This window comes from Micromonospora sp. RHAY321 (assembly GCF_023896955.1).
In the GTDB taxonomy this organism is placed as follows: Bacteria; Actinomycetota; Actinomycetes; order Mycobacteriales; family Micromonosporaceae; genus Micromonospora.
Genome location: NZ_JAMHIW010000016.1, coordinates 1 through 56,701, shown reverse-complemented (window position 1 = coordinate 56,701; position 56,701 = coordinate 1). Strand labels below are relative to the sequence as shown.

53 protein-coding genes (1 of these 53 cut by a window edge) are annotated in these 56,701 nt (G+C 72.1%); 21 read left to right on the top strand and 32 right to left on the bottom strand.

The features are described 5' to 3' along the window. The 3 genes in view from ruvB to ruvC are tightly spaced (at most 55 nt apart) and all read right to left on the bottom strand, a layout consistent with a single transcriptional unit that may run on beyond the window. Positions 1-244, bottom strand: partial view of a Holliday junction branch migration DNA helicase RuvB gene (gene ruvB / locus M8C17_RS25790; RefSeq protein ID WP_252419146.1) — the 5' portion only. Its footprint begins 824 nt before the window's first position; the window shows 244 of its 1,068 coding nt (coding positions 1-244); its start codon is at positions 242-244; its stop codon lies beyond the left edge, outside the window. A gap of 55 nt (positions 245-299) precedes the next feature. Further along, entirely contained in the window at positions 300-902 is a 603-nt protein-coding gene (gene ruvA, locus M8C17_RS25785; protein ID WP_252419145.1) for a Holliday junction branch migration protein RuvA, read from the bottom strand. After that, positions 899-1,426, bottom strand: a complete 528-nt coding sequence (gene ruvC, locus M8C17_RS25780; RefSeq protein WP_252419144.1) for a crossover junction endodeoxyribonuclease RuvC — start codon at positions 1,424-1,426, stop codon at positions 899-901. The genes ruvA and ruvC overlap by 4 nt, the downstream gene beginning before the upstream one ends. Before the next feature lie 214 nt (positions 1,427-1,640). On the opposite strand from ruvC, the gene M8C17_RS25775 reads away from it, so the two are divergent. Both M8C17_RS25775 and M8C17_RS25770 read left to right on the top strand, forming a co-directional pair. Continuing rightward, positions 1,641-2,423: a 3-hydroxybutyrate dehydrogenase gene (locus M8C17_RS25775; protein ID WP_252419143.1), complete on the top strand. Its 783-nt coding sequence runs from the start codon at positions 1,641-1,643 to the stop codon at positions 2,421-2,423. After that, complete coding sequence (locus M8C17_RS25770) at positions 2,423-4,357, top strand: helix-turn-helix domain-containing protein (protein ID WP_252419142.1); 1,935 nt, start codon at positions 2,423-2,425, stop codon at positions 4,355-4,357. Before M8C17_RS25775 ends, M8C17_RS25770 begins: the two co-directional genes overlap by 1 nt. Before the next feature lie 61 nt (positions 4,358-4,418). Here the strand turns inward: M8C17_RS25770 and M8C17_RS25765 are convergent, their stop codons facing one another. The 9 genes from M8C17_RS25765 to M8C17_RS25725 all read right to left on the bottom strand — a co-directional run bounded on the left by M8C17_RS25765 (position 4,419) and on the right by M8C17_RS25725 (position 13,328). Further along, entirely contained in the window at positions 4,419-5,027 is a 609-nt protein-coding gene (locus M8C17_RS25765; RefSeq protein ID WP_252419141.1) for a TetR/AcrR family transcriptional regulator, read from the bottom strand. A gap of 11 nt (positions 5,028-5,038) precedes the next feature. Further along, positions 5,039-6,607, bottom strand: coding sequence for an MFS transporter (locus M8C17_RS25760; protein ID WP_252419140.1), 1,569 nt, complete (start codon positions 6,605-6,607; stop codon positions 5,039-5,041). Positions 6,608-6,815: 208 nt separating this feature from the next. Next, entirely contained in the window at positions 6,816-7,451 is a 636-nt protein-coding gene (locus M8C17_RS25755; RefSeq protein ID WP_252419139.1) for a transcriptional regulator, read from the bottom strand. Positions 7,452-7,528: 77 nt separating this feature from the next. After that, positions 7,529-8,542 carry a branched-chain amino acid ABC transporter permease gene (locus M8C17_RS25750; protein ID WP_252419138.1) on the bottom strand — a complete coding sequence of 338 codons (1,014 nt, stop codon included), beginning with the start codon at positions 8,540-8,542 and terminating at the stop codon, positions 7,529-7,531. Continuing rightward, positions 8,539-9,420 carry a branched-chain amino acid ABC transporter permease gene (locus M8C17_RS25745; protein WP_252419137.1) on the bottom strand — a complete coding sequence of 294 codons (882 nt, stop codon included), beginning with the start codon at positions 9,418-9,420 and terminating at the stop codon, positions 8,539-8,541. The genes M8C17_RS25750 and M8C17_RS25745 overlap by 4 nt, the downstream gene beginning before the upstream one ends. Positions 9,421-9,432: 12 nt before the next feature. Then, on the bottom strand, positions 9,433-10,683 hold the full coding sequence (locus tag M8C17_RS25740; protein WP_252419136.1) for an ABC transporter substrate-binding protein: 1,251 nt from the start codon (positions 10,681-10,683) through the stop codon (positions 9,433-9,435). Positions 10,684-10,734: 51 nt separating this feature from the next. After that, positions 10,735-11,427, bottom strand: a complete 693-nt coding sequence (locus M8C17_RS25735; RefSeq protein WP_252419135.1) for an ABC transporter ATP-binding protein — start codon at positions 11,425-11,427, stop codon at positions 10,735-10,737. Continuing rightward, positions 11,414-12,175, bottom strand: coding sequence for an ABC transporter ATP-binding protein (locus tag M8C17_RS25730; protein ID WP_252419134.1), 762 nt, complete (start codon positions 12,173-12,175; stop codon positions 11,414-11,416). The genes M8C17_RS25735 and M8C17_RS25730 overlap by 14 nt, the downstream gene beginning before the upstream one ends. Before the next feature lie 310 nt (positions 12,176-12,485). Beyond that, positions 12,486-13,328 carry a LysR family transcriptional regulator gene (locus tag M8C17_RS25725; RefSeq protein WP_252419133.1) on the bottom strand — a complete coding sequence of 281 codons (843 nt, stop codon included), beginning with the start codon at positions 13,326-13,328 and terminating at the stop codon, positions 12,486-12,488. A gap of 107 nt (positions 13,329-13,435) precedes the next feature. Here M8C17_RS25725 and M8C17_RS25720 point away from each other — a divergent pair, with 107 nt between their 5' ends. After that, positions 13,436-14,587 carry an MFS transporter gene (locus tag M8C17_RS25720; RefSeq protein ID WP_252419132.1) on the top strand — a complete coding sequence of 384 codons (1,152 nt, stop codon included), beginning with the start codon at positions 13,436-13,438 and terminating at the stop codon, positions 14,585-14,587. On the opposite strand, the gene M8C17_RS25715 is transcribed toward M8C17_RS25720, so the two are convergent. From M8C17_RS25715 to M8C17_RS25705, 3 genes are read right to left on the bottom strand one after another with little or no spacing between them, the layout of a single operon-like run. Continuing rightward, positions 14,574-15,716 carry an alcohol dehydrogenase catalytic domain-containing protein gene (locus M8C17_RS25715; RefSeq protein ID WP_252419131.1) on the bottom strand — a complete coding sequence of 381 codons (1,143 nt, stop codon included), beginning with the start codon at positions 15,714-15,716 and terminating at the stop codon, positions 14,574-14,576. The genes M8C17_RS25720 and M8C17_RS25715 overlap by 14 nt on opposite strands. After that, positions 15,713-17,170 carry an aldehyde dehydrogenase family protein gene (locus tag M8C17_RS25710; protein WP_252419130.1) on the bottom strand — a complete coding sequence of 486 codons (1,458 nt, stop codon included), beginning with the start codon at positions 17,168-17,170 and terminating at the stop codon, positions 15,713-15,715. The genes M8C17_RS25715 and M8C17_RS25710 overlap by 4 nt, the downstream gene beginning before the upstream one ends. Before the next feature lie 56 nt (positions 17,171-17,226). Further along, positions 17,227-17,883 (bottom strand): TetR/AcrR family transcriptional regulator C-terminal domain-containing protein, encoded by a 657-nt coding sequence (locus tag M8C17_RS25705; protein ID WP_252419129.1) that lies wholly within the window; start codon positions 17,881-17,883, stop codon positions 17,227-17,229. Positions 17,884-17,980: 97 nt separating this feature from the next. On the opposite strand from M8C17_RS25705, the gene M8C17_RS25700 reads away from it, so the two are divergent. After that, on the top strand, positions 17,981-19,153 hold the full coding sequence (locus M8C17_RS25700) for an acyl-CoA dehydrogenase family protein (RefSeq protein ID WP_252419128.1): 1,173 nt from the start codon (positions 17,981-17,983) through the stop codon (positions 19,151-19,153). Between the two features lie 21 nt (positions 19,154-19,174). On the opposite strand, the gene M8C17_RS25695 is transcribed toward M8C17_RS25700, so the two are convergent. Together M8C17_RS25695 and M8C17_RS32220 are read right to left on the bottom strand one after the other, a co-directional pair. Next, on the bottom strand, positions 19,175-20,212 hold the full coding sequence (locus M8C17_RS25695) for an aminotransferase class V-fold PLP-dependent enzyme (RefSeq protein ID WP_252419127.1): 1,038 nt from the start codon (positions 20,210-20,212) through the stop codon (positions 19,175-19,177). Positions 20,213-20,338: 126 nt separating this feature from the next. Then, positions 20,339-22,528 (bottom strand): FUSC family protein, encoded by a 2,190-nt coding sequence (locus M8C17_RS32220; RefSeq protein ID WP_252419126.1) that lies wholly within the window; start codon positions 22,526-22,528, stop codon positions 20,339-20,341. 410 nt (positions 22,529-22,938) lie between these two features. Between M8C17_RS32220 and M8C17_RS25685 the strand changes: the two genes are divergently transcribed. Both M8C17_RS25685 and M8C17_RS25680 read left to right on the top strand, forming a co-directional pair. After that, positions 22,939-23,862, top strand: a complete 924-nt coding sequence (locus tag M8C17_RS25685; protein ID WP_252419125.1) for a hypothetical protein — start codon at positions 22,939-22,941, stop codon at positions 23,860-23,862. A gap of 187 nt (positions 23,863-24,049) precedes the next feature. Next, on the top strand, positions 24,050-24,301 hold the full coding sequence (locus M8C17_RS25680; protein ID WP_252419124.1) for a FadR/GntR family transcriptional regulator: 252 nt from the start codon (positions 24,050-24,052) through the stop codon (positions 24,299-24,301). A gap of 51 nt (positions 24,302-24,352) precedes the next feature. Here M8C17_RS25680 and M8C17_RS25675 read toward each other — a convergent pair whose 3' ends face one another. Next, a complete protein-coding gene (locus tag M8C17_RS25675) occupies positions 24,353-24,736 on the bottom strand; it encodes a hypothetical protein (protein ID WP_252419123.1) in 384 nt (127 codons plus the stop codon). A 173-nt stretch (positions 24,737-24,909) separates the two neighbouring features. Here M8C17_RS25675 and M8C17_RS25670 point away from each other — a divergent pair, with 173 nt between their 5' ends. Then, complete coding sequence (locus tag M8C17_RS25670; RefSeq protein ID WP_252419122.1) at positions 24,910-25,242, top strand: pentapeptide repeat-containing protein; 333 nt, start codon at positions 24,910-24,912, stop codon at positions 25,240-25,242. Between the two features lie 49 nt (positions 25,243-25,291). Here M8C17_RS25670 and M8C17_RS25665 read toward each other — a convergent pair whose 3' ends face one another. Continuing rightward, positions 25,292-25,582 carry a hypothetical protein gene (locus M8C17_RS25665; RefSeq protein WP_252419121.1) on the bottom strand — a complete coding sequence of 97 codons (291 nt, stop codon included), beginning with the start codon at positions 25,580-25,582 and terminating at the stop codon, positions 25,292-25,294. 220 nt (positions 25,583-25,802) lie between these two features. Next, on the bottom strand, positions 25,803-27,185 hold the full coding sequence (locus M8C17_RS25660) for a cation:dicarboxylate symporter family transporter (protein WP_252419120.1): 1,383 nt from the start codon (positions 27,183-27,185) through the stop codon (positions 25,803-25,805). Positions 27,186-27,299: 114 nt separating this feature from the next. Here M8C17_RS25660 and M8C17_RS25655 point away from each other — a divergent pair, with 114 nt between their 5' ends. The 3 genes from M8C17_RS25655 (at position 27,300) to abc-f (ending at position 31,584) form a co-directional block, all read left to right on the top strand. After that, the gene (locus tag M8C17_RS25655) at positions 27,300-28,886 is read left to right on the top strand and encodes a sensor histidine kinase (protein ID WP_252419119.1); all 1,587 of its coding nucleotides are present in this window, start codon (positions 27,300-27,302) and stop codon (positions 28,884-28,886) included. Continuing rightward, positions 28,883-29,578, top strand: coding sequence for a response regulator (locus tag M8C17_RS25650; protein ID WP_252419118.1), 696 nt, complete (start codon positions 28,883-28,885; stop codon positions 29,576-29,578). The genes M8C17_RS25655 and M8C17_RS25650 overlap by 4 nt, the downstream gene beginning before the upstream one ends. 368 nt (positions 29,579-29,946) lie before the next feature. Further along, positions 29,947-31,584: a ribosomal protection-like ABC-F family protein gene (gene abc-f, locus M8C17_RS25645; RefSeq protein ID WP_252419117.1), complete on the top strand. Its 1,638-nt coding sequence runs from the start codon at positions 29,947-29,949 to the stop codon at positions 31,582-31,584. A 23-nt stretch (positions 31,585-31,607) separates the two neighbouring features. Here the strand turns inward: abc-f and dnaE are convergent, their stop codons facing one another. Beyond that, positions 31,608-35,138 (bottom strand): DNA polymerase III subunit alpha, encoded by a 3,531-nt coding sequence (dnaE, locus tag M8C17_RS25640; protein ID WP_252419116.1) that lies wholly within the window; start codon positions 35,136-35,138, stop codon positions 31,608-31,610. A gap of 132 nt (positions 35,139-35,270) precedes the next feature. Here dnaE and M8C17_RS25635 point away from each other — a divergent pair, with 132 nt between their 5' ends. Beyond that, entirely contained in the window at positions 35,271-35,891 is a 621-nt protein-coding gene (locus M8C17_RS25635; RefSeq protein WP_252419115.1) for an L-threonylcarbamoyladenylate synthase, read from the top strand. A gap of 17 nt (positions 35,892-35,908) precedes the next feature. Here the strand turns inward: M8C17_RS25635 and M8C17_RS25630 are convergent, their stop codons facing one another. Further along, the gene (locus M8C17_RS25630) at positions 35,909-37,084 is read right to left on the bottom strand and encodes a low temperature requirement protein A (protein ID WP_252419114.1); all 1,176 of its coding nucleotides are present in this window, start codon (positions 37,082-37,084) and stop codon (positions 35,909-35,911) included. Between the two features lie 125 nt (positions 37,085-37,209). Here M8C17_RS25630 and M8C17_RS25625 point away from each other — a divergent pair, with 125 nt between their 5' ends. The 7 genes from M8C17_RS25625 (at position 37,210) to M8C17_RS25595 (ending at position 44,354) form a co-directional block, all read left to right on the top strand. Continuing rightward, on the top strand, positions 37,210-37,551 hold the full coding sequence (locus tag M8C17_RS25625; protein WP_252419113.1) for a PadR family transcriptional regulator: 342 nt from the start codon (positions 37,210-37,212) through the stop codon (positions 37,549-37,551). Then, complete coding sequence (locus M8C17_RS25620; RefSeq protein ID WP_252419112.1) at positions 37,548-38,495, top strand: permease prefix domain 1-containing protein; 948 nt, start codon at positions 37,548-37,550, stop codon at positions 38,493-38,495. Before M8C17_RS25625 ends, M8C17_RS25620 begins: the two co-directional genes overlap by 4 nt. Before the next feature lie 137 nt (positions 38,496-38,632). After that, complete coding sequence (locus M8C17_RS25615; RefSeq protein WP_252419111.1) at positions 38,633-39,946, top strand: sensor histidine kinase; 1,314 nt, start codon at positions 38,633-38,635, stop codon at positions 39,944-39,946. Beyond that, positions 39,943-40,665 carry a response regulator transcription factor gene (locus M8C17_RS25610; protein ID WP_252419110.1) on the top strand — a complete coding sequence of 241 codons (723 nt, stop codon included), beginning with the start codon at positions 39,943-39,945 and terminating at the stop codon, positions 40,663-40,665. Before M8C17_RS25615 ends, M8C17_RS25610 begins: the two co-directional genes overlap by 4 nt. 81 nt (positions 40,666-40,746) lie before the next feature. Continuing rightward, entirely contained in the window at positions 40,747-41,640 is an 894-nt protein-coding gene (locus tag M8C17_RS25605; protein WP_252419109.1) for an ABC transporter ATP-binding protein, read from the top strand. Beyond that, entirely contained in the window at positions 41,637-42,698 is a 1,062-nt protein-coding gene (locus M8C17_RS25600; RefSeq protein ID WP_252419108.1) for an ABC transporter permease, read from the top strand. Before M8C17_RS25605 ends, M8C17_RS25600 begins: the two co-directional genes overlap by 4 nt. A 150-nt stretch (positions 42,699-42,848) precedes the next feature. Beyond that, positions 42,849-44,354 carry a carbohydrate binding domain-containing protein gene (locus M8C17_RS25595; RefSeq protein WP_252419107.1) on the top strand — a complete coding sequence of 502 codons (1,506 nt, stop codon included), beginning with the start codon at positions 42,849-42,851 and terminating at the stop codon, positions 44,352-44,354. An 11-nt stretch (positions 44,355-44,365) separates the two neighbouring features. Here the strand turns inward: M8C17_RS25595 and M8C17_RS25590 are convergent, their stop codons facing one another. The 8 genes from M8C17_RS25590 to pgsA all read right to left on the bottom strand — a co-directional run bounded on the left by M8C17_RS25590 (position 44,366) and on the right by pgsA (position 51,207). Then, positions 44,366-44,983, bottom strand: coding sequence for a DUF402 domain-containing protein (locus tag M8C17_RS25590; protein ID WP_252419221.1), 618 nt, complete (start codon positions 44,981-44,983; stop codon positions 44,366-44,368). Positions 44,984-44,991: 8 nt separating this feature from the next. Then, complete coding sequence (locus M8C17_RS25585) at positions 44,992-45,744, bottom strand: YebC/PmpR family DNA-binding transcriptional regulator (protein WP_252419106.1); 753 nt, start codon at positions 45,742-45,744, stop codon at positions 44,992-44,994. Between the two features lie 272 nt (positions 45,745-46,016). Continuing rightward, a complete protein-coding gene (gene pdxT / locus M8C17_RS25580) occupies positions 46,017-46,619 on the bottom strand; it encodes a pyridoxal 5'-phosphate synthase glutaminase subunit PdxT (protein WP_252419220.1) in 603 nt (200 codons plus the stop codon). A 62-nt stretch (positions 46,620-46,681) separates the two neighbouring features. After that, on the bottom strand, positions 46,682-47,599 hold the full coding sequence (pdxS, locus tag M8C17_RS25575) for a pyridoxal 5'-phosphate synthase lyase subunit PdxS (RefSeq protein WP_308209590.1): 918 nt from the start codon (positions 47,597-47,599) through the stop codon (positions 46,682-46,684). A gap of 138 nt (positions 47,600-47,737) precedes the next feature. Continuing rightward, positions 47,738-48,241 carry a hypothetical protein gene (locus tag M8C17_RS25570; RefSeq protein WP_252419105.1) on the bottom strand — a complete coding sequence of 168 codons (504 nt, stop codon included), beginning with the start codon at positions 48,239-48,241 and terminating at the stop codon, positions 47,738-47,740. A gap of 82 nt (positions 48,242-48,323) precedes the next feature. After that, positions 48,324-49,484, bottom strand: coding sequence for a glycosyltransferase family 4 protein (locus tag M8C17_RS25565; RefSeq protein WP_252419104.1), 1,161 nt, complete (start codon positions 49,482-49,484; stop codon positions 48,324-48,326). Positions 49,485-49,541: 57 nt separating this feature from the next. Next, a complete protein-coding gene (locus tag M8C17_RS25560) occupies positions 49,542-50,474 on the bottom strand; it encodes a phosphatidylinositol mannoside acyltransferase (protein ID WP_252419103.1) in 933 nt (310 codons plus the stop codon). A gap of 103 nt (positions 50,475-50,577) precedes the next feature. After that, positions 50,578-51,207, bottom strand: coding sequence for a phosphatidylinositol phosphate synthase (pgsA, locus tag M8C17_RS25555; protein WP_252419102.1), 630 nt, complete (start codon positions 51,205-51,207; stop codon positions 50,578-50,580). A gap of 250 nt (positions 51,208-51,457) precedes the next feature. On the opposite strand from pgsA, the gene M8C17_RS25550 reads away from it, so the two are divergent. Then, a complete protein-coding gene (locus tag M8C17_RS25550; protein WP_252419101.1) occupies positions 51,458-53,614 on the top strand; it encodes an elongation factor G-like protein EF-G2 in 2,157 nt (718 codons plus the stop codon). Between the two features lie 55 nt (positions 53,615-53,669). On the opposite strand, the gene M8C17_RS25545 is transcribed toward M8C17_RS25550, so the two are convergent. Then, complete coding sequence (locus M8C17_RS25545; RefSeq protein WP_252419100.1) at positions 53,670-54,728, bottom strand: aldo/keto reductase; 1,059 nt, start codon at positions 54,726-54,728, stop codon at positions 53,670-53,672. A gap of 98 nt (positions 54,729-54,826) precedes the next feature. Here M8C17_RS25545 and M8C17_RS25540 point away from each other — a divergent pair, with 98 nt between their 5' ends. Beyond that, positions 54,827-55,309: a hypothetical protein gene (locus M8C17_RS25540; protein WP_252419099.1), complete on the top strand. Its 483-nt coding sequence runs from the start codon at positions 54,827-54,829 to the stop codon at positions 55,307-55,309. 13 nt (positions 55,310-55,322) lie between these two features. Here the strand turns inward: M8C17_RS25540 and M8C17_RS25535 are convergent, their stop codons facing one another. Beyond that, positions 55,323-55,835 (bottom strand): HIT domain-containing protein, encoded by a 513-nt coding sequence (locus tag M8C17_RS25535; RefSeq protein ID WP_252419219.1) that lies wholly within the window; start codon positions 55,833-55,835, stop codon positions 55,323-55,325. A gap of 172 nt (positions 55,836-56,007) precedes the next feature. On the opposite strand from M8C17_RS25535, the gene M8C17_RS25530 reads away from it, so the two are divergent. Beyond that, positions 56,008-56,701: D-Ala-D-Ala carboxypeptidase family metallohydrolase (locus M8C17_RS25530; protein ID WP_252419098.1), on the top strand; the 694-nt coding region annotated here is incomplete at its 3' end.

Sequence of the window (56,701 nt, the reverse complement as noted above, 5' to 3'; positions counted from 1 at the left end):
CCGCACCCAGCTCGGCGGCGACGATGTTGGCCAGGCTGGTCTTGCCCAGGCCGGGTGGACCGGAGAGCAGGATGTGGTCCGGCGGGGAGCCCCGCCGCATGGCGCCCTGCAGCAACAGGTCGAGCTGGTCACGGACCCGGTCCTGGGCGATGAACTCGGCCAGCCGGCGGGGCCGGACGGTGGCCTCGACGTCCCGGTCCGCGTCGCTCACGTACGCCGAGACGAGCCCTTCGGTCTCGCTCACCGCGTCTTCTTCATTCGCGACTGCGGGGCTCGCAAACCCGGCTCACTCCTCGCGCTCATCGGGTGCGACCCAGCAGGCGGATGGCCTGCCTGAGCAGGACCGGCACGGGCGGGGTCTCGCCGTCGACGGTCTCCGCCACCGCGGCCACCGCCTGGTCGGCCTGCCCGGCCGTCCAGCCCAGCCCGACCAGCGCCTGGCGGACCTGCTCGGGCCAGCTACCGCCGGTCACGCCACCCGCGCCGTCGGCACCGATGGCCACCGGACCGATCCGGTCGCGCAGCTCCAGCACCAGGCGCTCGGCGCCCTTCTTGCCGATGCCGGGCACCCGGGTCAGCGCGGCGACGTCGGCGTTGGCGATCGCCTTGCGGACCGCATCGGGGGTGTGCACGGCCAGCACCGCCTGGGCCAGCCGGGGGCCGACCCCGCTGGCGGTCTGGAGCAGCTCGAACAGCGCCTTGGCGTCGTCGTCGGCGAAGCCGTAGAGGGTCAGCGAATCCTCCCGGACCACCAGACTGGTGGCCAGCCGGGCGGTCTGACCGACCCGCAGGTCGGCCAGCGTCCCCGGGGCGCAGTGCACGGCCAGGCCGACACCGCCGACCTCGATCACGGCCTGGTCCGGACCCGTCGCGGTCACCGTGCCGCGCACGCTGGCGATCATCGTGCTCCTCCTCGTCGTACCCGGTCGGCCGCCGCGGCCAGCTTGGAGCGGGTCCCGCCGCGCCACACGTGACAGATGGCCAGGGCGAGCGCGTCGGCGGCGTCGGCCGGCTTGGGCGGCTCGTCCAGCCGCAGCAGCCGGGTCACCATCGCGGTGACCTGCGCCTTGTCGGCCTGACCGGACCCGGTCACCGCCGCCTTCACCTCGCTCGGCGTGTACGTCTGCACCGGCAGCCCGGCGCGCGCCCCGGCCAGCACGGCGATGCCGCTGGCCTGCGCGGTGCCCATCACGGTGCGCACGTTGTGCTGGCTGAACACCCGCTCGACGGCGACGCTCTCCGGCTGGTGCTCGGCGACCAGCTTGGTCAGCGACCGGTCCAGGTGTAACAACCGCAGCGGCAGCTCGTCGGCAGGGTCGGTGTAGACCACGTAGTAGGCGATCAGGGTGCAGGGCCGGCCGGGCACACCCTCGACGACGCCCACGCCGCACCGGGTCAGCCCAGGGTCGACACCAAGAACCCGCACGCCACCCCTCCCCAACCATCACCAGTACGTGTGTTCGACACCCTACTGCCCGCCCTCCCACCCGCCTCAACAGACACGCCAGCCCCTGTCGATCAAGGAGTTGTGGTGGGCGGCAGGCGAGGGTCGGTCGCGAGAGGGGCCACACAGCTTTGGCGTGGAGTATGTGTTGCCGGCCCATGTGCCCGGGGCCACACAGCTCGTAACTTCTTGCGCCATGACGGCAGAACCCGTGGCGGTCCCCCACGTCGTACAGGTCGACCTCGCCGGTCGTACCGCCCTGGTCACCGGGGGCGGCAGCGGCATCGGGCGAGCGTGCGCGCTGCGACTGGGCGCGGCCGGCGCCAAGGTGCTCGTGGTGGACCGCAACCTGGAGGCGGCCAAGACGGTGGCCGCCGAGGCCGGCGGCCGGGCCGAGGGGGTCGACCTGGCCGACGCCGCCGCGGTGGACCGGCTCGACGTCGACGTGGACATCGTGGTCAACAACGCCGGGCTCCAGCACGTGGCGCCGTTGCAGGACTTCCCCGTCGAGCGCTTCGAGTACATCCAGCGGGTGATGGTGGAGGCGCCGTTCCTGCTGATCCGCCGCGCGCTGCCGCACATGTACACCCGGGGCTGGGGCCGGATCATCAACATCTCGTCGGTGCACGGGCTGCGCGCCTCGCCGTACAAGGCGGCCTACGTCTCGGCCAAGCACGCCCTGGAAGGGCTGTCGAAGGTGGTGGCGCTGGAGGGCGCCGCGCACGGGGTGACCGCCAACTGCATCAACCCGGCGTACGTGCGGACCGCGCTGGTGGAGAGCCAGATCGCCGACCAGGCGGCCAGCCACGGCCTGCCGGAGGCCGAGGTGATCGAGAAGATCATGCTGGCCCGGGCCGCGATCAAGCGACTGATCGAGCCGGAGGAGGTGGCCGAGCTGATGGCGTACCTCTGCTCGTCGCCGGCGGCGTTCATCACCGGCGCGTCGATCGCGCTCGACGGGGGCTGGACGGCGAACTAGTGGGCCCGAGCACAATGTCGACCATGTCGTCGCCGGTGGAGTTCCTGGAGCTGCTCGCCCGCGAGGCCGCGGCGGTCGAGTTCGAAGGGCCGCTGGTGGCCGCGCGGGCCGCCGGGCTGCCGGCCGACCGGCTGGCCGAGTTGGAGCAGGCCAAGACGGTGGCGCTGCGGGTACGCGCGCTGCTGGAGCGCCGGCGCCGCCGGGAGACCGAGCTGTCCGGCCTGTACGACACGGTCAGCGACCTCGCCGGGCTGCGCGACCTGGACGACGTGCTGCGGGCGATCGTGCACCGCGCCCGCAACCTGCTCGGCGCCGACGTCGCCTACATGACGCTCAACGACGACGAGCGCGGCGACACCTACATGCGGGTCACCGACGGTTCGGTCTCGGCCCGTTTCCAGCGGCTGCGGCTGCCGATGGGCGCCGGCCTCGGCGGCCTGGTGGCCCAGTCGGGCGCCCCCTACGTGACGGCGAACTATCCGGAGGACGAGCGCTTCCACCACACCGGGGAGATCGACGCCGGGGTCGGTGAGGAGGGCCTGGTGGCGATCCTCGGGGTTCCGCTGCGGCTCGGATCCACCTCGATCGGGGTGCTCTACTCGGCCAACCGCTCGGCCCGGCCGTTCGCCCGGGAGGAGGTGGCGCTGCTGGTCTCCCTGGCCGCGCACGCCGCGGTGGCGATCGACACCGCGCGGTTGCTGGCCGAGACCCGCTCGGCGCTGGCCGAGCTGTCGGCGGCGAACACCACCATCCGTGCGCACAGCAGCTCCGTGGAGCGGGCGGCGGCGGCACACGACCGGATGACCGGGTTGGTGCTGCGCGGCGGCGGGGTGGAGGACGTGGCGGCCGCGGTGACCGAGGTGCTGGACGGGGCGCTGCTGGCGTTGGACGCCGAGGGCCGACTGCTGGCCCGGGTCGGCGAGATCGACGAGCCGGACCGGGCGGACATCGTCGAGGCGGTGGCCGCGTCCCGCACCGAGGGACGCAGCGTGCGCCGGGGTCCGCTCTGGTACGCGGCCGTGGTGGCGGGCACGGAGAACCTGGGCGCCCTGGTGTTGCGCCCCGACGACGAGCTGGTCGACGCCGACCAGCGGATCCTGGAGCGGGCCGCGCTGGTGACCGCGCTGCTGCTGCTGTTCCGCCGCACGGTGGCCGAGGCGGAGGGGCGGGTACGCGGGGAACTGCTGGACGACCTGATCGCCCGGCCGCTGCGCGACACCGACGCCCTGCGCAGCCGCGCCCGCCGGCTGGGGGTGGACCTGGACGCGCCGCACGTGCTGGTGGCGGTGGGCGACGACGCGATCGCCGCCACCGGCTCGGCCCGGCAGCGGGTGTTCTCCTGGGCCACCACGTACGCCTCGGCGCGGGGTGGGCTGGCCGCGGCGCGCGACGGCCGGGTGGTGCTGATGCTGCCCGGGCGGGACGCCGGTGGCAGCGCCCGTGCGGTGGCCCGGGACCTGTCGCGGGTGACGGGCCGGCCGGTGACGGCCGGGGCGAGTGGCCCGTCGACCGGGCCGGCGTCGCTGGCCGGCACGTTCCAGGAGGCGGACCGCTGCCTCACGGCGCTCGGCGCGCTGGGCCGCTCCGGCCAGGGGGCGAGCACCGCGGAGCTGGGCTTCGTGGGGCTGCTGTTGGGCACCGTGGGTGACCGGGGCGAGAAGGATGTCGCCCAGTTCCTCACCGCCACGGTCGGGCCGGTGGTCGACTACGACGCCCGGCGGGGCACGGCGCTGGTGAAGACGCTGGAGGCGTACTTCGGGGTGGGCGGCAGCCTGGCCCGGGCCGCCGAGCAGCTGCACGTGCACGTCAACACGGTGACCCAGCGGTTGGAGCGGGTGGGGCAGCTGCTCGGCGCCGACTGGCAGCGGCCCGAGCGGGCGCTGGAGGTGCAGTTGGCGCTGCGCCTGCACCGGCTGCGCGCCCCGATCAGCTGACCCGGCCCGCCAGCCCCGGGTCCACCGGGCCCGGACCAGCGGCCCGCGCCCGGTGGTCGGGTCAGCGGGCCTGGATGCCCGCCAGCACGGTGTCGACGACCTGCCGCGGCAGTGTCTGCTCGTCCAGTTCCGGGTTCCACTGCAGCACCCGCTGGATCAGCATCGGGCCGGTGAGCAGCGCCATGGTGACCTCCAGGTCGAGGTCGGGCCGGAGGATCCCCTCGCTGATGCCCCGCTGGAGCACCTCGCGCATGAGCTGCCGGCGCGGGGCGATGATGTTCTGGTAGAGCCGGAAGTGGTCCGGGCTGCGGTTCACCTCCGGCACCAGGCAGGGCATGATCTTCGACGCGCGCGGGTCGACGTTCTTGCCGATCGCGCCGACCAGCAGGATCAGATCGTCCCGGACGGAGTGCCCCTCGGGCTGCGGCAGGATGCCCTTGAGCCGGCGCAGCGCGTCCAGCAGCAGGGTGTCCTTGCCGGCCCAGCGGCGGTAGATGGTGGCCTTGCCGACCCCGGCGCGGGCGGCGATCGCCTCGATCGAGAGCGCCTCGATGGTGCTGCCCTCGGCCAGCAGGTCGAGGGCAGCCTCGATGATCGCCTCGTCGGCGCGGAGGCTCCGCGGTCGCCCGGGCGACCGCGGAGCATCGGCGGTGGAGGTCATGTCGGACATTGTCCCCGAACCTAGGCCGTCCCGGCCAACTCGGGCTCGGCGGCCGGCGCCGCCGGTACGGCGGTCGCGACCTCCCGGCCCGGCATCCAGCGCAGCACCACCAGGATCCCGAGTGCGGCGACGACCGCGGAGAGCGCCGCCGCCCAGTGCATGGCGGTGACGAAGGCGTCGTTGGCGGCCGAGATCAAGGCCGGGGCCGCCGGGCCGAGCTGCCCGGCCGCCGCGTACGCCCCGGAGATCGACTCGTTGGCGGCGTCGCGGGCCTGCGCGGGCAGGCCGGTCAGCGCGCCCTCCACGTCGGCCCGGTAGACCGCGGAGAGCACCGAGCCGAGGACCGCCACGCCGAGCGCGCCGGCCACCTGGCGGACGGTGTTGCTCACCGCGGAGCCCACGCCGGCCTTCTCCCGGGGCAGCGCCGACATGATCGACTCGGTGGCCGGCGGCATGATGTTGGCCATTCCGACGCCCTGGAAGAAGAAGACGACCAGCACGACCCAGATCGGGGTGGATTCGCCGATGAAGGCGAACGCGGCCAGTGCCGCCGCGGTCAGTGCCAGCCCGACGGTGGCGACCGCCCGGCCGCCGTAGCGGCGGACCATGGCGGCGCTGCGCGGCGCGAAGATCAGCTGTGCGCCGGCGAAGGGCAGGAAGAGCAGACCGGTCTGCAGCGGGCTGTAGTCACGGACCAGTTGCAGGTAGAACGAGCTGAAGAACATCACGCCCATCGCGGCGAAGAACACCAGGCCGACGATGGCCACCGGAGCGGCGAAGCGGGGCAGCTTGAACAGACGGACGTCCAGCGACGGGTGGTCGCTGCGCCGCTCGTGCTGCACGAACCAGCCCAGCACCGCCAGGCCGGCCACGATCGAGCCCCAGGCGACCGGCCGGCCGAAGCCGTGCTCGCCGCCGTCGATGATGCCGTAGGAGAGGGCGACCAGGCCGACCACGGAGAGCAGGACGCCGAGCACGTCGACCCGGCCCGGGCGCGGGTCACGCGACTCGGGCACCAGCAGCGCGACGAGGACCACGCCGGCGATGACCACCGGCACGTTGATCAGGAAGACCGAGCCCCACCAGAAGTGCTCCAGCAGCGCGCCGCCGAGGATCGGGCCGATCGCCACGGCCAGCCCGACCGCGCCGGCCCAGACGCCGATCGCGCGACCGCGCTCCCGCGGGTCGAAGACGTTGGAGATGATCGAGAGCGTCACCGGCATGATGGCCGCGCCGCCGACCCCCATCAGGGCGCGGGCCGCGATCAGCTGGGCCGGGTCCTGCGCGTACGCCGAGAGCAGCGACGCCAGCCCGAACAGCGCCAGACCGATCATCAGGAAGCGCTTGCGGCCGGCGCGGTCGCCGAGCACCCCGAAGGTGAACAGCAGCCCGGCGAAGACCAGCGTGTAGGAGTTGATGGACCACTCCAGCTCGCCCTGGCTGGCGCCGAGGCCGTGCACCGGGTCGGCGAGGGTGCGCAGGGCGACGTTGAGGATCGTGTTGTCGAGGACGACCACGAGGAGGCTGATGACCAGCACCCCCAGGATCGGCCACCTCCTCGGGTGGCCCGTGTTGTCGTGCAGCTCCATGCCCGGTTCTCCCCCCGGTTCACCCGCGACCGCAATACGATACGGGTCAGACTCGTAACCGGGACAGCCTACGGGCGGCATTAACGATACGGAACCGATCCGTATCGTATGTGGTGGGCGTCACGCCAATTCGGCCACCCGCTCCCCCGATCCCGGTCGGCATCCGAACCGTCGGGGGCGTCTCCGCGCCCCCGGCGAGCCGCCGACATCAGCCTTGTCGCGGGGCGGCCAGGCAGGCGGCCACCGCGGCCGGCAGCGTCCGCAGGTGGGTCGCCGGCGCGGCGAGCGGCTCGATCCAGCCGGGCCCGGCGCCGTACACCCGCAGCAGCGGGAAGCCCCGGGCGAAGCGCACCAGGCGGTACGCGCGGCCGGTGACCGGCGTCTGCGACCACAGCACGACGGTGTGCGGGCGTGCCCGGTACACCGCGCTGTTCATCGCGGACCAGGGCAGCGCGGGGCCGAGATGCAGGCAGCCACGACCCTGCTCGCGCAGCGCGGCGGCGAGGGCGTGCAGACCGAGGCAGTGCGCCTCCTGCTCGGCCCCGGCCAGCAGCACCCCACCGGTGGGCAGCGACCGGCCGCCCGGCTCCCGGCGGTGGACGTCCAGCCCGACCCGCACTCCCTCGCAGAGGGCGTGCTCGATGGCGATCTCGGTGGCGGTGCGCCCCGGCAACCGGGCCAGCAGCGGCCGGCAGACCTGCTCCCAGAGCGCCGGTACGCCCCAGACGTCGGCCAGCTCCAGCAGCACGGTGGCGACACGGTTGCCGTCCAGGTCCTCGGCCGCCAGAAAGACGCGCTTGTGCGCGGTCTCCACGGCGTCCGCCGGCATCGGATCGGTCAGCACCAGACGAACCCCCGGGTAGACGTTTCCTACCCGGGGGTTCGCTGAAACGGCGCGCGGTGGATGCGCCGTCGCGGGATTTACCGGCGGCGTGCCGCCAGCCGGCGGGCCAGCGCGGCGGCGCTGCCCCAGATGCCGCGCCGGAACAACACCACCACCAGGACGAAGATGCCGCCGGTGACCAGCCCGATCGCCTCGAACCCGGAGAAGGACAGCCAGTCCTCCAGCCGGACCACGATCCCGGCGCCGAGCACCCCGCCCCAGAGCGTGCCGATCCCGCCGAGCACCACCACGATGACGGCCTTGCCGGAGGTGGTCCAGTGCAACACGTCCAGCGAGACGAACCGGTGGCCGACCGCGAACAGCCCGCCGCCGAGGCCCGCGATGAACCCGGAGAGCACGAACGCGGTGAGCTTGTAGCGGTGCACCGGGTACCCCAGCGCCCGGGCCCGGGCCGGGTTGTCCCGGATGCCGACCAGCACCCGGCCGAACGGCGAGTGCACGATCCGCCAGGCACCGGCCAGGCCGAGCAGCACGATCGGCAGGATCGCGTAGTAGAAGTAGTAGTCGTCGGTGAGGTCCCAGCCGAACAGGTCCCGGGGCACTCCCTGCAGGCCGTTCTCACCCTGGGTCACCGAGCGCCACTCGTTGGCCACGTAGTAGACCATCTGGGCGAAGGCCAGGGTGACCATGGCGAAGTAGATGCCGGTCCGCTTCACGGCCAGGTAGCCGATCGGCACCGCCAGCACGGCCGCGGCCAGCGCCCCGGCCAGCACCGCGAGGGGGAACGGCAGGCCGGCGTGGATGGCCACCAACCCGGTGACGTACGCCGAGGTGCCCCAGAACGCGGCGTGCCCGAAGGACATCAGCCCCGTGAAGCCGAGCAGCAGGTCCACCGCGACGGCGAAGAGCGCCCAGCAGAGGATGTCCACCGCCACCGCCGGGTAGAGGCCGTTGGGCAGCCAGATCGCCACCAGCAACCCGACGGCGAGCAGCGCGTACCGGACCCAGCGCGGTGCGCGCACCACGGCGACCAGCCCGGAGGGCGGGGCCGGACGCGCCGCCTCGGCCGTGGTGTCCACAGTGCTCGTCATGCCGGTGCCTCCTCACGGCCGAACAGACCCGCCGGCCGCCACAGCAGCACGACGGCCATCACGACGAAGACGATGGTCTGCGACACGATCGGGAAGTTGGACAGGTACGCCTCGCCCCACGCCTGGACCAGACCGATGCCGAAGCCGGCGGCGACCGAGCCGAAGATCGAGCCCAGCCCACCGATCACCACCACCGCGAAGACCACGATGATCAGGTCGGCGCCCATCAGCGGGTTGACCGCGCGCATCGGCGCGGCCAGCACACCGGCGAGCCCGGCCAGGCCGATGCCGAAGCCGAAGACCGGGGTCACCCAGCGCCCGACGTCGATGCCGAACGCCCGGGTCAGGTCCGGCCGCTCGGTGGCCGCCCGGACCACCATGCCGATCCGGGTACGGGTGAGCACCCACCACACCGCCACGCAGAGCAGCACGGCGAAGCCGAGGATGAACACCCGGTACGTCGGGAAGTCGAAGAGCCCGAAGTTCACCGTCCCGCTCAACAGCGACGGGGTGGCGTACGGGCTGGACTGCACGCCGTACCGCAGCTTCACCAGGTCCTGCAGGATCAGCGTCAGGCCGAAGGTGAGCAGGAAGTTGTAGAGCGGGTCGAGTCTGGTCAACCGGTGGATGACCGCCCGCTCCAGCGCCATGCCGAGCAGACCCAGCCCCACCGGCATGATCACCAGGGCCGCCCAGAACGGCACGCCCGCCTCGGTGAGCAGCACGTACGCGCCGAACGCGCCGAGCATGTAGAACGCACCGTGGGCGAAGTTGACCACCCGCAGCATGCCGAAGATGACCGCGAGCCCGAGGGCGAGCAGGGCGTAGAACGCCCCGCTCACCAACCCGTTGAACGTGTTCTGCGCGAATCCGCTCACAGCGTCACACACTCACAGCTTGCAGTCCGCCGACGGCGCGCGGAACGCCTCCGCGGCGGGGATCGTCTTGAGCACCTTGACGTAGTCCCACGGCTCGGCCACCTCGGACTGCGGCTTCACCTGCGCCAGGTACGCGTCGTGCACCACCCGGTGGTCCTCGGCACGGATCTTGCCGTTGCGCAGGAAGACGTCCTCGACAGTCTTGCCCTCCAGGCCCTTGACCACGGCGTCCGCGTCGTCGGTGCCGGCGGCCTGCACCGCCTCCAGGTACTGCAGGGCGGCGGAGTAGTTGGCCGCGTGCGCGAACGTCGGCCGGGTGCCGGCCTTCTGCTGGAACCGGTCGGCGAACTCCCGGTTCTTCGCGTCGAAGTTCCAGTACCAGGCGTCGGTGTAGGTGGTGCCGGCCAGCGCGGCCGGGGTGAGCGAGTGGATGTCGGTGAGGAACATCAGACCCACCGCGAGGCCCACGCCCTTGTCCCGCAGCTTGAACTCGTTGTACTGCTTCACCACGTTGACCAGCTCGGCGCCGGCCTGCATGGTGCCCAGCACGTCGGGCTTCGGGTTCAGCGTCGGCGCCTTGAGCAGGAACGTCGAGAAGTCGCCGCTGGTGTTCGGGAACGGCGCGCCGTCCTTGCCGACGACCTTGCCGCCGGCCGCCGTAATAGCGGTGGAGAAGCTCTTTTCCATGTCCTGGCCGAAGGCGTAGTTCGGGTACAGGATGTACCAGTTCTTGCCGATCTGCTCGGTGGTGGTCTTGCCCGTGCCGTTGGCCAGCATGTACGTGTCGTAGGCGTAGTGGAACGTGTACTTGTTGCAGCTCTTGCCGGTCAGGTCGGTGGTCGCCGCGCCGATGTTGAAGTAGAGCTTCTTCTTCTCCTTCGCCACGTCGGCGACCTTCAGCGCCGCCGACGAGGTCGGCACGTCCAGGATCAGGTCGACGCCCTTGCGGTCGTACATCTCCTGGGCCTTGGAGTTGGCCACGTCCGGCTTGTTCTGGTGGTCGGCGGTCTCCACGGTGATGTCCTTGGTCACCGCCTTGTCGCCGTACTTGGCCGTGAAGTCGGCGATCGCCATCTCCACCGCCGTCACCGAGTTCTTCCCGGACAGCTCCGAGTACGCCCCGGACTGGTCGTTGAGCACGCCCAGCACGATCTTGTCGCCGGTCAGCTTCTGGTCGCCGCCCGACTGGGGTCCACCGCCGCCGCAACCGGCGACCAGCACCACCGCGGCCGACACCGCGGCCACACCCACCGTCCTGCGCATGCTCACTCCATCCATTCCGCGCGTCGTCGCGCGGGTCGTCGTTGAGACAATTCAGATCCCGAGGTACGCCAGCAGCTCGCGTTCCCGCGAACGCACCTCGGAGTTGTCCATCGCCTCCGCGACACGTCCCTCGGCCAGCAGGTAGTGCCGGTCGGCGACGCCGGTGGCGAAGTGCAGGTTCTGTTCGACCAGCAGCACGGTCACCCCGTGCCGCTTGGCCTCCCGCAGCAGGTCACCGACCTGCTGCACGAGCAGTGGGGAGAGCCCTTCGGTGGGCTCGTCGCAGAGCAGCAGCCGGGCGCCCATCCGCAGCACCCGGGCCAGCGCGAGCATCTGCTGCTCGCCGCCGGAGAGCATCGTGGCCGCCGAGTCGCGGCGGGTGTAGAGAGCGGGGAACGCCTCGTACACCCGCTCCAGCGACCACGGGTCGGGGCCGACCGTGGGAGGCAGGGTGAGGTTCTCGGTGACGGTGAGAGTGGCGTAGCTGCCCCGGTCGTCCGGCACCCAGCCCAGCCCCAGCCGGGCCCGCTTGTGCGCCGGCAGCTTGCCGACGTCGCGCCCGTCCAGCTCCACCGTGCCGCGCTGACCGGGGTGCAACCCCATCACGCAGCGCAGCAACGTGGACTTGCCGGCGCCGTTGCGCCCGACCAGGGTGACCACCTCGCCGGCGGCGACCTCCAGGCTGACGTCGCGCAGCACCTGCGCCTCGCCGTACCAGGCGGAGAGGTTCTCAATGCGCAGCATCAGCGGCTCCCAGGTAGGCGGTGATCACACGCTCGTCCGCGCGGACCTGCTCGTACGGGCCCTCGACGAGGACCTTGCCGGCCTGCAGCACGGTGACGGTGTCGGCGAGTCGGCCGACCACGCTCATGTTGTGCTCGACCATCACCACGGTCCGGCCCTCGCGCACCCGGCCGATCAGCTCGACGGTGCGGTCGACGTCCTCGAGGCCCATCCCGGCGGTCGGCTCGTCGAGCAGCAGCACCTTCGGGTCCAGCGCGAGGGCGATGGCCAGCTCCAGGGCCCGCTTGCGGCCGTACGCCAGCGACTCCGACGGGGCGTCGGCCAGGTCGGCCAGCCCCACCATGGCCAGCAGTTCGTCGGCACGCTCGGTGTAGCGGCCCATCAGCTTCGCCGAGCGCCAGAACCGCCAGCCCAGCCCACTGGACGACTGCAGGGCCAGGGCGACGTGTTCCCGGGCGGACAGCTGCGGAAAGAGGCTGGTGATCTGGAACGAGCGCGCCACGCCGAGCCGGGCTACCTGCTCCGGAGGCAGCCCCGTGACGTCCCGCCCGGCCAGCTCGATCCGCCCGCCGCTGGGCCGCAGAAAGCCGGTGAGCAGGTTGAACAGGGTGGTCTTGCCGGCGCCGTTGGGGCCGACCAGCGCGTGCACGCTCTCCGGCGCGACGTCGAGGTCGACGTCGTCAACGGCCCGGAAGCCCCGGAAGTCGCGGGTCAGCCCACGGGCCGACAGGAGCGCTTGCCCGGCCATCGCCTCATCCTCCGCAGGGTCACGGCGACGGTCGGTTCGGTGACCGTGGTCACAGGGCCGTCGCGTGGACGAAACCTACGGCGGGCCGCGGGAGTCGAGCCATGTCGGTCAGCTCCATATTCGACCCGCAGGTGACGTGTGCGGGAGCCACTTGCTCGTGCCGCCGACTCGACCAGGCCCCCAGGTTGATGATCCACAACGCCCAGCGGAAGGCCCCAACCCCATGCCCGTCGGCTTCACCATGGCGATCGTGGTCGCCGTCGCACTGGCGGTCAGCGCCGTCCTGGCTCTCGTCGCACGCGCGCGAGGCTCAGACCATCCGACGCAGCGCGGTCTCCACGGCATCGATCAGCGGGTCACCCTCCGTCCGGGGGTGCCGTGCGAGACCGAGTTCGACGTCCGGCAGCACAGGCAGGGCGTCCGCGTCGTGGCAGGCCATGACCGGTTCGAGGTTCGCGGGCATGACCGCCGCGACGCCGAGCCCGGCCCGTACCGCGGCGAGCACCCCGACCAGGCTGTTGCTCTCGAAGGCCACCCGCCAACGCCGACCGGCACCTTCCAGCGATTCCAGGACGGACGTACGCCAGAAGCACGGGTTCGAGAACAGCACCACCGGCAGCGGATCGGCGGTCACGTCCACACCGTGGCCGACCGCCCAGACGAGCGGGCGGCGCACCGTCCAGCGGGGCGGCGCGGGGATGTCCGGCACCGCGTCGAGCACGAGTTGGACGCGGCCCGCGTCGTAGGCCTCCCGCATGGCGGCGTTGGAAACGTTGAGCACCTCCAGCGTCGCGCCGGGGTGCAGCCGGGCGAGGTCGGCGAGGGCCTGCGGCAGCTGGGCCGCGGCGAGGTCCTCGAGCAACCCGACGCCGCAGTGGCCGGTCAGCGCGCGTCCGGTTTCGGTGAGTGCCTGTGCGCAGAGCGAGAGGATGCGTTCGGCGTACGGCAGGAGTTCCTCACCCGCCCGGGTCGGCGAGACGCCGGACGGCGACCGGTGCAGCAGCGGACGGCCGACGACGCTTTCGAGCCTGCGCAACTGCTGGCTGAGAGCGGGCTGGGTATGCCCGAGCGCGGTCGCGGCGCGGCTGATGCTGCCCGAGCGTACGGCCGTGACGAACGACCGTAGCAAGGCCGTTTCCAGATCTCTTGCCATAAGCGGTCATTATGCCAACCCCAACAAGACACCCACTTCTTATGGGCTGATGGGTGACCTAGCGTCGAACGGGTGACCAGGTATCGACAGGTGCTCGCCGTGCCGGGATGGCGCCGCTGCTCGGCGTCTCACTGCTGGCCCGCACCGCGATCACGGCCGACGTGACGGCGCTGACGCTGCATGTCGTGCTGGGCCTGGAGCTGAGCTACGCGGCGGCGGGTGGTGTCGCGGCGGCCCTGACCGCCGGAGTGGCGCTGGGTGGGCCGCTGCTCGGCCGCATGATCGACTCGCGGGGCCTGCGCACCGTGCTGCTGGTAACCGTCGTGGCGCAGCTGGTGTTCTGGCTGGGCGTGCCGCTGCTGCCGTACGCGTTCCTGCTGGTCGCCAGCTTCGTGGCGGGTCTGCTGATGGTGCCGGCCCAGGCGGTGGGCAGGCAGGCGATCGCCGCGATGACGACGGCGGAGCAGCGCCGGGCCGCGTTCGCGTTGGAGTCGGTGCAGGGCGAGCTGTCGTACATCGTGGGCCCGGCGGTGGTGATCCTGTGTGCGGCGACGCTGTCGCCCGAGGTGGTGGCGTGGGGCGTCGGTGCCGCGATCCTGGTCGGCGGAGCTGGCATCGCCGTGCTCAACCCACCGATGCGCGCCGAGGACGAGGCGGATGCCGCCGCGGCCGGACGACCTGCCCGCAGGCAGTGGCTGGACGCCGACCTGATCGCCGCGCTGACGATGGCGTTCGGCACGACGACGCTGCTCAGCGGCGTCGACCTCGCCATCGTCGCCACACTGCGAGAAGCCGGTCAGGTGTCCTGGGCCGCCGTGGTCGTGGTGGTGTTCGGCGTGTCGTCCGTCGTCGGCGGACTGATCTACGGTGCGCTGTCCCGGCCACTGCCCACGTGGCTGCTGCTCGGCCTGCTCGGGCTCGTGACCATTCCCGTCGGATTCGCCCACGACTGGCCCTGGCTGTGCGTGGCGGTCGTCGGCAGTGGGCTGCTCACCGCGCCGACCCTTGCCACGGTGGCCGACGCGGTGAGCCGGCTGGCGCCGCCCGGCGCGCGGGGTGAGGTGACAGGTCTGCAATCGTCAGCGCAGAGCGCTGGTTTCGCGCTCGGATCCCCGCTCGTCGGCGTGGCGATCGACCTGTCCGTGCCGGCCGGCGGGTTCGCGGCGGCCGGGCTTGCCGGCCTCGCCGCCGCACTGACCGGACACCTGCTGTCCGGCCGGCGGTCGACCGCCGACGCCGTTCGGCTCAGTCCAGGGTGACCACCCAGCGGGCGCCCTCGCCCCGCGCAAGCCGGTCGAACGCCGTGGGCGCTTCGTCCAGCGTGATCGTGCCGCTGACCAGCACGCCCAGATCCAGCGCACCGTCGGCCAGTTCGGCGGCCAGCACGGGCACCTCCCGGTCCGGGTCGGACGAGCCGTACACCGAGGAGCGCAGCGTACGGGCGGAGTGGAAGATGTCGAGGGCGCCGAGGCTGACCATGTCGTCCTTCGCGCCCATGCCGACCACGGTCACCGTTCCCCCGCGCCGGGTGAGCCGCCAGGCCGCCCGGATGGTGGTGGCCCGACCGACGCACTCGAAGGCGTGGTCGACGCCCCGACCCTCGGTGCGCGCCCGCACCTCCTTGGAGAGCCGGTCGTCGGAGAGCAGGAAGTCGGTCGCCCCGGCGGCGAGCGCCAGGTCCCGCTTCGCCTCGGCGACGTCGACGGCGAGGATCGTCGTGGCGCCGGCCCGGCGGGCCGCGCTGAGCACGGCGAGCCCGACACCGCCGAGCCCGACCACCGCCACCGACTCGCCGGGAGCCACCCCGGCGGTGTTGCGGACCGCGCCCGCGCCGGTGAGCACCGCGCAGCCGAGCAGCGCGGCCTGCTCGGGCGGCAGGCCGGCGGGGATCGGGATGACGGCGCGCTCGGGCACCACCACCGCCTCGGCGAGCGCGCCGAGGCCGAGGGTCAGGTGCAACGGGGTGCCGTCGTCGGTCTCGCCACGCGGCACGGTCGGTGCGGTGGTGGCGGCGCAGAGCCACGGCTCGCCGTGACCGCACCACCAGCAACTCCGGCAGGCCGGCGCCCAGTTGAGCACCACCGGGGTGCCGATCGCCAGCCGGCTGCCCGGCCCGGCCTCGGCCACCACCCCGGTCGCCTCGTGCCCGAGCACCAGCGGGAACCTCGCGGCGAGAGTGCCGTTCACCATGGACAGATCGGAGTGGCAGACACCGGCGGCCCGGATGTTCACCCGCACCTCGCCGGGGCCGGGCGCGGGCAGACGTACCTGCTCGACCCGCAGCTCGGCACCGGGCCCGCGCGCGACGAGCGCGCGGACGGTGACCGGTGCGGACGCCGGCTCGGCGCCGCCCGTCGACACGGTCGGGGACAGCTCGGGGCCGGTCATCGCTGGATCGCCTTCAGCTCGCGGAACTCGGCAAGGCCGTGCACGCCCAGCTCCCGACCCAGGCCGGACTGCTTGTAGCCGCCGAACGGGGCGAGCGGGTTGAACGGTGCTCCGTTGATGTCGACGGCGCCGGTGCGCAGCCGCCGGGCCACCGCGAGCGCGGCGTCGGTGTCGGCGGACCACACGGCGCCGGCCAGCCCGTACTTCGAGTTGTTGGCGATGGCCACCGCCTCGTCGGTGTCGTCGAACGGGATGACGGCGAGCACCGGGCCGAACACCTCCTCCTGGGCGAGCGCGCTGTCCGGGTGCACGTCGGCGAAGACGGTCGGTGCGACGAAGTGCCCCCTGGCCGGCACGGGTGCGTCCGGGCCTCCGGCGACCAGCCGGGCGCCGTCGGCGAGGGCACGGTCGACGTGGCCGCGGACCCGCTCGGCCTGGGCGGCGGAGACCAGCGGGCCGAGCCGGGTGGCCGGGTCGAACGGGTCGCCGAGGCGGTAGCCGGCCACCGCGGCGGCGATCAGATCGAGCGCCTCGGCGTACCGGTCGCGGTGCACCAGCATCCGCGTCCACGCGGTGCAGGTCTGACCGGAGTTGAGCAGGGCGTTGCCGACGCCCACCTTGACCGCGGTGGCCAGGTCGGCGTCGGGGAGGATCACGTTGGCCGACTTGCCACCCAGTTCCAGCGCGACCCGGGCGATCCGGTCGGCGGCGAGCCGCATGATCCGCGCGCCGGTGGCGGTGGAGCCGGTGAACGAGACCATATCGACGTCGGGGTGCCCGGCGAGCGCCTCGCCGACCACCGGGCCGGTGCCCGGGACCAGGTTGAGCACACCGGGCGGCAGCCCGGCCTCGGTGACCGCGTCGAAGAGCAGGTACGCCGTCAGCGGCGTCAGCTCGCTGGGCTTGAGCACGACCGTGCAGCCGGCGGCGAGCGCGGGCGCCAGCTTCGCCATGACCTGGTGCAGCGGGTAGTTCCACGGGGTGATCGCACCGACCACACCGATCGGCTCGCGGACGACGAGCGAGTTGCCGACGCTCTCCTCGACCGGTGGGCGGGCGGCGAGCGCGACGTGGTCGCGCAGCACGGTCAGCGGCAGCCCGACCTGCACCCGGGTGGCGAGCTTGAGCGGCGCGCCCAGCTCCACGGCGATGGTGCGGGCCAGGTCGTCGGCGCGCGCGGCGAGCGCGATGTGCAGCCGGTCGAGGCACGCGGAGCGCTCGGCGGGGGCGGCGGCCGCCCAGCCGGGAAAGGCGGCGCGGGCCGCGGCGACGGCCCGGTCCACGTCCGTCGGTGTGCCGGCGGGCACCTGCCCGATCGGCTCACCGGTGGCCGGGTTCTCCACCTCGATCACGTCGCCGCCGGTGGACTGGGTCCACTCGCCGGCGATGTGCAGGTGGCGCCGCAGGCGCAGGGCGTCGGGCAGCAGTTGCGACGGCGGGGCGGCGAGGTCCATGTCGTCCCTTCGGGGGTGGGCGATGGGCGATGAAACTAGCGCTGGGAGTTTGGACGCTACCCGCTGGGACGGGCGGACTCCACCGGGTCGACGGTGCGGGCGTACTCGGCGACCAGGCCGTGCAGCAGGGCGTCCAGGCCGAGGGCGAAGGCTCCCTCGTCCACGCTCTGCTGGTGCTCGGCGAGCCGGTGCGCCTGGCGCAGGTGCGGGTAGTGCGCGGCGTACAGCTCGGGGTCCTCGACGAAGCCGCGGGCGAACGAGCCGAGCGCCGACCCGGCCACGAAGTACCGCAGCGCCGCGCCGATGTGGGTGGCCCGGGCCGGCGGCCAGCCGGCGCGTACCAGGCCGCCGTAGACCGCGTCGGCCATGGCCAGCGCGGCCGGCCGGCGGCCCGGTCCCTGGGCCAGGTACGGCACGATGTTCGGGTGGGCGGTGAGCGCCCGCCGGTACGACCACGCCCAGTCGCGCAGCGCCGCGGCCCAGTCCCGGCTGGCGAAGCCGCTGGTGTCGACGGCACCGGTGACGGTGTCGGCGACGGCGTCCAGGATCTCGTCCTTGGTGGCGAAGTGGTTGTAGAGCGACGGGCCGCGCACGCCCAGCTCGGCGGCGAGCCGGCGGGTGGACAGCGCCGGCAGGCCCTCGGCGTCGATCACCGCCGTGGCGGTCTCGACGATGAGCTGCCGGGTGAGCCGGGGCTGACGTGGTCGGGGCACTGCGCTCCTCGCGGGTTCGGCCACGGGGTCTGGACGCGGCAAAACTTACACCGCTAGTTTAAGGGTGACCGGCAGCACCGACGCCAGGAGGACCACCGTGGACTTTTCGCTGACCGACGAGGAGCGGGCGGTACGGGACACCGTCCGGTCGTTCATCCGCCGCGAGGTGATGCCGCTGGAGGCGGAGGTGCTCCGCCGGGAACGGGCGCACCAGCCCGGCCTGGACCACTCCGAGGTCCGCGAGCTGCAACTCAAGGCACGCAAGTTCGGCTTCTGGGGCCTGGCCACCCCCGAGGAGTACGGCGGGATGAACCTGCCTGCCGTCCTCCAGTCGCTGATCTGGACGGAGCTGGGCCACACGTTCGTGCCGTTCCGCTTCGGCGGCGAGGCCGACAACATCCTGTTCCACGCCACCGAGGAGCAGAAGCGCGAGTTCCTCATCCCGACCATCGAGGGCGAGCGGCGTTCCTGCTTCGCGATCACCGAGCCGGGCGCCGGCTCGGACGCGGCGAACATCCGGCTGTCCGCCCGCCGCGACGGCGACGACTGGATCCTCGACGGCGAGAAGACCTTCATCACCGGCGGCAACGAGGCGGACTTCGCCATCGTGGTCGCGGTGACCGACCGGGAGAAGGGCGCCCGCAACGGCGGCGCCACCGCGTTCCTGGTGGACCGGGCGATGGGCTGGCGGTCGGAGTTCATCCAGACCATGGGCGAGGGCGGCCCCGCGTCCCTGATCTTCGACGGCGTACGCGTGCCGCACCGCAACATCCTCGGCGAGATCGGGCAGGGCTTCACGCTCGGCATGGAGTGGATCGGCAAGGGCCGCTACACCATCCCGTCGCACGCCATCGGCATCGCCGAGCGGGTCCTGCAGATGGCGATCGACCACGCCAACACCCGGGAGACCTTCGGCGCGAAGATCGGCACCAACCAGGCCATCCAGTGGATGATCGCCGACTCGGAGACCGAGCTGGAGGCCGCCCGCTGGCTGGTGCTGAAGTCGGCGTGGACGGTCGACCAGGGCATGGATCCCCGGCACGCCTCGTCGATGGGCAAGCTCTACGGCGCCGGCATGGTCAACCGGGTGGTCGACCGGGTGCTCCAGATCCACGGCGGCATGGGCTACACCCGCGAGCTGCCCATCGAGCGCTGGTACCGGCAGGTCCGCCTCTACCGGATCTTCGAGGGCACCGACGAGATGCAGCGACTGATCATCTCGCGGGACCTGCTGCGCGGCTACACGAAGATCGGTGGCCACCTGGCCTGAGCGGATGTGGCGCTGACCGGCTCAGCCGGTCAGCGCCGTCAGGGCGGCGTCCACATCGGCCTCCGTGGAGTAGATGTGGAAGGAGGCCCGGACCCGCCCGGCGCGTACCGCCGCCCGGATGCCGGCCGCCGCCAGGCGCCGCTCCGCGTCGGGCACGTCGACGGTGACGATGGCGCTCTCCCCCGGCGGTCGGCCCAGCCCGGTCAGGAACCGGTTGGCCAGCGCCACGTCGTGCGCCCGGATCGCCGGCACGCCGATCTCGGCGACCAACTCCAGGGCGGGCGCCGCGCCCACCCAGCTGAACCACGCCGGTGAGATGTCGAACCGGCGGGCGTCGTCGGCCAGCCGCAGTGGCGGGCCGTAGTAGGAGGCGTACGGGTCGCGGCCCGCGTACCAGCCTGCGGCGTCGGGGCGCAGCCGGTCACGCAACGCCGGGGCCAGATAGGCGTACGCGCAGCCACGCGGACCCATCACCCACTTGTAGCCGCTCACCACGACCACGTCGGCCAGGCTCCCGTCGAACGGCAGCCAGCCGCACGCCTGGCTCGCGTCCACCACGACCAGCGCACCGTGCGCGCGGGCCGCGGCCACGATCTCGTCGTACGCCGCGACGGAGCCGTCGGCCGACTGCACCAGGCTGAACGCGACCAGATCGGTGTCGGCGTCGATCGCGTCGGCCAGCCCGTCCGCCGGTACGGTGCGGACCGTGACGCCCCGCTCCTCCTGGACCAGCCAGGGAAAGAGGTTGGAGGTGAACTCGACCTCGGGGACCAGCACCGTCGTCCCGGCCGGCAGCGCCGCCGCGACCGGTGCCAACATCTGCGAGGCGGTCGCACCGACCGCCACGTCCTCGCCCGGCACCCCGATCAGGCCGGCGAACGCGGTACGCGCCCGGTTCACGGAGTCCCCCCAGCCCTCCCACGACGTACTGCCGACCCGCCAGCCGGCGAGGGCCTCCTGCATCGCCGTCCAGGCCGGCTCGGGCGGCAGCCCGTAGGAGGCGGTGTTCAGCCAGCCGGGCTCCGGCTGCCAGAGCTTCTGTGCCTGCTCAATCTCCATACCAGCGACGCTAGGCGGGACAGGCGCGGACCGGCACGGCCAATCGGCGATCGGCGGCCTGTGGTGGGCGTCTCGATGACGGATGGGCGGGCGTGGTCGGCATTGAGCGGTGGCACCCGCTCCGGCTCACGGCTTCCCGCTCCGGTCGGCAGACGAGCCGTCGGGGGGCGGGTGGATCCGGGCCAGGCTGTCGGCGAGGGCGGCGAGCCACTGGTCGACCTCCACGAGATGCCGGACCGAGGGCCGGGAGCCGACGTCGCCGAGCAGCGGGCGGATCCGGTCGAGTTCGTCGACGCAGCCGGGCGGGGTGGGCACCGGCCCTGAGGGCCGACCGTGGGCGATCTGGTCGGCGAGGTCGTCGTACGCCGAACGCAGCTCGCGGGCCGACTCCCGCAGCAACCCCGCGGCCGGAGCCCAGCCGGCGAGGCAGCCGGGTGGGTTGCGGCGCAGCAGCGACTCGGCACCGGCCATCACGTGGTGCCCGGCGCCCAGGACCCCGTCCCAGTCCACCCGCCGGCTCGGCTGGTCGTGCCGCTCGGAGTGGTACTGGCTGTGCGACGAGTCGACCAGGATCATCCGCTGCCGCACCCGGTGGAGGGCTCGGTCGGGCGGTGGACCGCCGAGCACCGCCTGCACGGTCTGCTCGACCGCGTCCCCGCTGGCTGCCAGATAGCGGGCCGCGTTGTGCCGGAGGTCGCGGCTCGCGCCGCGCGGCCACATGGCCACGCCGGCGAGCACGCCGATCACCGCGCCGAGCACGACGTCGACCAGGCGGGCCTCGGCTAGCCGCCACCCTTCGGGGGCGAGCTGGGCGAAGACGAACGTCAGCAGGACCGTGAACAGCGCCTGTTGCCAGACCGGACCGAGCAGGCGGCCGACGCCGAAGGCCAGCATCAGGGTGAACGGCAACGCGACGGCGTACACGATCGGCTCGTCGATGACGAGCATCAGCCCACCGCTGACGACGGCGCCGACGGTCGTGCCCACCACGGCGGGCCGCAGCGCGGTGCGGGTGTCCGCGGCCGAGGTGCGCAGAACGGTGAGGGTGGCCAGGAGCACCCAGAAGCCGTGGGTGAGTTGTAGCGTCCCGGCGGTCACCCGGGCGATGGCCAGCGCCACCGCCAGCCGCAGCGAGCTGTGCAGGTGGGCCGAGCTGGGTGCGAGGTGGGCGCGGAACTGCCGCCAGTACAGCGACCACGGGCCATGGCGCGCGAACTCGAACAGCCCCGAGTAGTCATCCCCGTCGTCGAGCCGCGACCCGCTGGCCACCCGAGCCGCGACGGCGAGGACCCGCACCTGACCGGCGAGGGCCAGCGCGGTCGCGTCCCGGCACAACCGGGGTACCTCCGGCGCGTCGCCGCGGCCGTCCCGCCCGCCGGGGTACGCCATCTCAGCTTGCAAGACCGCAGCGTCCAGGCCGCCGAGGTCAACCGGCGGCGCACCCGGCGACAGGCTCCGGCCGGCGGCACGGGTCGTGTCGGCGCACGACCGCAGCAGCCGCGCCGCCGCCAGGTCCGGGATCGGCTCCGGTGGGGCCTCCGCCGCCAACCGGTCCGCCTCGGCGAGCACCTCCCGCAACGCCGCCGAGCAGACCCGCAGTGCGCGGTCACGCGCGTCGGCCGCGGTCGGTGCCCACGCCGCGGGGGTACGGATCAACGCGAGCTCCGCCACCGCAGCGGACGCCCGCTCGCGCCGCGCGTCCCGACCACCGTCACCGCCGTGCGGGTCGGTCAGCACGTCCGCCGCGGCATCGAGAAACGCCGCCACGCCGTCCGCCGCCTCGGCCAGCCGTTGCCGGTAGGACAGCGGCACCGGATCGGGCCAGAGGAACACCTCGGCCACGGCGAGCACCACGATGGCGAGCGTGACCCCGGCCAACCGCTCCGGCAGGGTGCCCGGATCGTACGGCGGGAAGGACGCCAGGATGTAGAAGAGCTGGAACGCGCTGCCCAGCCCGAGCAGGCGCGGATTGCCGACGCCGGCGAACGCCACGACGAACCCGATGACCAGCATCCCGACGGACGCCATCCAGGTGCTGCCCGCCAACACCGTGCCCGCGCTGATCAGCGCCCAGACCACCGGCAGTGTGCTGACCAGGATCCGCGCCCGCTGGGGCGCCGGCCCGGGCAACTGCGCGAACGCCCCGGAGGCGACCACGCCGAACAGGCCGTACGTGGCGAGCATCGGGCTGCCGACGCCGTAGCGACAGGCGTAGAAGACGACGGACGCGACAAGGGTCAGCCGTGCCGCGCGCCGCAGGACGGCATCCCCCGGGTCACGACTGCGAAGCCGGCCCAGGAGGCTGGTTCCGAGCACGCCTGGTCCCCCGGGTTCGTCGCGACACCCTCCCCGGCCCATCATTCTTCACCGAGAGCTCTCGGCGGCGGCGGGTTTCGCGGCGATTCAGAGGACATCTGGGTCGCGGAGAGCGGGGCGGAATTCTCGGAGCCGTGGTAGACGGCGAGTCCTGGCAGGATGTCTCGGTGCGCTTCACCCCTCGCCTCGTGACGTCCTTCCGGATTCCGTCGAACTCCCCTCGCGTACCCGGTATCGCCAGCACCGCTGACACTCCCGCCGTCCAGCGGTGGCCGCATCGCCGGCTCGTCGTGATCCGCAGGGACGACGAACTGTCGGCGTACGACCTCGACCGGCTCCTCGGCGGTGACGACACTCCCGCCGCGAGGTTCCCAGCGCCATGGCCGCGTGGGGCGGGCGGAGTCGATGCGGTGAGCCCCACCCTCGACCTGGCGGTCTTCAGCGGTCAGCACGCGCTGCACGCGGTCGACGAGACCGGCGCGCTGCGGTGGAGGGTGCGGCACGCCTGCTGGGGCTCGCCCTGCTCGTCCCACCATGAGTCCTACGAGGAGTACGCCGGCACCGGCGAGCACCGCTGTCCCGATCGGGGCTCCTGCTGGATCAGCGCGGACGGCTCGACGGTGTGGGCGCACGTACGCACCCCACTACCGGACGACGCCGAGCCGGAGCACGACGAGGAGTGGCTCGTGATCGACGCCGCCGACGGTCGCATCCTGGGACGGGCCTCGACCGGCACCGCGGCCGCCGGCTCCCACCACGTTCCCCACCCGGACGTTGGACAGATGGGCCTCAGCATCGGCGAGGGCCAGGACGGTGTCCCGCTGCGGTGGGGTCGGTGGGACGGCGTCCGACTCACCGTCACCTCTATCGGGGACGACGACCGCTGCCTCATCGATGTCAGCCCGTCCGGACGGCTGTTCCTCACGGTCGCCCACGATCAGGGAGACCTGGCCGTTCATCGGCTTCCCGACGGAGCGGTGCTGCACGAAATTGCGGCCGACCAGCTTCAGTCGAACCCGCAGCCACCGTCGGACACGGCCGAGGAGCCCTACTGGGACTACCGGTGTGGCTTCGTCGACGAGCGCACGGTGATCGCGAGCGCCGAGGAGAACGACGAGGAGTACGGTCGCCCGCAGCATTGGCTAATCGACGCGGCGCAGGGTGAAGTGCTCGGTCAGGTCGAGTACCCGATGCCCGTTTCGGAGAGCCCGATGGCGCTTGGGGACGGCACCTGGCTCACCTGCGGCGAGGACCCGTTCCAGCTCCTGCTGTGGAGCCTCCCGGTGGAGCACCAGGTTCCGTCTAGCTCGACCGGCGACTCAGCCGCGGAGTGACCGCTTCGAATTGAACTCTCGGCGAGACGGCCGTCTTCTCGGCTCAGCTGAGTGGCACGGCTGCTGCACTTCGCTGCTGTGCTGCCGGCGTCAGACGAGGCGCTGAATTCGGACCTTGGCTCGCCGGGGGAACCGACCTCCTTGGCAACCACCCATAGATAGCGTTGGGTAGCCAGGGCTGGCGTAGGTGGTCTACTCGTGTTGCCAACCGAGGGGAACCACCGTGCCGCCGCGTTACCGCTATGAGCAGATCGCCGACGACCTCGCCGAACGCATCAAGTCCGGCGAGTTCCAGCCGGGCTCCAAGCTGCCCAGCCGGCGAGAGCTGATCGAGCACTACGGCGTTACAGAGCCGGTCATCGACCGTGCCATGCAGGTGCTACGGATCAAGGGCATGACCGAGACGCTGCCAGGCGTAGGCGTCTTCGTCGCCGAGTAGATCCCCTCCCTGCAGCCGATCCCTCAAACCAAGAGGAGCGCGATCCTCGGGTCAGCGGGCGGCCCTGTGGAACCTAGTCAGATCGCAACCGTCGGGGTCGCCTTCAAATCGGTACAGCCAGGGCTCTTCTCGGTTGCCGGAAATCCACAGCTGCAGGTCCTCAAGCCTCAGATCCTCGGTGCTCTTTGAATCGAGGTCGAGAGTCCACGTGCCCTCTTCGTTGGCCTCGGGAAGATTGCTGGCGCTGTAGCGCCCATCTTCGCTTAGCTCGATCCTTCCACCTTCAAGACTGGTGTAGATCCCTGCCAGGTCTGACTCGGTGATGTCTTCGGGGGGCTGGGGTGCGCACCCGAAATACCGGCTACATCCTGCGGGGGCCATCGATACGAGCAAGCTGAACGCCAGGGCCGCCGCGAATCGCGGGATTCTCCCCATCAAAGGCTCCGTCCTGCTCGGCGGACACAGAGCCGAGCGACAGCGGACTCTACAGCGCGCCGCCTACCTGGCGGCACGCTCTGGTCCGCAGGCGGCGAGGTGCTGACCTCAGACCCGTAGAGCGCGCTGAAAGCCGGTGGTTCGGCAAGGAATGATCCGGCTACGGTTCGCGGATGAGCATCCTGCCCGGCGCGACCAGACAGTCGTTCGTGGGTCGCGATCTTCGGCATCGCACCCTTGATGGGCAATCTTTCAAGTTGTGTGATTTCCGCGGCGCCGACCTTCGGGGTGCCTCCATCCGAGGCACTCGCTTCTCTGGCTGCGATCTGCGGGATGCCGATCTGCGTGACACGGATCTGTCCTACGCGCGGTTCGGCTACGTCTCGACGCACAATCCGGAGTACGGGCGCACGGACGTTACGGGGGTCCGGTGGGACGGGGCCAACGTCCGAGGTGTCACCGCCGACCGTGTCATTGGATGGCCGCACGGCACCCCTGGCCGCTGACCCCGGCACGCTGCTAGCTCGCAGAGGGCATCATTCACAGCGGCTGGCCTCAGCTCTCGCCGGCTCCCGAAGCTGGTAGGTCGAGATAGGCCAGTAGCCGCAGGGCTCCGGCAAGGTGTTGCAGGTCGTGCCAGAGCACCGGCACGTCGTCCGTCGGACGGCGCAGCAGCGCGTTCAGCTCCGCGATGTCGTCGCCGCTCTGCCCGACATCGATCCCCGGTGCCGGGTCCTCCCGCAGCTCGAACGCGGTCCGCAGGTCGACGTCCCAGTAGGCGTCGACACCGACGCCCGACAGCTCGATGTCCGGCCCGAACCGCTGTTCCACTGCGTCCAGCAGCATTGCGCACATTTGGCGAAGGTCCTGAACCCTCAGCATGTTCGTCACGGTCACCACCCTCGCGGTAGCGCCCGCACACAACAACAGCGATTGCACAACACTGCCGTACAACGGCAGAGAGGCCACCTCCTTTCGGGAAGCGGCCTCTCACCTGCCTAAGGGATAACCGGGGGTCGCTCCTGCGCTCGGCCAAGCCGACAAGGGGAGGTCCCTGATCGCCGGGTCAGGCCGGTACGGTGGCCCGCTCGTCGTCGGACCGCCGCGGCTCGGACTCGTCCTCGTCGTCGTGCTCGTCGAGCATCGTCGCCTCGTCGAACGGGTCGTCGCCGCGCAGCACACCGACCGCCCGGTCCCGATCGAACTCCCCGGTCCAGGTCCCCACCAGCACGGTCGCCACGGCGTTGCCCGCGAAGTTGGTCAGCGCCCGCGCCTCCGACATGAACCGGTCGATGCCCACGATCAGACCGACACCGTCCACGAGGTCCGGCCGGTGCGACTGAAGCCCACCAGCCAGAGTCGCCAGCCCCGCGCCGGTCACCCCAGCAGCACCCTTCGATGCAATGATCATGAACAGCAGCAGCGACACCTGCTCGCCGATCGACAGCGGCTTGCCCAGCGCGTCGGCGATGAACAGCGACGCCATCGTCAGGTAGATGGCCGTCCCGTCGAGGTTGAACGAGTACCCGGTCGGCACCGTGATGCCGACGACGGGCTTGCTCACGCCGAAGTGCTCCATCTTCGCGATGAGCCGCGGCAGCGCCGACTCCGACGACGAGGTCGACAGGATCAGCAGGAACTCCCGGCCCAGGTAGCGCAGCAGCGAGAAGATCGAGATCCGGGCGATGAACCAGAGCAGCGCGCCGAGGATCACCACCACGAAGATCAGACAGGTGACGTAGAAGCCGACCATGATCTGCGCGAGGCTCTTGAGCGCGTCCACGCCGGTCGCGCCGACGACGGCCGCCATGGCGCCGAACGCGCCGATCGGCGCCAGCCACATGATCATGGCGAGCACCTTGAACACCACCCGCTGGATGACCCCGATGGCACTCAGCACCGGCTCACCGCGCCGGCCCATGGCCTGGACGGCGAAGCCGACCAGCAGCGCCACCAGCAGCGTCTGGAGCACCTCGCCCTCGGTGAGCGCGGAGAGCAGCGTGGTCGGGATGACCCCGAGGAGGAACTCCGTCGTACCGCCGGCCTCGTCACCGGCGGCGGCCTTGCCCGCACCGGCGAGGTCCTGGCCCAGGTCCAGGCCCGAGCCGGGGTGGATGAGGTTGCCGACCACCAGGCCGATCGCGAGCGCGACGGTCGACATGGTGAGGAAGTAGCCCAGGGCGAGGCCACCGACCTTGCCGACCTTCGCCGCCTGCCGGACGGAGCCGACGCCCAGCACGATGGTGCAGAAGATGACCGGACTGATCATCATCTTGATCAGGTTGACGAAGCCGGTGCCGATCGGCTTGAGCTCCTTGCCGAAGTCGGGGGCGACGAGGCCGACCACGATGCCGGCCAGCACGGCCACGATGACGGCGAGGTAGAGATAACGGGTACGGTCCCGTCGGACCGACGGTGTCGGTGTAGTGGTGGATGCGGTGGTGTCCATGTCGACAATGTGAAGCGCGTCTCAGGTGTTGACAGCCTTGCGGTCATTCTGTTCACCGGCAAATTCACAAACGAAACCGGTCGGCGACACCGGCGCAACGAGGAGGTGGTGGAGGTGGCCCGACGCCAGTGGAGCATCGCGGGGCAACTGTTCGCCCTCCAGGCGGTGGTGGTGACGCTGCTCGTGCTGGCCGGTGCGGCGGGGGCCGTGTGGCTGGCCCGCAGCGACTCCCGCCAGGCCGCGCAGGAGGAGGTGCTCGCGGTGGCGCAGACCGTGGCCCGCTCCCCCGACGTCCGCGCGGCCCTCACGACCGCCGACCCGGCCGGCACCCTCCAGCCGTACGCCGAGTCGACCCGGCTGGCCACGGGCACCGACTTCGTGGTGGTGATGGCCCCCGACCGGACCCGCTACTCGCACCCGACCCGGGAGCTGATCGGCCGGCCGTTCGTCGGGGAGATCGAGCCCGCCCTGGCCGGCCAACCGTTCACGATCACCAACGTCGGCACGCTCGGCGAGTCGGTGCGCGCGGTCGTTCCGGTGTACGACGATCAGCGGCGGATCGTCGGCCTGGTGTCGGTGGGCATCACCACCCGGGCGATCGACCGCAAACTGCTCGGCCAGCTGCCGGTGCTCCTGGGCGTCGTCGCACCGGCGCTCGCCCTCGCCGCGACCGGCTCCTGGCTGCTCAGCCGCCGGCTCCGCCGGCAGACGCACGGCCTCGGGCCGGCCCAGATGACCCGGATGTACGAGTACTACGACGCGGTTCTGCACTCCGTGCGCGAGGGTCTGGTCGTCCTGACCCGCGACCGGCGGGTGGCGCTGGTCAACGACGAGGGACGCCGGCTGCTGGGCCTCGGCACGGACGCGCAGGTGATCGACCAACCGGTGGCCGGGATCGACCTGCCGCCCGCGGTGGCCGAGCTGCTCGGCTCCGGGCGGGACGCCCGCGACGAGCCCATCCTCGCCGGTGACCGGGTGCTGGTCGCCAACCAGCGGACCACCCGCTTCGAGGGCGCGGTGCTCGGCACCGTGCTCACCCTGCGCGACCAGACCGAGCTGCGCACCCTGGCCAGCGAACTGGACTCGGTGCGTGCCCTGACCGAGGCGTTGCAGGCGCAGACCCACGAATCGGCCAACCGGCTGCACACCGTGCTGACCCTGGTCGAGCTGGGCCGCGCCGACGAGGCCGTCCGGCTCGGCACCCGCGACCTGGCCCTCGCCCAGCAGTTGACCGACCGGGTGGTCGGCGCGGTGACCGAGCCGGCGCTGGCCGCGCTGCTGCTCGGCAAGTCGGCGCAGGCAAGCGAACGCGGGGTGGACCTGGTGATCGAGCCGGACTGCCGCCTCGACGACAGCCCTCTGCCCACCGGCGACCTGCTCACGGTGGTCGGCAACCTGGTCGACAACGCCCTCGAGGCGGTGGCCGGTACGCCGGCTCCCCGCCGGGTGCGGGTCTTCATCGGCGTCGTCGACGACGAGCTGACGGTGCGGGTCGCCGACAGCGGCCCGGGGCTGGCACCGGACCGGGTGGCGGACGCGTTCCGGCGCGGCTGGTCCACGAAGAGCACCGGCCGGGGCCTCGGCCTGGCACTCGTCGGGCAGGTGGTCCACCGGCACGGCGGCCGCTCCGAGGTGGGCCGCTCGGACGACGGCGGCAGCCTGTTCACCGTGCGCCTGCCGATCGTCGCGGCACGCCGATGACCGACATCCGGGTGCTGGTCGTCGAGGACGAGCCGCTGCTGGCCGAGGCGCACGCGGCGTACACCGAGCGGGTTCCCGGTTTCGTGGTGGTCGGGGTGGCACACACGGCGCGGGCGGCGATGGCGGCGCTGCGGGCCAACGACGGCGGCGACGTGGACCTCGTACTCCTCGATTTCCGGCTGCCCGACCTGCACGGCCTGGACGTCTGCCGGGCGCTGCGCGCGGCGGGCAGCAGCGTCGACGTGCTGGCGGTGACCTCCGCGCGGGACCTCGCGGTGGTCCGCACCGCGGTCTCGCTGGGGGTGACCCACTACCTGCTCAAGCCGTTCACGTTCGCCGCGTTCCGCGACAAGCTGGAGCGGTACGCCGACTACCGCGCCCAGGCGCTCGCCGACGGCGAGGTGGCCGCCCAGCACGAGGTGGACCAGATGTTCGCCACCCTGCGCGGCACGGCCGGGCACAGCCTGCCCAAGGGCCTCGACGCGCAGACCCTGAACCGGGTTCGCGCCGCCCTCACCGAGGAGGCCGACGCGGAGGCGGGGCTGTCCGCGACCGAGGTGAGCACACGGACCGGCATCTCACGGGTGACCGCCCGCCGCTACCTGGAGTACCTGGTGACCATCGACCGGGCCGCCCGCCACCCCCGCTACGGCACCCCCGGCCGCCCCGAGGTCGAGTACCGCCCGCGCTAACCAACACCCACTTCGCCCCGGACCCCGCCCCCCACCCCGGCGATCTTGCACTTTCTGTCGGGACTATTGCCGCGCTAGCGACATTTCCGCGACCGGACATGCAAGATCGCCGGGTGGAGGGCGGGGGGCGCGCCGGGAAGGCGGTGGCGGGGGGAAGATCCGTTGTTAGACTCGGCGGAGTTGGGTGTCAGCGGTTGACGAGGGAGACCAGACATGGCGGGTGACGACGACATCTCCGGGTGATACCGGATGTCTCAGGCCACCGTTCGGCGCGCGTCCGCGCAGCCGCTGTGGCCATGCCGTCGTTTCACCAGTCCGGTTTCCTCGGGCGGCTCCGGCGCGCCCACCCACCCTTTGAGGTCACTCGCATGTCTGATGCGTTCATCGTCTGCTCGAACCTGTCCTTCTCCTGGCCGGACGACACCCCGGTCTTCTCGGAGCTGTCCTTCACCGTCCCCGGCGGCCGCACCGGCCTCGTCGCGCCCAACGGCACCGGCAAGAGCACCCTGCTGCGGCTGATCGCCGGGGAGCTGCGGCCCAGCGGCGGCAGCGTCACCGTCGACGGTGTGCTCGGCTACCTCCCGCAGACCCTGCCGCTGGCCGGCGACCTGACCGTGGCCGAGGTGCTGGGCGTCGCCGAGCGGATCGCGGCGCTGCACGCCATCGAGGCCGGCGACGCCAGCGAGGAGCACTTCGCCACGATCGGCGACGACTGGGACATCGAGGAGCGCACCCGCGCCGAGCTGGAGCGCCTCGGCCTGGGCGAGCTGTCGCTCGACCGGAGGCTGCGCACCCTCTCCGGCGGTCAGGTGGTCTCCCTCGGACTGGCGGCGCAGCTGCTCCGGCGCCCCGACGTGCTGCTGCTCGACGAGCCCACCAACAACCTGGACCTGGAGGCGCGGCACAAGCTCTACGACGTGCTGACGGATTGGACCGGCTGCCTGCTGCTGGTCAGCCACGACCGGGAGCTGCTGGACCGGATGGACCGCATCGCCGAGCTGGACCGAGGAGAGATCCGCTGGTACGGCGGCAACTTCACCGCGTACACCGAGGCGGTGCAGGCGGCGCGGGAGGTGGCCGAGAGCAACATCCGCAACGCCGAGCAGGAGGTCAAGCGGGAGAAGCGGGAGATGCAGCAGGCCCGCGAGCGGGCCGACCGGCGGGCCAGCAACGCCAGCCGGAACCTGAAGAACGCGGGGCTGGCCCGGATCGTGGCCGGTGGGCTCAAGCGCAGTGCGCAGGAGTCGGCGGGCCGGGCGCAGGAGACGCACTCCAGCCGGCTCGGTGAGGCCAAGGCCCGGCTCGACGAGGCCGGTCGGGCGCTGCGCGAGGAGGACCGGATCGTCGTGGACCTGTCGGACACCACCGTCCCGGCCGGCCGCACGGTCTTCTCCGGGCAGGGCATGCGGGTCCGATTCGACGACCGGGACCTGTTCGCCGGTGACGGCGCCGACCTGGTGATCCGGGGACCGGAGCGGATCGCGCTCACCGGCCCCAACGGTGCGGGCAAGTCGACCCTGCTGCGCCTCGTCGACGGTGACCTCGACCCGGCCGGCGGCGAGATCAAGCGGGCCGACGGGCGGATCGCGTACCTGTCGCAGCGGCTGGACCTGCTAAACCTGGACCGCACGGTGGCGGAGAACTTCGCCGCGTACGCGCCGAGCCTGCCGGACGCCAAGCGGATGAACCTGCTCGCCCGGTTCCTGTTCCGGGGCGCGCGGGTGAACCTGCCCGTCGGGGTGCTCTCCGGCGGTGAGCGGCTGCGCGCCACCCTCGCCTGCGTGCTCTGCGCCGAACCGGCACCGCAACTGCTGCTGCTCGACGAGCCGACCAACAACCTGGACCTGGTCAGCGTCGCCCAGTTGGAGAGCGCGCTGAGCGCGTACCAGGGCGCGTTCGTGGTGGTCAGCCACGACGAACGGTTCCTCGCCGAGATCGGCGTGCAGCGCTGGCTGCGGCTGGCCGACGGCCAGCTGCGGGAGATCGCGGCCCCCGACCGGGGCTGAGCCCGGCGGGCGTCCCGGCCCGGTCAGCTCACGTTGGCCGGGCCGAGGACGCTCTTCAGGTCACCCATCAGCGCGGTGGTCGCCGCCACCCGGAACGGACCCAGCCGCAGCGTGGTGGTGCGCCCGCCGTTGAGCAGCTTGACGTGCACCTCGGTGTCGCCGGGGTGCAGCACCAGCGTCTCCTTGAGCCGTTCCACCAGCGGTGGCGTGCACCGGTGCACCGGGATGGTGAGGGTGACCGGCTTGTTGGTGGCGCTGGTGCTGACGTCCGGCATGGACATGTCCATCGCCATGATGCGTGGGGTGTCGTCGCGGCGGTCCACCCGCCCCTTGACCACCACGATCGCGTCCTCGGCGATGTACTGCCCGATCACCTCGTAGGTGTTGGGGAAGAACAACGTCTCCACGCCGCCGGCCAGGTCCTCCAGGGTGGCCGAGGCCCAGGCCCGGCCCTGCTTGGTGACCCGGCGCTGCACACCGGAGAGGATGCCGGCGAGGGTGACGACCGCGCCGTCGGGCACCGCGCCGTCCTCGGCGAGGGAGGCGATGGTGGTGTCGGCCGCCGCGCCGAGGATGTGCTCCAGGCCGAACAGCGGGTGGTCCGAGACGTACAGGCCGAGCATCTCGCGCTCGAAGGCCAGCTTGTCCCGCTTGTCCCACTCGCTGTCGCCGATCACCGGCATCACCGTCGTGCTGCCCGTGTCGGCGTCACCGAAGCCGGCGCCGAAGAGGTCGTACTGGCCGACCGCCTCCTTGCGCTTGACATCGGCGTACGCGTCGATGGCGTCGGCGTGCACCGCGAGCAGGCCCTTGCGCGGGTGTTCGAGGGAGTCGAACGCGCCCGCCTTGATCAGCGATTCGATGGTCTTCTTGTTGCAGACCACCGCGTCCACCTTGGACAGGAAGTCGTAGAAGTCGGTGTACTCGCCCTTCTCCTCCCGGCACCGCATGATCGAGGCGACCACGTTCGCGCCGACGTTGCGCACGGCGGCCAGACCGAACCGGATGTCCTTGCCGACCGGTGTGAACGGCCCGGCGGAGGTGTTCACGTCCGGCGGCAGCACCTGGATGCGCATCCGTCGACACTCGGACAGGTAGAGCGCCATCTTGTCCTTGTCGTCGCCGACGCTGGTCAGCAGCCCCGCCATGTACTCGGCCGGGTAGTGCGCCTTGAGGTACGCGGTCCAGTAGGAGACCAGGCCGTACGCGGCCGAGTGCGCCTTGTTGAAGGCGTACCCGGCGAACGGCACCAGGACGTCCCACACCGCCTGGATCGCCTCGTCGGAGTAGCCGCGCTCGCGGCAGCCGTCCCGGAACGGGATGAACTCCTTGTCGAGGATCTCCTTCTTCTTCTTACCCATGGCCCGGCGGAGCAGGTCCGCCTGGCCGAGGGTGTAGCCGGCGAGGATCTGCGCGGCGCGCTGCACCTGCTCCTGGTAGACGATCAGGCCGTGGGTGGGTTCCAGGATCTCCCGCAGCGGCTCCTCCAGCTCCGGGTGGATCGGCGTGATCTCCTGGAGGCCGTTCTTGCGCAGCGCGTAGTTGGTGTGCGAGTCGACGCCCATCGGGCCGGGCCGGTACAGCGCCAGGACGGCGGAGATGTCCTCGAAGTTGTCCGGCTTCATCAACCGCAGCAGCGAGCGCATCGGCCCACCGTCGAGCTGGAACACGCCGAGGGTGTCACCACGGGCCAGCAGCTCGTAGGCGGCCGGGTCGTCCAGCGGCAGGGCCAGCAGGTCGAGTTTCTTGCCGTGGTTGAGCTCGATGTTCTTGACCGCGTCGTCGATGATCGTCAGGTTGCGCAGGCCGAGGAAGTCCATCTTCAGCAGCCCGAGCGACTCGCAGGTCGGGTAGTCGAACTGCGTGATGATCGCGCCGTCGGCGTCGCGGCGCATCAACGGGATGTGCTCGATGATCGGCTCGGCGGACATGATGACGCCCGCGGCGTGCACACCGGTCTGCCGGATCAGGCCCTCGATGCCCTTGGCGGTGTCGATCACCTTGCGGACGTCCGGGTCGGAGTCGTACAGGCCACGGATCTCGCCGGCTTCGGCGTAGCGGGGGTGCTTCGGGTCGAAGATGCCGGTGAGCGGGATGTCCTTGCCCATCACGGCCGGCGGCATCGCCTTGGTGATCCGGTCGCCGACCGCGTACGGGAAACCCAGCACCCGGGCCGAGTCCTTGATCGCGGCCTTCGCCTTGATCGTGCCGAAGGTCGCGATCTGGGCGACCTTGTCCTCACCCCACTTGTCGGTGACGTACTTGATCACCTCACCGCGCCGACGCTCGTCGAAGTCGATGTCGACATCCGGCATCGACACACGCTCGGGGTTCAGGAACCGCTCGAAGATCAGGCCGTGCTGGATCGGGTCCAGGTCGGTGATGCCCAGCGCGTACGCGACGAGCGAGCCGGCGGCCGAACCACGACCCGGGCCCACCGAGATGCCCTGGCTCTTGGCCCACTGGATGAAGTCGGCGACCACGAGGAAGTACGACGGGAAGCCCATCTGGTTGATGACGCCCAGCTCGTACTCGGCCTGGACGACGTGCCCCTCCGGGATGCCGTTCGGGTAGCGGCGGGCCAGGCCGGCGAACGTCTCCTTGCGGAACCAGGACTCCTCGGTCTCGCCCTCGGGGACCGGGAAGCGTGGCATCAGGTTGTGGAACTCGAACATGCCCTTCGGGTCGACCTTCTCGGCGACCAGCAGGGTGTTGCGGCAGCCCTGCTGCCACAGCTCGGACGAGTCGACCGCGCGCATCTGGTCGGCGCTCTTGATGAAGTAGCCGCCGCCCTCGAACCGGAACCGGTTCGGGTCGTCGATGTTGCTGCCGGTCTGCACGCAGAGCAGCACGTCGTGCGCGGTGGCCTGCGCCTCGTGGGTGTAGTGCGAGTCGTTGGTGACCACCGGCGGGATGTCGAGCTTGCGGGCGATCTCGGTGAGCCCCTCGCGGACCCGGCGCTCGATGGAGAGGCCGTGGTCCATGATCTCCAGGAAGTAGTTGTCCTTGCCGAAGATGTCCTGGTAGCTGGCGGCGACCTTGAGGGCCTCGTCGAACTGGCCCAGCCGCAGCCGGGTCTGCACCGCGCCGGAGGGGCAGCCGGTGGTGGCCATGATGCCCTCGGCGTGCTCGGCGATCAGCTCCATGTCCATCCGGGGCCACTTGACGTAGTGCCCCTCCATGGACGCGCGCGAGTTGAGGGTGAAGAGGTTCTTCAGGCCCTGCGCGTTCTTCGCCCACATGGTCTTGTGGGTGATCGCGCCGTTACCGGAGATGTCGTCGCTCTTCTGCTCCGGCCGGCCCCACTTGACCCGCGCCTTGTGATAGCGCGACTCCGGCGCCACGTACGCCTCGACGCCCAGGATCGGGGTGATCCCGGCGGCCATCGCCTGGTTGTAGAAGTCGTTCGCGCCGTGCATGTTGCCGTGGTCGGTGATCGCCACCGCCGGCATGCCGAGCCGGTTGGCCTCGGCGAACAGGTCCTTGAGTCGGGCCGCTCCGTCGAGCATCGAGTACTCGGTGTGCACATGCAGATGCGCGAACGAATCGGCCATGCGTGGCGCCCCCCGGCGATGTGGATCTTGTTGGTCGGACCCGACCGGGACCTACCCTACCGAGGTGATCTCGACGGCTCCACCGTCCGCGCCGAGGGTGGTCCGCGTCTCCTCCACAGCTAGTCTCGGAGGATGGCGAGGTACTACGACGTGCACCCGGAGAACCCGCAGCCCCGGATCATCGGCCAGGTCGCCGACCTGATCCGAGGTGGTGGGCTGGTCGCCTACCCGACGGACTCCTGCTACGCGCTCGGCATCCAGCTGGGCAACCGGGACGGGCTGGACCGGATCCGCGAGATTCGCCACCTCGACGATCGGCACCACTTCACCCTGGTCTGCCGCGACTTCGCGCAGCTCGGCCAGTTCGTCCAGATCAGCAACTCGGTCTTCCGCCTGGTGAAGGCGTCCACCCCGGGCAGCTACACCTTCATCCTGCCGGCCACCCGCGAGGTGCCGCGCCGGATGCTGCATCCCAAGAAGCGCACCGTCGGCGTCCGCGTACCCCGGCACACCGTCACCCAGGCGCTGCTGGCCGAGCTGGGCGAGCCGCTGGTGTCCAGCACCCTGGTCCTGCCCGGCGACGACGAGCCGATGACCCAGGGATGGGAGATCAAGGAACGGCTCGACCACCAGCTCGACGCGGTGCTCGACGCCGGCGACTGCGGCAAGGAGCCGACGACCGTGATCGACCTGTCGGGGCCGGAGCCGGAGATCCTGCGCCGGGGCGCGGGAGACCCGTCCCGCTTCGAGTAGGGCGCGACCGGCCGCCGTCAGGCGATCGCTGGCGCCTCGGTCGGATGACGCCGCGCCCGCAGGAGTTCGGCGACCGCGACGCCCAGCAGCACGAGGCCGGCGGCGACGCTCACCGCCAGGCCGGGCAGGTGCGCCGCCGACGGCGCCAGGGCGATCGCCGCGAGGACGCCGATGAGGTGTGACAGCGGCACGCGCTGGTAGACCTCGTGTTCCAGCACCACCCGGCCGCACAGGAAGAGCCCGGCGCCGCCCAGGATGAGGGCGGTCATGGGGCCGCCCGGAGGCTGCCCCGGCTCCGCGATGACCCGCTCCAGCCCGGCGGCCGTGGCGACCACTCCCGCCACCATCAACCAGTGTGCGTACGGGTTGGTCTGCACCAGCCGGCCTCGGTGGGGTGACGACTCGATGGCGGCGCGGAGGGTCGCGCCCGCTCCTCGTGCGTAGCTCCACCACAGCACCACGGCCGTCAGGAAGGCGGTGGCGAAGGCGCCGATCCGAGCCGCGGTGAACGGCTGGTGGCTCAGGCTGAGGACGCTGACCAGGATCAGTTCTCCCAGGGTGAGGATGTAGATCTGCTGGTACCGCTCGGCGAGGTGCTCGGGCGCCACCTGGTACTGCGGCAGGGGCGGCCGGCCCGGGATGGGGAAGCGGAACCCGAACGCGATGTAGTCGGTGGCCAGCGCGGCCAGCCACACGACCAGCCGCCACCCGGGGTCGGCCACCAGGCCGCCGACCACCCAGAGGGCGCCCGAGCCGACGTTCCAGACCAGGGCGCGCACGGAACGCTCCTGCTCCTGCCGGCCGCGGAGGGACCGGATGAGCGCCAGCCCGCGGCCCAGGTTGATGGCGGCCCAGGTGCCGCCGAAGATCAGCCCGTGGTCGCCGAACGCGGCCGGCAGCGCGGCCGACATCAGCATGAGGCCGAACATCGCGCCCAGGACCAGGTACGGGATCGGTCGCTTCCGCGGACTGTAGGTGTCGGTGATGAGGGTGGTGGTGACCCAGACCGCCCAGAGCGTCGACAGGGCCAGCAGGGACTGACCAATGCCGGTCCAGGACTGCTCGGCCGCCATCTTCGCCGAGGTCATCGTCAGACCGGCGACGAAGGCGAGGTCGAAGAACAGCTCCAGCAGATCCGCCCGCTGCGACCCGCTCGACACGCGGGTCAGCGGCAGACGTGTCCCCTTCGTCACCGGCATCCCGCCATGGGGACAGCTTCACATCCAGGACCCGGCCGACAGCCACATTCGCGGGACCCGAGCAGACACGATGTTATCGGGGTGGACAACACTGTGTAGCACACACTATGGTGTGACACATGGTTAGCGAGGACGTTCTGAAGACGCACCTACAGGAGCTGCGTCGAGGCACCGTCGTGGTGGCCAGCCTGGTCGCGCTGCGCCGACCGGACTACGGCTACGCACTACTGCAACGGCTCACCGACCACGGCTTCCCGGTGGACGCCAACACGCTCTACCCGCTGCTGCGCCGCCTGGAGGACCAGGGGCTGCTGACCAGCGAGTGGAACACCGAGGAGAGCCGGCCGCGCAAGTTCTACCGGACCAGCGACGAGGGCGAGTCGATGCTGAGCCGGCTGCTGGACGACCTCGCCGACGTGCAGACCTCCATCACCGGGCTGATCCAAGGAGTGGACCGATGAACACCCTGACCGACCGCTACCTCGCCGCCACCCTGCGCTCGGTGCCCACCCAGCGCCGGGAGGAGATCGCCACCGAGCTGCGCGCCTCGATCGAAGACATGATCGAGGACCGTGCCGGCGGCGGCCAGGACGCCACCACCGCGGAGCGGGAGGTGCTCACCGAGCTGGGCAACCCCGACCTGCTGGCCGCCCGGTACGCCGACCGCCGGCTGCAGCTCATCGGCCCGACCTACTACCTGGTCTGGCTGCGACTGCTGAAGCTGCTGATCACGTTCATCCCGGCGATCGTCGGCACCGTGGTCGCGGTCATCGACGTGGCGGACGGCAAGGGCTTCGGGGCCATCGGCACCGGCATCGGCACCGCCATCCAGGTGGCCGTCCAGATCGCCTTCTGGCTCACCCTGACCTTCGCCCTCATCGAGCGCTTCCAACCCACCGTCGACCTGCCCGGCTGGACCGTCGACCAACTGCCGGACGTCCCCGCACACAAGGACATCTCCCTGGCCGACACCATCGCGTCGATCGCCATGCTGGTGCTGACCATCGGTTACCTGCCCTTCCAGCACTACCAGTCCTGGGTGCACGAGACCGACGGCGGCAACATCCCGCTCCTCGACCCCGCGCTGTGGTCGTTCTGGCTGCCGGCGCTGATCGCGGTGCTGGTGGCCACCCTGGTGTTCGAGATCGTCAAGTACCGGATCGGGCGCTGGACCTGGACCCTGTTCGGGGTGAAGGCCCTGCTCAACCTGGCGTTCTCGGTGCCGGTGGTGTGGTTGGCGCTCTCCGACCGACTGCTCAACCCGGCCCTGGGCGATCGACTGAGCTGGCTGGCGGAAACGGACAACCGGAACACCCTCGGGGCTGCCATCGCCCTGGGCGCGGCCGTGGTGCTGGTCTGGGACCTGATCGACACCGCCACCAAGACCCGCCGTCAGACGGCGTGAGCGTGAGCAGCAGCCGACCAGGCGGCCCGGCGCGGACCCCGCGCCGGGCCGCCGCCCGTCCACCGGAGGAGGCCACCGCCGTACGGGCCGGCGAGCGGCCGTGGCGGTTGGCGTGGCCGGCGTGGCATCGTTCCCGGATGACCGTGGCACCTCGTGACGAATGGCGCCGCCCGGGTCCGACACCGGAGCAGCGCCGGATCGATCTCTGGGCCGCGCTGGTGGTGACCCTGCTGGCGCTGGTCAGCCTCACCCTGGCCCACAGCACCGGGTCGTTCATGCTGGGCCCGCCGCCGTCCGGGCCGGAGCAGCTGTTCTGGACCGTCGCGGTGACCCTGCCGCTGATCTGGCGGCGGCGCTGGCCGGCCGCCACGCTGCTGGTCGTCTCGGTGGCGTTCATCGCCGCGCAGGCACGGTCGGCCCCGGAGACCCAGCTCTCCGCGTGGGCGCTGTTCAGCGCCATCTACACCGTCGGCGCCTGGGGGCAGGACCGCCGGCTGGCCCGCCGGCTCCGCGTCGGCGTGATCGCCGCCATGTTCGCCTGGCTGGGCATCTACTACGCGGTGAGCATCGGCCAGATCCCGGACGATGCCTTCGCCGACGCCGCCGGGCCGGTGCCCCCCGTGCTCGCCGCGATGGTCACCGGTGTGCTTATCAACTTGCTGACCTTCGGCTTCGCGTACTTCTTCGGGGAGACCTCCTGGGTCGCCGCGCGGCGCGAGCACGAGCTGCGCGCCCAGGCCGAGGAGTTGCGCCGGTCGCAGGCCGAGGCCCACGAGCGGGCGGTGCTCGGCGAACGGGTGCGCATCGCCCGGGAGCTGCACGACGTGGTCGCCCACCACGTGTCGGTGATGGGGGTGCAGGCCTCCGCCTGCCGGCGGGTGTGGGACCGCGACCCGGGCAAGGCCCGGGCGGCGCTGAGCGCCATCGAGCAGAGCGCCCGCACCGCCGTCGACGAGCTGCGCCGGATGTTGGGCGTGCTGCGCGCCTCCGACGGCAACCCGGTGGCTCCACCCCCGTCGACCGGGACGGTCGACCGGATCGACGAGCTGGTCGAGCGTGCCCGCGCCGCCGGCCTCACCGCCACCATCGGTGTGTACGGCGACCCGGTCCCGCTGCCGGCATCGGTCTCCCAGACGGCGTACCGGGTGGTGCAGGAGGCGGTGACCAACACGCTGAAGCACGCCGAGGCCGGCCTGCTGGACGTACGGATCCGCTACCTGGCGCGCGACGTGGAGCTGGACGTGAGCGACGACGGGCGGGCCGGCGTTCGGCCGCACACCGGTGGGCTCGGCCTCATCGGCATGCGGGAGCGGGTCGCCGCCCAGGACGGCGTCCTGGAAACCGGCCCGCGCCCCGGCGGGGGCTGGCGGGTGCGCGCCCGGCTGCCCCTGCCCGCCGAGGCGTCGACGTCGGGCGAGGCCGTACCGGCCGGCACGGGGTGGTCGGCGTGACCACCCCGCCGGGCGACCCCCGGCTTCCGGGCGCGGACGAGCGGATCCGTGTGCTGCTCGCCGACGACCAGCACCTGGTCCGCACCGGCTTCCGGGTCATCCTCGAGGTGGAGGACGACCTCGAGGTGGTGGGCGAGGCGTCGGACGGCGAGCGTGCCGTCACCATGACCCGGGCCACCCGACCGGACGTGGTGCTGATGGACGTGGAGATGCCCGGGATGGACGGGCTGGAGGCAACCCGGAGGATCACCGGGGACGGGCCCGGCGCGCCGGCCGTGCTGATCCTCACCACCTTCGACCGCGACGACTACCTGTTCGCCGCGCTGCGGGCCGGTGCCAGCGGCTTCCTGCTCAAGAACGGGACACCGGAGGAACTGGTCGAAGCGATCAGGGTGCTGGCCAGGGGCGACGGCCTGCTCGCCCCGGAGATCACCCGTCGGGTGATCTCCACCTTCGCCCGTCCCGGCGATCCGACGGGCACCGCCCACCGGGGGCCGGACGCCGAGGCCGCACTGCGCGAGCTGACCCCCCGCGAGCGGGAGGTGCTGATGCTGCTCGCCGCCGGATCGAGCAACGTGGAGATCGCCGCGACCATGCACCTGGGCGAGGCGACGGTGAAGACGCACGTGAGCCGGGTGCTGGCCAAGCTCGGCCTGCGCGACCGGGTGCAGGCGGTGGTCTTCGCGTACGAGAACGGGGTCGTCCGCCCCGGCGGCTGACCGGCATCCGTCGCGCGGTGGACCCACCGGCTCAGCCGGCGGGCGGACGGCGCACCGACCTGTTCGATCTAGCGTGGGTGCGTGACCAGAACCCTCCGCCTGGACGGTGTCGACCGCAGCTTCGGCGACCGGCAGGTGCTCAAGAACGTGTCCTTCGAGGTGACGGCCGGCCGGATGACCGGCTTCGTCGGCGCCAACGGCGCCGGCAAGACCACCACCATGCGGATCATCCTGGGCGTACTCGCCCCGGACGCCGGGACGGTCACCTGGCAGGGTGCCCCACTGACCCGGGAGGACCGGCAGCGGTTCGGCTACATGCCGGAGGAACGCGGCCTCTATCCGAAGATGACCGTCCGGGAACAGGTGACCTACCTGGGTCGCCTGCACGGGCTGGACGCGGGCGCGGCCCGGCGCAGCACGGACACGCTGCTGGAACGGGTCGGCCTCGACGAGCGCGGCGACGACCTCCTGGAGACGCTGTCGCTGGGCAACCAGCAGCGCGCCCAGATCGCCGCCGCGCTGGTGCACGATCCCGAGGTGCTGGTGCTCGACGAGCCGTTCTCGGGCCTGGACCCGCTGGCCGTCGACACGGTCGTGACGGTGCTGCGGGAGCGGGCCGCCGCGGGCGCGCCGGTGCTCTTCTCCAGTCACCAGCTCGACGTGGTCGAGCGGCTGTGCGACGACCTGGTGATCATCGCGGACGGCACGATCCGAGCCGCCGGCAGCCGCGAGCAGTTGCGCGCGACGTACACCCTGCCCCGCTTCGAGTTGGTGGTCGACACCGACGCGGGCTGGCTGCGCGACCAGCCCGACGTGACCCTGGTGGACCTCGACGGCGCCCGCGCGGTCTTCGACCTCGCCCTCGGCGCCGACGAGCAGGCGGTGCTGCGGGCAGCCCTGGCCCGAGGCCCGGTACGCGCCTTCCGCCCGGTCACCCCGTCGCTCACCGAGATCTTCCGAGAGGTCACCCAGTGAACACCTACCAGGCCACCCGGCTGGTCGCCGCCCGCGAGATCCGGGTCAAGCTGCGCGACAAGACCTTCCTGTTCGGCACGCTCTTCTTCCTGCTGATCGCCGCCGCCGGCACGATCCTCCCGCCGCTGCTGTCCGGCGGGCCGGAGAGCGTCGCCGTGACCCAGGACGCCGCCGGCCCGCTGCGGGCCGCCGGTCTCGACGTCCACGTGGTGCCCGACGACCGCGCCGCCGAACAGGCCGTCCGCGACGGCGACGTGGACGCCGCGGTGGTCGCCGGTCCGACGGTGCTCGCCATGGACGAGGCTCCCGACGACGTGGTGCGGGCGCTGAGCAGCGCTCCCCCGCTACGGCTGCTGGACCCGGACGCGGTCGACCCGGTGGTGGCGTTCCTGGTGCCGTTCGTCTTCGCGTTCGTCTTCTTCATCACCTCCCAGACCTTCGGCCTGCAGATCGCCCAGAGCGTCACCGAGGAGAAGCAGACCCGGATCGTGGAGATCCTCGTCGCGGCCATCCCGGTACGGGCGTTGCTGGCCGGCAAGGTGATCGCCGGCGGCATCCTGGCGCTCGGGCAGATCGCGCTGATCGCCGTCGTCGCCGTCGTCGGCATGCAGATCGGGGACAGCGGTGACCTGCTCACCCTGCTCGCCCCGGCGATCGGCTGGTTCGTGCCGTTCTTCCTGCTCGGCTTCGTGTTGCTGGCCGCGATGTGGGCGGCGGCCGGAGCGCTGGTCAACCGGCAGGAGGACATCGCCGGTGTGTCCACGCCGGTGCAGCTCGCCGTCATGCTGCCGTTCTTCGCGGTGATCTTCCTCAACGACAACGCCACCGCCATGCGGGTGCTGTCCTACCTGCCCATCTCGTCGCCGACGGCGATGCCACTGCGGCTCTTCACCGGGGACGCGGCCGGTTGGGAGCCCATCGTCTCGCTGGCCATCCTGCTCGTCGGCGCCGGCGCCTTCGTGGTCGCCGGGGCCCGCATCTACGAGGGGTCGCTGCTGCGGACCAACGGCCGGACCTCCCTGCGCGCCGCGTGGCGGGAGCGGGAGACCATCGGCTGACCGATGCTCCGCCCGCTGCCGTCCACCGCTCGTACGGCACCGGCCCGAACGCCTGTTCGGCGGCTGCGAACAGGGCGAACATTCCTACGGTGAGCCGATCCTCACGGCAACGACCCGGTCGTCGCCGCTCCCGGACCGGAAAGGCTCTCCATGACCCCACCGATCGACCCGCGGCACCACGGCGAGCCACGGCGGCTCCGCCGGCTGCTCAGCGTGGTGCTGGCCGTCGTGCTCGCGAGCACGCTCGCGGCCGTCGTCCGTCCCGCACCGGCCGCCGCCGCCCCGGCCGACCTGATACTCAACGGCACGTTCGACAACGGCAGCACCGAGCCCTGGTGGAAGCGGCTCGCCGCGACCAGCACGACCGTCGACGCCGGACAGCTGCGCATCCGCACCGCCGGACCGGCCACCAGGCCCACCTGGGACGACCTCGTCGGCCACTTCGAGTTCGGCGTGACCGCCGGGCAGGCGTACCGGCTGCGGTTCGACGCCTCCGCCGACGTCAACCGCTCGCTGCGCGTCTCGGTCTCCCGGGTGGACACGCCCTTCACCTCGGCCGTCGACCAGAATCGCGGACAGTCCATCAGGGACGGTTTGCCCTACGGCCACGGGTGTCTGGAGAATCGGGCGATGGACACGGGGGAGCTACGACCGGACGAGGCGACCGACCCGGCGGAGTTCGTCGATCTGCTGCGCCGGCTCAAGGAACGGTCCCGACTCACCTACCGGCAACTGGAGCAACGCGCGGCCGCGGCCGGTGACGTGCTGGCCCGCAGCACCGCCGCCGACGTCCTGGGCCGCTCCACCCTGCCGCGACCCGAGGTGCTGGCCGCCTTCGTCCGCGCCTGCGGCGCGGAGGACCAGGTGCAGGAGTGGCTGCGGGTGCGGGACCGACTCGCCGCCGGCCCGTACGCCCGGGCATCGCCCCCGCCGGACCACCCACCAGCCGGCAATAGCGCACCGGCCGTGGCCCCGGCGGCGGTGCAGCCGGGCGGGGCCCGCCCGCGCTGGTCAGCGCGACCAGCACCGCTGGCACTGCTCGTCGTCGGTGCCCTGCTGGCCGCGCTCGGCGCGGGCGTGTGGTTCCTGCGACCGGATGACGAGCGGCGGCCGGCGGCAGAGCACGCCTCGGTGGGCGGCAGCCCTTCGGCCACGCCGACTGTCGGCGCCAGCCCGTCGACCGCGCCGAGCGGCGGCCGGAGCCAGATCCGCCCCGCCCGCGCCCCTCAGCTCTGCCTCACCGAGGGGCGTGACCGCACCGGCCGGTACCACAGCGAGGTGGCCGTCCAGCGCCCCTGCGCCGAGGCCACCCCGCCGGACACCTACGTGGAGCCGGCAGCCGACGGTCTGTACTTCATCAAGTGGGACCACCCCGCGCACGGACCGGGCTGTCTCACCATCCGCGCCGAGGATCCGGGTCGCGATCTGCTCGAACCCTGGCCCTGGCAGAAGTGCGACCCGACCACGTGGCCACAGTTGTTCCGTTTCGAGCCCACCGGATCGGCGCCCACCGCCTACCGCATCCGGCCGGCCCACAGCGACCGGTGCGTCGGCCTCCGCGACGACGACACCGAGGTGTCGGCCGAGGCGCTCGCCGAACCGTGCACCGGCGGCGCGGACCAGGAGTTCCTGGTCGACCTGCTGCCCGGCGGCTGACGGTCGTCGGCTCAGCGGACGGCCGGCACCCTGTCCCAGCCGGCCGGCAACCGGGGCACAGGCCAGGACGGGTCGGGTTGCCAGGACGCCCACCCCGGGTCCCACCAGCGCTGGCCCGCGTCGAGCAGGGCGGCGATCCGGTCGCCCTCGCCTCGGATCGCGTCCTCCATGCCCGGGTAGCGCCCCTCCACGAGGCGCTGCGCGAACATCTCCACGTCCTTCCAGACATACCGGTCGGCGTCCGCGCCCCACCACAGGTCCAGCTCGTGGTCCAGGGTGTCCACCCCGATCGGCGTACGCCGAAGCGGGTCCTGGAGGTTGAAGTACCAGCCGGCGAAGTCACGCTCCGGACCCGTCCAGAACACGTCGACCGAGTGCGCCTCGCCAGGACGCTGCACCATCAACTTGCCGTGCCCGCTCCAGGCCCGGTGCCCGGCGGTCTGCCACGGGTGCCGCCCGCAGGGGAAGGCGCCGGCCTCCGGGAAGCCGAACTCGGCCCCCGGCGGGAGGTAGAGGGCCAGCAGGTCGGGCGAGTCCTCGACGCAGATCGTCGGGCAGCCGAACCAGACCTCACCGAGCAGAACTTCGCGCCGGACGACCACGTCGCCCGGCGCGAACCGGTCAGGCATCGCCACGGTCAGGCGTCCACCGCGGCCATCACGTCGTCGCTGACGTCGAAGTTCGCGTAGACGTTCTGCACGTCGTCGCAGTCCTCCAGGACGTCGATCAGCTTGAAGATCTTGCGCGCGCCCTCCTCGTCCAGCGGAATGTTCATGCTGGGGATGAGGGACGACTCGGCCGACTCGTACTCGATGCCGGCGTCCTGCAGCGCCGTGCGGACGGCGACCAGATCGGTCGGCTCGGAGACCACCTCGTACGCCTCACCGAGGTCGTTGACCTCCTCGGCGCCGGCGTCGAGGACGGCCATCATGACGTCGTCCTCGCTGGTGCCCTCCTTGGGGACGATCACCACGCCCTTGCGGGAGAACATGTACGACACGGAGCCGGCGTCGGCGAGCGAGCCGCCGTTGCGGGTCAGCGCGGTGCGCACCTCGGTCGCCGCCCGGTTGCGGTTGTCCGTGAGGCACTCGATCAGCATCGCCACGCCGTTCGGGCCGTAGCCCTCGTACATGATGGTCTGCCAGTCGGCGCCGCCGGCCTCCAGGCCGGAGCCCCGCTTGACCGCGCGGTCGATGTTGTCGTTCGGCACCGAGCTCTTCTTCGCCTTCTGGATGGCGTCGTAGAGCGTCGGGTTGCCGGAGGGGTCGCCACCGCCGGTCCGCGCGGCCACCTCGACGTTCTTGATCAGCTTGGCGAACATCTTGCCGCGCTTGGCGTCGATGACGGCCTTCTTGTGCTTGGTCGTCGCCCACTTTGAGTGGCCGGACATCTTCTACCTCCGTCTGTCATTCCACGCCTGCGTCGACTGCCGCACCGATCACGCGCCGCATCCGGTGATCCGGCGGCCGGTCGGCTCCGCGGGAAATGCCGCGCCGGGCGACGGCCCTGCCGAACCGCGGCAATCTTACCGAGGTCACACCCGGGCATGTCACACCCGGGACCCGCTCGGGGTGCCGTCAGGGCACCCGGACCACCCAGAGGACAACGACCGGAGGCGGGGAAACATGCCCGCCCGGGTGCCGGGGTGGCCGGCGTCCGCGCTCAGGCGGCCCGCACCAGCTCCACGAAGTACGCGTGCACGCGCAGGTCACCGGTCAGCTCCGGGTGGAACGAGGTGGCCAGGAGGTTGCCCTGCCGGACCGCCACGATCCGGTCGGCGGCCGGGCCACCGGTCACCGTACCGATCACCTCGACGCCGTCACCGACCCGCTCGACCCACGGCGCGCGGATGAACACGGCGTGGAACGGCTCACCCGGAACCCCGGTGATCTCCACTGGCGCCTCGAACGAGTCGACCTGCCGGCCGAACGCGTTGCGCCGGACGGTCATGTCGATGCCGGCGAAGCCGCGCTGGTCCGGTCGGCCGTCGAGCACCTCCGTGGCCAACATGATCATGCCGGCGCAGGATCCGTAGACCGGCATGCCGCCGGCGATCCGCTTGTCGATCGGCTCCCGCATCTCGAAGATGTCGGCCAGCTTGCTGATGGTGGTGGACTCGCCCCCGGGGATGACCAGCCCGTCGACCGCGTCCAGCTCCGCCGGACGGCGGACCGGGCGGGCGTCCGCGCCCGCCGCGGCCAGCGCCGCCACGTGCTCGCGGACGTCCCCCTGCAGCGCGAGCACACCGATGGTGGGCCCGGTCATGGTCACCACTGCTTCCTTCGCTCGTGACCGCGGGGCTCGCAGGAGCGGCTCACTGCCCGCGCTCACCAGCCGCGCTCGGCCAGGCGGTGCGGCTGCGGGATCTCGTCGACGTTGATGCCGACCATCGCCTCGCCGAGGCCACGGGAGACCTTCGCCAGCACGTCCGGGTCGTCGTGGAAGGTGGTCGCCTTGACGATCGCGGCGGCCCGCTGAGCCGGGTTGCCGGCCTTGAAGATGCCGGAGCCGACGAAGACGCCCTCCGCGCCGAGCTGCATCATCATCGCCGCGTCGGCCGGGGTGGCGATCCCACCGGCGGTGAACAGCACCACCGGCAGCTTGCCACTCTCGGCGACCTCCTTGACCAGCTCGTACGGGGCCTGCAGCTCCTTGGCGGCGACGTACAGCTCGTCGGTGGGCAGCGAGGACAGCCGGCGGATCTCCTGGCGGATCTTCCGCATGTGGGTCGTGGCGTTGGAGACGTCACCGGTGCCGGCCTCGCCCTTGGAGCGGATCATGGCCGCGCCCTCGGTGATCCGGCGCAGCGCCTCGCCCAGGTTGGTCGCACCGCAGACGAAGGGGACGGTGAAGGCCCACTTGTCGATGTGGTTGGCGTAGTCGGCCGGGGTGAGCACCTCGGACTCGTCGACGTAGTCCACGCCGAGGGACTGGAGGATCTGCGCCTCCACGAAGTGGCCGATGCGGGCCTTGGCCATCACCGGGATGGAGACCGCCTCGATGATCCCGTCGATCATGTCGGGGTCGCTCATCCGGGACACCCCGCCCTGCGCGCGGATGTCGGCGGGCACCCGCTCCAGGGCCATCACCGCGACGGCGCCGGCGTCCTCAGCGATCTTGGCCTGCTCGGCGTTGACCACATCCATGATCACGCCACCCTTGAGCATCTCGGCCATGCCCCGCTTGACGCGGGCGGTGCCGACGACGGGGGTGGTGCCGGTGTTCGGGGCGGTGGTTTCGGACACGGGTCGGCGCTCCTCGGGACGTGCTCTGGGGGTGGCAGCGAAAATGCTACGCGGAGGTCAACGCCGTACCGACAGCCAATCAGACCCCCGGTGGCCTGCACAGTGGCACCCGTCACCGGCAGGCCGAGGGGTTCCCGATCAGTTCGCGGGCACGTCCGCCGGCACCGTGAGGGTCGGGTCGTCGATGTCGAAGTAGCGCGGCCACTCCCGGCCCCGCCCCATCCGCAACAGGCGCACCAGCGGCCGGCTGCGCGCCGACCGGGCGTCACGGACCAGGTCGGTGTGCACCTGCCGGGACAGGGCGAGCCGCCGGCTGGCGGCGATGACCGCCGCGCAGTCCGGATCGGCCGGGTCGAGCTGCACCCCGCGCAGCTGCCGGGTCAGGTCGTTCTCCGCCGCCTCCCGCTCGTCCGGGCGGGCGTCCAGGGCGATCCGGGCCGCCGCGTACAGCTCGACGCCGAAGCGCCGCTCGGCCAGCACGGCCGCGGCCGCCGCCCGGCGCAGCAGGTGGGCGTCGAGGGCACGGGCCGCCAGCTCCGCGCGGCCCTGCAGCCGCTCCACCCGACCGGCCGTCCAGATGAGGTACGCCGCGACCAGCCCCACGACCACGCTCGCGGCCACCACCCACCACATGTGCGGCATCGTAGTGCTGCTCCGTTTCTCCTCGTCCGGGCACCGCCGCGCCGGTCAACCGGTCACCGCCCGCACCATGTGTCACACCGGCTCAGCCCAGCCCCACCCATTCCTGGTCGATGACCCGCCCGTCGGTTGCCTCGATCGCCGCTGCGTATACCTCCAGAACACGGCGGGCAACCACCGGCCAGTCGAAATTCGCCACCACCTGATCGCCGCAGGCGCTCAGCGCGGCCCGGCCGGCCGGGTCGTCCAGCAGCTCGGCCAGCGCGTCGCGCAGCCCGGCCGGGTCGCCGGTGGGAAAGAGCCGCCCGGCCCGCCCGCCGTCGAGGACCCGCCGGAACGCGTCCAGGTCGCTGGCGACCACCGTGGTGCCGGCGGCCAGAGCCTCGGTGAGGATCATGCCGAACGACTCGCCGCCGGTGTTCGGTGCCACGTAGAGGTGCACGCTGCGCAGCATCCGCGCCTTGTCCGGCTCGGACACCAGACCGAGGAACGTCACCCGGTCGCGCAGCGCGGCCGGGAACCGGTCGTACAGGTCGTCGGGGTCGCCCGGACCGGCGACGAGCAGCCGCAGCTCGGGGCGGGTGGCGGCCAGCTCCACGAAGGCGTCGCGCAGCACCGGGAAGCCCTTGCGGGCCTCGGTGAACCGGCCCAGGAAACCGAGCGTGCCGCCGGTGCCCGGGGTGCACTCCCCCGGCCAGCCGGGCAACGGCTCGGCGTCGGCGAACTTCGCCACCGCCACCCCGTTGGGGATCTCCACCGCCCCGCCGTCCATGTGCTCGACCTGCACCTTGCGGGCCAGCGCGCTGACCGCGATCCGGGCGGTGATCCGCTCCAGCACGATCTGGAGCACACCCTGCGCGGCGGCCAGCACCCGCGAACGGGTCATCGCGGTGTGGAAGGTGGCCACCACCGGGCCACGCGCGGAGAGCACGGCCAGTAGCGACAGGCTCAGGGTGAGCGGCTCGTGCACGTGCAGCACGTCGAAGTCGCCGTTGGTGATCCAGCGCCGGACGCGGGCCGTCGAGACCGGACCGAACGCGATCCGGGCGACCGAGCCGTTGTACGGCAGCGGCACGGCCCGACCGGCGGACACCACGTACTCCGGCAGCGGGGAATCCTCGTCGGCCGGGGCGAGCACGCTGACCTGGTGGCCGAGCGTGATCAGCGCCTCGGCGAGGTCCATCACGTGGTTCTGCACCCCGCCGGGGACGTCGAAGGAGTACGGGCAGACGATGCCGATCCGCATACGTCAGCGTCCCTCGCTCGCGACTGTGGGGCTCCACCTCACCATGCCCCCACCCCCTCAGGCCTGACCGGCGGCCGGCGAGGGCAGCGCGGTGCCGCCCTGCGCCCCCCGCTGGTCCAGCCACATCCGCTGCAACATGTGCCAGTCTTCCGGATGCCGGGCGATACCCGCCGCCAGACGGTCGGCGATCAGCTGGGTCAGCGACCGGACCCGCTGGTCCAGAGGCCCCACCTCGGGCCCCGGCACCGGCAGCGGGCCGGCGAGCGACGCGCACGCGGCGTCCGGTTCGTACCACATCGAGGCCACGTAGAGCGGCGCGCCGGTGTGCAGAGCGAGCAGCGCCGGCCCGGCGGGCATCCGGGTCTTCCCACCGAAGAAATCCACCTCCACCCCTCGGGCGGAGAGGTCACGGTCGGCCAGCAGCGGCACCACCGCACCGGCACGCACCCGGTCCAGCAGCACGTCGAACGCCGGCCGTGACCCGCCCTGGGTGGGCAGGATCTCCATGCCCAGACTCTCCCGGAAGGCGAAGAACCGCTCGTAGACGCCCTCCGGCTTGAGCCGCTCCATGACCGTGGTGATCGGCCAGCCGGTGGCCGCCACCCACGCGCCCGCCGCGTCCCAGTTGCCGGCGTGCGGCAGCGCCACCACCGCGCCCCGGCCGGCGGCCACGTCGGCGGCGAGCAGCTCGGCGCCGTCGAGCCGGAACCCGGCCAGGATCTGCGCCCGACTCAACGCGGGAAGCCGGAACGCCTCCATCCAGTAGCGGGCGTACGAGCGCAGCCCGCGCTTGACCAGCTCGTCCAGCTCCGCCTCGGGCAGCTCCGGGCCGACCACCCGGCGCAGGTTGGCGCGCAGTCGAGCCGTACCCCCGCCGGAGCGGCGGTGGGCGCGGTCCGCGCCCGCCTGGAACGCCGCGGCCACCAGCGGCCGGGGCAGCGCACGGATCACCCGCCAGCCAGCGAGGTAGCCCAGCTCGGTGAGGTTCACGCGGCCCGGCCGCCGGTCGTCCGGGACCGGCCCGCGCTCACGCCGGCACTCCGCCGCGCCACGCGCGAGGCGCCACGCGCCGGTGTCCGACGGGTCGCTCCACTCACGCGTGGCCGTCCGGCTGGAGCTGCTGGGCCTGGCGGTAGACGTGCGCCATCCGCTGACCGACCGTGAAGATCGACACGGCGGCGAGCAGCCAGAGCGCGATCTCCAGCGCCGGGTCGACGCCGACGCCGGTGAGGATCCCGCCGACCCCGACGATCAGCAGCCGCTCGGTGCGCTCGGCGATGCCCACGTTGCAGGTCATGCCCAGCCCCTCGGCGCGGGCCTTGACGTAGGAGACCAACCCGCCGGCGGCCAGACAGAGCAGCGCGGCGGCCACCCCGGAATGGTCGTTCCGGGTTGCCAGCCAGTACGCGACCGCGCCGAAGACGGCGCTGTCGGCGACCCGGTCCATGCTCGAATCCAGGAAGGCACCGAACCGGGTGGAGCCGCCGCTCATCCGGGCCATCGTCCCGTCGAGCAGGTCGGTGAGCGCGAAAACGGTCACGATGATCGCGCCGGCGACCAGATGGCCGCGGGCACCGAAGCCGAGCGCGCCGACGAGCACACCGACGGTGCCCGCAACGGTGACGGCATTGGGGGTGACGCCTGCGCGGAGCAGTGCGCGTGCGATCGGCTCGACGACGCGGGTCATCCCCGCGCGGGCCGACACTTGGAAGATCTTCGCCATGGCGGTCCCCACGATAACGGTCCGCCCAGCTCCGGCGATACGGCCGGTCCCGTCGACCCGCCCGGAGGAGGCTTGTGCCTACCCGACAACGGGTGTGAGATCGAGCCGGGAGGTGAGCCAGCTCACCCGCCCGGCCGTCCCGTTCCCGCTGTGCAGCAGACCACCGGAGGATATCGCCGCGCACTCGCCCCGGGCCGCTTCCCGTCGCGCGGCGGTCGCCACCAACCACCGGCTGAGGGAGGTGCGCCTCATGGCGCAGAAGAGTCAGGAGAAGGGTCCCACCGGCGGCGCGCCGGTGGTGACCGAACCCGGCACGGCTCGCAACGTGGTGCTCGTCGGCCACTCCGGAGCGGGCAAGACAACACTGGTCGAGGCGTTGCTCGCGGCGACCGGCACGATCAGCCGGGCCGGCAACGTCGTGGACGGCACGACCGTCGGCGACCACGACCCGGCGGCCGTACGCCAGCAGCGCTCGGTGAGCCTGTCCTGCGCACCCCTCCTGCACGACGGCATCAAGGTCAACCTGCTGGACACCCCCGGCTACGCCGACTTCGTCGGTGAGCTGCGCGCCGGGCTGCGGGCCGCCGACGCCGCGCTCTTCGTCGTCAGCGCCGTCGACGGGATGGACGCGGCCACCGCGGCGCTGTGGGAGGAGTGCGCGGCGGTCGACATGCCCCGGGCCGTCGCGGTGACGCGACTGGACCACCCGCGCGCCGACGTCGACAACGCGGTGGCGCTCTGCCAGCGGGTCTTCGGCGACAACGTGATGCCGCTGTACCTGCCGATGCTCGGCGACGACGGCGTCTCCACCGTCGGCCTGCTCGGCCTCATCACCCGCCGGGTCTTCGACTACACGGCCGGGCTTCCCGCCGACGTACGCGAGCCGGACCCGGAGCACCAGCCGGCCATCGACGAGTCCCGCAACGAGCTGATCGAGGGGATCATCGCCGAGAGCGAGGACGAGACGCTCATGGACCGGTACCTCGACGGCGAGGAGATCGGCACGCAGGTGCTCATCGAGGACCTGGAGAAGGCCGTCGCCCGGGGCCACTTCTACCCGGTGGTGCCGGTCTGCGCGGAGACCGGCGTCGGGCTGGACGCGCTGCTGGAGGTGCTGACCGCCGCGTTCCCGTCGCCGCTGGAGCACGAGCTTCCGGCGGTGACCGGCGTGGACGGCTCACCACGCCCGCCGCTGACCTGCGATCCGGGCGGGCCGCTGGTCGCCGAGGTGGTCAAGACCACCATCGACCGGCACGTCGGGCGGGTCTCGCTGGTCCGGGTCTTCTCCGGCACGCTGCGCCCCGACCAGACGGTGCACGTCTCCGGGCACGGCATGGCCGAGCGCGGGCACCCCGACCACGACGCCGACGAGCGGGTCGGGCACATCTACACCCCGCTGGGCGCGACCCTGCGCGAGGTCGCGCTCTGCGTGGCCGGCGACATCTGCGCGATCACCAAGTCGGGCAGCGCCGAGACCGGCGACACCATCTCGGCCAAGGACAACCCGCTGCTGATCGCGCCGTGGGAGATGCCGGAGCCGCTGCTGCCGGTGGCGATCGTCGCCCGGAGCCGCGCCGACGAGGACGCGCTGGCCCGCAACCTGGCCCGGCTGGTCGCCGGCGACCCGACGCTGCGGCTGGAGCGCAACCCGGAGACCCACCAACTGGTGCTCTGGTGCATGGGTGAGGCCCACGCCGACGTGGTGCTGGACCGGCTGCGCGCCGGCGGCGTCGAGCTGGACACCGAGCCGGTCAAGGTGTCCCTGCGCGAGACGCTGACCGTGCCGGCGAAGGGGCACGGCCGGCACGTCAAGCAGTCCGGCGGCCACGGCCAGTACGCGGTCTGCGACATCGAGGTGGAGCCGCTGCCCCGGGGCGCCGGCTTCGAGTTCGTCGACCGGGTGGTCGGCGGCGCCGTGCCGCACAACTACATCCCGTCGGTGGAGAAGGGTGTCCGCGCCCAACTGGAGCGCGGCCTCGTCGCCGGCCACCCGGTGGTGGACCTGCGGGTGACCCTGGTCGACGGGAAGGCACACAGCGTCGACTCCTCCGACGCGGCCTTCCAGACCGCCGGGGCCCTGGCGCTGCGCGACGCCGCCGAGCGCGGCCAGCCAGCGCTGCTGGAGCCGATCGACGAGGTGACCATCCGGGTGCCCGACGGCTCGGTGGGCGCCGTGATGGGCGACCTGTCCGGCCGGCGCGGCCGGGTGCTCGGCACCGAACCGGACCAGGACGCCGAGGGCCGCACCCTGGTCCGCGCCGAGGTGCCGGCCAGCGAGCTGCTGCGCTACGCCGTCGAGCTGCGCTCGATGACCGCCGGCACCGGCACCTTCCGCCGGCACTTCGTCCGCCACGATCCGATGCCCGCCCACCTGGCCGACCAGGCTCGCAAGGAACACACCCCCTGACCCGCGCACCCGCGCCCGCAGGGCCGCGCGGCCAGAGGTGGTGACGGCCGCGCGGTCAGGGGTGCGTGGTGGGGTGGGTGGGACGGGGCCAGTGCGGGCGGTCGGCGTCGCGCAGGGCGGCGGTACGCAGGGCGGCGAGCTGGCGTTCCACCTCGGCGAACTGGTCCGGCGGCAGCGGCCCCCGGTGCAGCGCGGCGGCGTTCTCCTCGACCTGGGCGACCGTACGGCAGCCCGGAATCGGGATGGTGCGCCCGCTGCGGGCCCAGATCCAGCCCAACGCTCCCTGCGCCAGGCTGCGCCCGTCGGCGGTGAGAGCGGCACGGACCGCACCGACGCGGCGCAGCCACTCCGGTGCCGGCCGGCCGCCGCGGAACCACTCCAGCCAGCCCGGGGTCAGCCCTCGTACGTCGTCGCGGGGCAGCGTCGAACCGGCCGAGTACTTCCCGGTGAGCAGCCCCATCCCCAGCGGCCCCCGGTTGACGCTGGCCAGGTCGTACTTGTCGCACACGGCGAGCAGCTCGGGGGCGTCGCGTAGCACCGACAGGGTGTGCTGCACGGCGGTGGCACCCGCGGCGGCGTGCCCGAACGCGGCGGCCCGGTCGGGGCGGTCGGTGCTCCACCCGTACGCCCGGATCAGGCCCTCGGTCACCAGCTCCTCGCAGGTGCCGATCAGCGCCTCGGCCCGGGGCACCGGCAGGTCGGCCAGGTGCAGCTGGTAGAGGTCGATCCGGTCGGTGTCCAGCCGGCGCAGCGAGTCGGTCACCGCCCGCCGCAGGTACGCCGGTGACGCGTCCTCCCCGGTCGCCTGCCGGCTCGCCTCGTCGAAGGTGTAGCCCCACTTCGTGGCGATCACGGCCTCGTCGCGGCGGCCGGCGAGCGCCCGGCCGAGCACCCGCTCGCCGTGCCCGGCGCCGTAGGTGTCGGCGGTGTCGAAGAGGGTGACGCCCAGGTCGAGCGCCCGGCGCACGGCCCGCGCCGACTCGTCGTCGTCGACCGCGCCCCAGCCCAGCGGCTGGCTGCCCTCCGCCCAGGGGCCACCGATCGCCCAGCACCCCATGCCGAGGGCGCTGACCTCGATGCCGCTGCGCCCCAACGTCCGTGTCGTGACTGCCATCGAACGATCGTGCCACCTCCGCCCGGGCGGGGCGTAGCGGTTCCCGAGCCTGGGACGCCAGAGCGCGGCTGCTCCCGCGGTGCGGCATGATCGCCGCCATGCGGCGGTTGGGTGTGGACATCGGCGGCGTGATCATCGAGCCGGCCGACGAGGACGCCGACACGTCCTTCTTCGGCGAGCACTACCTGCGCACCCCCGGCGTCGAGGGTGCGTTCGACGCGCTCGCGGCGCTCGGCCCGGCGTTCGACGAGGTGCACCTGGTCTCGAAGTGCGGCGAGGCCACCGAGCGGCGGACCCGGGAGTGGCTGGCCCACCACGACTTCCCGGCCCGCACCGGCATCCCCGTCGAGCGGGTGCACTTCTGCCGGACCCGGCCGGCCAAGGCGCCGATCGCCCGGCGACTCGGGCTGACCCACTTCGTGGACGACAAGCTGGAGGTGCTCGGCTACCTCGACTCGGTGCCGCACCGCTACCTGTTCCGGCCCCGCCCGGCGGAGGTCGCCGCGCACGCCGCGCTGCTGCCCGGCGTGCACCGGGTGGAAGGCTGGCCGGAGCTGACCGCTCTGCTGCGCGCCGGCTAGCCCGCCGCGACCGTCAGGACGGCCAGGCGCGGGCGAGCAGGTCGCGGGTGTCGCCGAGCAGCTGCGGCAGGACCTTCGTGCGGCCGATCACCGGCATGAAGTTGGCGTCGCCGCCCCAGCGGGGCACGACGTGCTGGTGCAGGTGCGCGGCGATGCCGGCGCCGGCCACCCCACCCTGGTTCATGCCCAGGTTGAAGCCGTGCGCGTTGCTCACCTTGCGGATCACCCGCATCGCGGTCTGGGTGTACGACGCCAGCTCGATGGTCTCCGCCACGTCGAGGTCGGTGTAGTCGGCGACGTGCCGGTACGGGCAGACCAGCAGGTGCCCCGGGTTGTACGGGTAGAGGTTGAGCACCGCGAAGACGTGCTCACCGCGGGCCACGACGAGGCTCTCCTCCGGCGGCAGCCCGGGTGCCCGGCAGAACGGGCAGCCGGTGGGCTTCTCGTAGCCCTCGGCGGGGCGGTCCTCGCCGGAGATGTACGTCATCCGGTGCGGCGTCCAGAGCCGCTCCAGGCCGTCGGCCATGCCGCTGTCCGTGTGCCGTTCCGCCCCTGTCACGACCCGATCCTACGGACCCCCCGTCGGGTCGCGACACGCGCCGTTCGGGAACTCTGAAGCTGAAAGTTGTTGACGAACCAAGACTCACGCCTGAAGATTCCATGCATCCACGTACTTCCATATAGCGATGGAGGGCTCCATGATCCGACGGCTCGGCAGAATCCTGGCGACGCTCGCCCTGGCCGCCGCCACCACCGTGACCGGCATCACCGTCACCGCCAGCGCGGCACACGCCGACGGCTGCTACACCTGGGGTCGCACCCTGTCCCAGGGGATGTCCGGCGACGACGTCCGGCAACTCCAGATCCGGGTGGCCGGCTACCCCGGCTACGGCGCCGTGCTCGCCCTCGACGGCGCGTACGGTCCCGGCACCCGCTCCGCGGTGATCCGCTTCCAGCAGGCGTACGGGTTGCCCGCGGACGGCATCGCCGGCCCGCAGACCTTCAACCGGATCTACGCCCTCCAGGACGACGACTGCACGCCGGCGAACTTCAGCTACGCCGAGCTGAACAACTGCAACAGCACCTGGGCCGGCGGCGCGGTCTCGGCGAGCACCGCGCGGGCCAACGCGCTCGTCTCGATGTGGAAGCTCCAGGCTCTGCGACACGCCCTCGGGGACGTGCCCATCGCGATCAGCAGCGCCTTCCGCAGCTACGCCTGCAACAGCGCGGTCGGCGGGGCGTCGAACAGCCGGCACCTGTACGGCGACGCGGTGGACCTGGTCGGGTCCCCGTCGTTGTGCCGGCTGGCCCAGCAGGCCCGCTACCACGGCTTCGCGCAGATCCTCGGCCCCGGCTACCCGGACCACAACGACCACACCCACGTGGCGGCGG

Coding starts and splice junctions, on each gene's coding strand:
- M8C17_RS25760 (WP_252419140.1), bottom strand. CDS start 6,607: ATGGAGCTGCACGACAACACGGGCCACCCGAGGAGGTGGCCGATCCTG.
- M8C17_RS25565 (WP_252419104.1), bottom strand. CDS start 49,484: ATGCGGATCGGCATCGTCTGCCCGTACTCCTTCGACGTCCCCGGCGGG.
- M8C17_RS25625 (WP_252419113.1), top strand. CDS start 37,210: ATGGTTAGCGAGGACGTTCTGAAGACGCACCTACAGGAGCTGCGTCGA.
- M8C17_RS25660 (WP_252419120.1), bottom strand. CDS start 27,185: ATGGACACCACCGCATCCACCACTACACCGACACCGTCGGTCCGACGG.
- M8C17_RS25725 (WP_252419133.1), bottom strand. CDS start 13,328: ATGGCAAGAGATCTGGAAACGGCCTTGCTACGGTCGTTCGTCACGGCC.
- ruvA (WP_252419145.1), bottom strand. CDS start 902: ATGATCGCCAGCGTGCGCGGCACGGTGACCGCGACGGGTCCGGACCAG.
- M8C17_RS25750 (WP_252419138.1), bottom strand. CDS start 8,542: ATGACGAGCACTGTGGACACCACGGCCGAGGCGGCGCGTCCGGCCCCG.
- M8C17_RS25650 (WP_252419118.1), top strand. CDS start 28,883: ATGACCGACATCCGGGTGCTGGTCGTCGAGGACGAGCCGCTGCTGGCC.
- M8C17_RS25670 (WP_252419122.1), top strand. CDS start 24,910: ATGAGCATCCTGCCCGGCGCGACCAGACAGTCGTTCGTGGGTCGCGAT.
- M8C17_RS25695 (WP_252419127.1), bottom strand. CDS start 20,212: ATGGAGATTGAGCAGGCACAGAAGCTCTGGCAGCCGGAGCCCGGCTGG.
- dnaE (WP_252419116.1), bottom strand. CDS start 35,138: ATGGCCGATTCGTTCGCGCATCTGCATGTGCACACCGAGTACTCGATG.
- M8C17_RS25715 (WP_252419131.1), bottom strand. CDS start 15,716: ATGACCGGCCCCGAGCTGTCCCCGACCGTGTCGACGGGCGGCGCCGAG.
- M8C17_RS25665 (WP_252419121.1), bottom strand. CDS start 25,582: ATGCTGCTGGACGCAGTGGAACAGCGGTTCGGGCCGGACATCGAGCTG.
- M8C17_RS25675 (WP_252419123.1), bottom strand. CDS start 24,736: ATGGGGAGAATCCCGCGATTCGCGGCGGCCCTGGCGTTCAGCTTGCTC.
- M8C17_RS25775 (WP_252419143.1), top strand. CDS start 1,641: ATGACGGCAGAACCCGTGGCGGTCCCCCACGTCGTACAGGTCGACCTC.
- M8C17_RS25570 (WP_252419105.1), bottom strand. CDS start 48,241: ATGCCGCACATGTGGTGGGTGGTGGCCGCGAGCGTGGTCGTGGGGCTG.
- abc-f (WP_252419117.1), top strand. CDS start 29,947: ATGTCTGATGCGTTCATCGTCTGCTCGAACCTGTCCTTCTCCTGGCCG.
- M8C17_RS25545 (WP_252419100.1), bottom strand. CDS start 54,728: ATGGCAGTCACGACACGGACGTTGGGGCGCAGCGGCATCGAGGTCAGC.
- M8C17_RS25535 (WP_252419219.1), bottom strand. CDS start 55,835: ATGGCCGACGGCCTGGAGCGGCTCTGGACGCCGCACCGGATGACGTAC.
- M8C17_RS25635 (WP_252419115.1), top strand. CDS start 35,271: ATGGCGAGGTACTACGACGTGCACCCGGAGAACCCGCAGCCCCGGATC.
- M8C17_RS25540 (WP_252419099.1), top strand. CDS start 54,827: ATGCGGCGGTTGGGTGTGGACATCGGCGGCGTGATCATCGAGCCGGCC.
- M8C17_RS25620 (WP_252419112.1), top strand. CDS start 37,548: ATGAACACCCTGACCGACCGCTACCTCGCCGCCACCCTGCGCTCGGTG.
- pdxT (WP_252419220.1), bottom strand. CDS start 46,619: ATGACCGGGCCCACCATCGGTGTGCTCGCGCTGCAGGGGGACGTCCGC.
- M8C17_RS25585 (WP_252419106.1), bottom strand. CDS start 45,744: ATGTCCGGCCACTCAAAGTGGGCGACGACCAAGCACAAGAAGGCCGTC.
- M8C17_RS25710 (WP_252419130.1), bottom strand. CDS start 17,170: ATGGACCTCGCCGCCCCGCCGTCGCAACTGCTGCCCGACGCCCTGCGC.
- pgsA (WP_252419102.1), bottom strand. CDS start 51,207: ATGGCGAAGATCTTCCAAGTGTCGGCCCGCGCGGGGATGACCCGCGTC.
- M8C17_RS25615 (WP_252419111.1), top strand. CDS start 38,633: ATGACCGTGGCACCTCGTGACGAATGGCGCCGCCCGGGTCCGACACCG.
- M8C17_RS25590 (WP_252419221.1), bottom strand. CDS start 44,983: ATGCCTGACCGGTTCGCGCCGGGCGACGTGGTCGTCCGGCGCGAAGTT.
- M8C17_RS25765 (WP_252419141.1), bottom strand. CDS start 5,027: ATGTCCGACATGACCTCCACCGCCGATGCTCCGCGGTCGCCCGGGCGA.
- M8C17_RS25735 (WP_252419135.1), bottom strand. CDS start 11,427: ATGCTGCGCATTGAGAACCTCTCCGCCTGGTACGGCGAGGCGCAGGTG.
- M8C17_RS25595 (WP_252419107.1), top strand. CDS start 42,849: ATGACCCCACCGATCGACCCGCGGCACCACGGCGAGCCACGGCGGCTC.
- M8C17_RS25720 (WP_252419132.1), top strand. CDS start 13,436: ATGGCGCCGCTGCTCGGCGTCTCACTGCTGGCCCGCACCGCGATCACG.
- M8C17_RS25740 (WP_252419136.1), bottom strand. CDS start 10,683: ATGCGCAGGACGGTGGGTGTGGCCGCGGTGTCGGCCGCGGTGGTGCTG.
- M8C17_RS25730 (WP_252419134.1), bottom strand. CDS start 12,175: ATGGCCGGGCAAGCGCTCCTGTCGGCCCGTGGGCTGACCCGCGACTTC.
- M8C17_RS25550 (WP_252419101.1), top strand. CDS start 51,458: ATGGCGCAGAAGAGTCAGGAGAAGGGTCCCACCGGCGGCGCGCCGGTG.